Below are 48,519 nucleotides of genomic sequence, written 5' to 3'. Positions count from 1 at the left end.
CAACGCGCCGCCGCTCAAGATCCACCATGATCGTCCCGTAGCTTTGACCCTTGGTCCATGACCAGTCGTCGACTCCCACGACCCTCAGTGGCGCCCTGATAGCATTCACACGGGCCCGGTGCTTGACGTGGCGCAAGACGGTGTCGTCACTGGCTGGAAGACCAAGGCGTGACAAGAGCCGCTCAGCAGGCTTGCCTCCAGCCACGTGCCCGACTGCCTGCATAAGGTCAACGACCCGGCACGTGCGCCTCAGGAGGGGCGTGATCACGCCCGGCAGCCGCTCGGCAAAAATCTGTTGGTCGCAGGTGGGTTCGCGGCATCGCAGACGTGCGAGCCGGAGGCGAACCATGACCGGACTTCCCTGAAGCGGAAGATCGCGCAGGTTTCGCCAGTAGGTGCTGTGTCGGGCACTCGAGTGGCAAGCGCAGGATGGACAAGGGCCGTGCCCAGGGCCCGACGCGACAATAAGCCACCCTTCGTCTCTTCGCTCAGCACTTATCACGCAGATGTTGGGCCCGACGGCGATTAATGCTCGCATCCTCGTCTCCCCTGAGTTCGACGACGTTTTTTGCCCGTTCCCGTCTCGTCCTGCACCGAGAACCAGACAGAGCCCCTGAAATGTGAAATCGTACAATCAGAAGGCCAGTCGCTTGTAGTAACGTTGTCATGGCAAACACGAGATCTTTTCGAGCATCAATTCATAAAAGGCCGAATTGTCGAGTTTTTTAAGTACTCGGCAATTGGGTGCAAGTTTGGTCACGTTCCACCAGTCAACGATCGTCATGCCAATGGTCTTCGGCGATTGAAGCTCGATTGCGACATGGCAATCCCGACCCTCAAAAAGGTGAGGCGCGAGCAAATAACCGATCACACAGGGGTCGTGCAGGCAGTAGTCTGTGACTCCGAATTTTTCATTGCCGTATCGCTGGTAGAATTCGGCCATGCCAGCGGCCTGAACTGCCGTCTGCGTGCCTAAGCCGCGCAATTCGCTAAGCCATTCAGGTGTCATTTTTGCCTGATAGGTGCAGTCGATCGGGACCATAGTAAGCGGCACGCCAGAGGTGAAGACCGTATGGGCAGCGTGCGGATCGACGTAGATGTTGAACTCGGCGGCAGGGGTCGTGTTGCCTCCCTCGAAGAAGCCTCCGCCCATCAACACGACTTCGCGGATGCGTGGCACGATGCGCGGTTCCATGACCATTGCCACCGCAAGATTGGTCATCGGCCCGAGTGTGCAGACCGTGATTTCGCCCTCTGCCGCGGCCATGAGAGTGCGGATCATCCATGCCACCGCGTGCTCACTCTGGAGCGGCATCGTGGGCTGTGGCAGGTCGCACCCGTCCAGCCCGCTGTCCCCATGCACGCGCTCTGCCGTTTCTAGCGCCTTGACCATCGGGCGTGGGCAACCGGCGAAAACAGGGATATCTGGCCGCCCTGCGAGTTCCAGCACCTGCCGCGCATTCCGCTGCGTCAGGGCCAGAGGAATATTCCCGGCGCAGGTAGTGATCCCCAACACTTCGAGAGCCTCGCGCGCGCCAAGCGCCATAAGGATCGCGAACGCATCATCCTGGCCGGGATCTGTGTCGATGATCAGTTTGCGAGCAGCCATGAGGCCAATCCTTTCTATTTCACCAGATGAAATGCATTTTATAGATTGACATGATGAAAGCATTGGCAAATTCTCTGCGCAACCCGCTTTCGCGGTCCATTTTGTTTAATTTTTGAGCATTCCTAACTGGAGAGGACTGGCCTATGCGCAAATCCTTGCTGGCGGCTTGCGCCGTCGTGCTGTTAAGCGCCGGTTGGGGCGAGACCGGTCAGGCAGCCGAGGATGCCATACCAGTTGGCGTCATTGCGAACCTGACCGGCACGGACGTGCAATCCAGTCTCGATATGGTGCACGGTGCCCAGGCAGCGGCTGACAAAATTAACGCTAGTGGCGGGATCAAGGGCGATAAGATCAAGGTCATCGTCGAGGATTCCGAATATCGTCCCGCCGCCGGTATCGAGGCCGCGACGAAACTCTTTGACGTTAACAAGGTGAGTGCCGTTCTCGTCTTCGGCGGCAGCAGCGTGACCTTGCCCATCGCGGAAATGGCCCAGCCCGCAGGCAAGATCGTGCTCAACACCTCCGCAAGCTCAGCCAAGCTCGGCGACTATCCCGGCACGCTCTACAGCACGCTACCGCTGGACGACATTGTGGGCGCGCAGCTCGGCGACTATGTCGCCAAGGAAGGTGTGCATACTGCCGTCTTCATCGTGCCCAACAATACCTTCGGCACCGGCCTGATGGACAAGGCTGCGGCGGCCTTCACCGCGCATGGCGGCAAGGTGCTCAAGGAAATTGCCTATAGTGAAGGCCAGCCGGATTATCGCGCGGACCTGCAAGCAGTGCAGCGGCTGAAGCCCGATGCCATCATTGGCGCGGGATACGGCGACGACACCCGCACCGTTTTCCGCGCCGCACGTGAGCTGGGAATCAACGCGCCCTGGTATGTCGCCTATCCGTCAATATTCGCGGTAGAAGACCCGAAGTGGATGGAAGGCCGCCTGATGGGTTTGGACAATGGCGGCCTTGATTCCCCCTTGGCCAAGACGCTGTCATTGCAGGCGACAAAGCAATATGGTGCTGCACCGCGCCCCAACTACTACTACGCCTATGACGCGATGACGCTGCTCGGCCTTGCCATAGAAAAGGAAGGCACGACCGCTGCCGACATCAAGAAGGGCCTGCCGGAAGCGGTGAAGGGCTATCAGGGTGCGACCGGTTCGATTGATTGGGACGCGCGTGGACAGCGCATCAACCCGCCGATGGATTATTTTGTCTTCAGGAATGGCGCGCTGCAGCCCGCGCCGGCTCCGTGAGCTTGGCCGCCCTCATGCTGGACGAAAAGGCTGGCGGTCCTGCACCGCCAGCCGGTTGACGGCCCATGCTGCAAATTCTGATCAATACGCTGATCTATTCGGGCGAAATCGGGATTATAGCGGTCGGGGTAGCGCTATCCTATTCTGTGCTTCGCTTCGCCAATTTCGCTCACATTCAATTTGCCGTCGTCGGTGCCTATCTCGCGTTCACGCTCAACCAGTTTTTGCATTGTCCTCTCGTGCTGGCGGTGATTCTCGCGGCCGTGTTGACGGGTGGAATAGCGGTTACGGTGGATGCCTTAGTTTTCTCGCGGTTGCGCGACGTTACGCCCGAGGGCAAAATGATTGTCTCTTGGGGGGTCGCCTTGCTGCTGCGATCAACCATGGGCGCCATCTTCGGCAGTTCATCGCGCGTCTTCGGGTTGGAACCGGCCTCTCTCCAGATCGGCGATGCCTTCTTCACGTCGCTTGATGTCGTGGTCGTTGTGGTTGCGATCCTCGCGATGATTCTGCTCCATTTTCTTCTGTATAGCACCCGTCTCGGCACGGCGCTCCGCGCGCTCGCGAGCAATGCCGATCTCGCTGCGACGCGCGGCATTCCGGCGCGGCGGATGGTATCACTGATGTGGTTCATCTGCGGCGCCTATGCCGCCATCGGGGGCTCGCTCTTCGCGCTTGAATCGCAGTTGGCACCCAACATGGACCTCATCATCCTATTGCCGGTCTTCGCCTCGGTCACGCTCGGCGGCCTAAGCAATGTCTTTGGCGCCGCGCTCGGAGCGTTGGGCCTGTCGCTCGCGCAGAACCTTCTCATCGGTGTCGATTTTGGTTCCTGGTTTTCCGCCAATTCCTGGTCAGTACCGACGCAGTTCCGCGATTTCATCGCGGTCGGCGCCATGGTGATCATCTTGCTGCTGCGCCCCTATCTGGCGCGCAGACGGCGCGCGGTGTGAGAGCGGTATGATCGATTTCGCCGTATTCTCCATCACCATTATTGCCGTTTGGTCGGTGCTCGCCATCAGCCTGCATTTGCAGTTCGGCTTGACCGGACTTGTTAATTTTGGCCAGGTTCTGCCTTTTGCTGTGGGTGCATACGGCACGGCTTTTGCCGCGGCGCACGGCCTGCCGGCCTGGGCCGGGGCGGGTATTGGCGTAACTCTCGCGCCGCTTCTTGGTCTGCTCGTTATTCTGCCGGCGAGCCGCCTCGCACAGGATTATTGGGCGCTCGTCACCCTCGGCGCTGGTGAGATCTTCCGCCTCACGATGCTCAACGTACCGGTGATCGCCGGCGGCGATGAGGGAACGTCGGTCTATCGCTTCCAGAATGCCGATCTCGCCATGGTGCTGGCGCTTACCCTGCTGTTGGTGACTTTGCTCTTTGCGCGCCGCGTCGGCGCCTCGCCCCTGGGGCGGATGCTGCGGGTGTTGCGTGAGGATGAAGTTCTTGCAGCGACCTTGGGGCGCAATCCCTTCCGCCTGCAGCGCATGGTGACTGCCGCCTCCTGGGTCATGGCAGCGGCGGCAGGCGTGCTCTATGCCCATGTCACGGGTTACATCTCCCCTTCCAGCTTCACGGTCCTCGAAACCTTCGTGATCTGGACAGCCGTCGTGCTCGGCGGCCCCAGCACCATCACGGGCGTGCTGCTCGGTACGGTGATCGTGCAATTGACGAGCGTTTCGACGCGCTTTGTCGCGCAATGGAGCGGTCTGCCCTCGGATCTCGTCGCCAATCTGCGGCTTGGCGCCTACGGGCTGGTGCTGATCTTGGTTTTTCTCTACCGGCCGCAGGGCCTCATCCCGGAACGGAAGCTGCGATACGATGCTGACCGTCTGTGATCTCTCCGTCTCCTACGGCCGCTTCCAGGCGCTGCGCAGCGTCTCGCTCCAGGCCGCGCCGGGCAGCATCCTGGGGCTGATCGGGCCGAATGGCTCGGGCAAATCTACCTTCCTCAACGTCATCGCCGGCGTGCAGGCGGTGGCCAGCGGAGAAGTGCGGCTGGACGGCACCTTAGTGCCGCTCGGCCTGCCGGAGCGCGTGGCTGCCCACGGCATTGGGCGCAGCTTCCAGACACCGCGCCTGGCCCACCGGCTGACGGTATTCCAGAACATCATGATCGGCGCGCGACCGCAGGCGGGCGAGCGGCTGCGCTCGCTTTTTTTGCAACCGGCCACCGTGCGGCGGCGCGAAGCAGACATCCAGGACGAGGCGCGCTCCGTGCTGCGGCGGCTCGACCTCAGCCACAAGGCGAATGACTATGCCGGCATGCTGTCGGGCGGGCAGCAGAAGCTGCTCTCCCTCGGCATGCTATTGATGGGGCATCCGCGCGTGTTGCTGCTGGATGAGCCCGCCGCCGGCGTGAACCCCGTGCTGATCGAGCGCCAGATCAACTTGCTCAAGGAGTTGCGCGCCGAGGGTCGCATCATCCTTCTTGTCGAGCATAATATGGAAATGGTCTGCGGTGTGTGCGATCGCGTGGTGGTGCTTGATTCCGGCGCCGTCATTGCCGAAGGCGATCCCGATGCGATCCGCCGGGATGAGCGCGTTATGCGCTCCTATCTCGGAGAGCCGGCATGACCGCAGCCTTGCGATTTGAAAGCGTGACGGCCGGCTATGGTCCGATCACGGTGCTGGATGAGGCAAGCCTCGCGATGGGACCGGACGAGGTTCTGGTCGTGCTGGGCGCGAACGGCTCAGGCAAGTCCACCGTTCTGAAAACCGCCATCGGCCTGACGCGGCTTTCCGCTGGTCGCATCATGCTGGGCGAGTGTGACATTTCGGTGCTATCGCCGCACCGGCGGGCGGAGGCCGGCATGGGCTATGTACCGCAGACGCGCAACGTCTTCGCCGATCTCAGCGTCAACGACAATCTGCGCATGGGCGGTTTCCTGCATGCGGCAGGCCTAACCCGTGACATGGAGCAGGTCTTTGACCTGTTCCCGCGCCTGCGCGAGCGGCGGAGGGAGAGGGCAGGAGATCTCAGCGGCGGTGAACGGCGGATGCTTTCCATCGGCCTCACCCTGCTGCTGCGTCCGCGTATGTTGCTGCTGGACGAGCCCAGCAGCGACCTTTCGCCGGCTATGATCACCGCGGTGTTCGATGCCATCCGGCAGATCCGGGTTGAGACGCGCATTCCTGTGCTTCTGGTCGAGCAAAATCTGCAGGCAGGCCTCAGCTTGGCCGACCGTGTCTGTGTCATGGTGCGCGGGCGGGTGGCGCTGGAACAGGCAGCGCAGGAATTGAACCGCGAGCAGCTGCATGCTTTGTTCCTTGAGGGTGGAGTGCGCTTGTCATGAGCGAGGCGGAAGGGTCGGTTCGGACCGTGAGCCGCGCCATCGCCGTGCTGCGGGCCTTCGGCACATCCGGCTGGCTTTCGCTCGGTGAGGTCGCGAGCCGAACGGGTCTGGATAAGGCGACCACCCTGCGGCTGCTCCGCGCCCTGATGGCGGAGCGGCTGGTGGAGCAGGATCCTGCCTCCCGCGATTATGCGCTGGACATCGGCGTATTGGAACTGGCGGCGGGGGCGACACCCTATAGCGACCTGCGCCTGCGTGCGCAGCCGGTTTTGGCACAGATAGCGCAGGCGACCGGGGCCACGACCTTCCTAGCCATTCCCCACGACGGTGGTGCCCTCTGCATCGGTCGCGTGGACGGCGATGTCGCCATCCAGATCCGCTACTGGTCGGTGGGTGGCCGGATCGCGCTCAATGCTGGGGCCGGCCCGCGCGTGCTCATGGCCTATTTGCCTGAAGAGCAGCGCGAGGCGTTGCTCGCCAGTCAGTTGCCGCAATTGACGGAGCGCACCCCGACCGAACCCACGGCGCTGCGCGCGATGCTGGAAACGGTGCGCGCGCGAGGCTGGGAATTGGGCGTTGATGATGTGGTTGAAGGTGTCGCGAGCCTCGCGGTTGCCCTCTACGACCACAACCACCGCTGCATCGCGGCGATCAGCATTTCCGGGCTGCACAGCCGCATCCTGGAAAATGGGCAGCCCGCCCATCTCGACATTCTGCACGCGCAGGCGCGCGCATTGGAAGAACGCCTACCACGATGACACTTGGCCCCGCGTGGCAAGTCAATTTTTTGGATCGGGACGGAATATGAAAACCTATATCCATGGCGGCTATCTGATTGGGATGGCAGGTGGCAGCACCGACGTGATCACCGACGGTGCGCTGGTCATCGAGAATGACCGGATCGTTGCGGCCGGCAGCGCGGCAGATCTGGAGCCGCACAAGGAGGGCGCCGATTGTGTAATCAATGCGAAGGGTCATGCCATTCTGCCGGGATTCGTCAATACGCATACTCATCTTGCGGGCGCGCTGACCAAGGGCATGACCGAGGACGTGCCGACATTCGGCGGCCCGTTCCGGATCGCCCTCGGCATGCATGAGAATGTCATCCGCAAGGAGGATGTCCTGCTGCCCGGCATGGTGCATGGGGTCGAGATGCTGAAGACCGGCACGACGACGATCAACGAATGCTGGTGGCATCAGCCGCAATCGGCCCGCATAGTCGAGAACGTTGGGCTGCGCGGCGTGGTGGCAGCCGAAATCCGTGAGGTGGATAGTTCCCGCATTGGCTTCGGTCGCATGGAGCGCGAGTGGGACCAGCGCTTGGTCGAAGAAGGGTTCGATGAAGCGCAAGAGCTGTTCGAGAACTGGCAGGGCAAGGCGAACGGCCGCATCACTTGCCGCGTCTCCCCCGATGGGCCGGACCGTCTCCGACCGGAGACGATGGCGCGCTTGGGTGAGCTCGCGCGCAAGCACAATGTGGGCATCCACACGCATCTCTGCGCCGTGCCGGGTGAGGCAGAATTCATGCAGGCGACCTGGGGCAAAAAGTCCATCCCGCTGCTGCAAGAGCTCGGCATGCTGGGGCCGAATTTCATCGGGGCCCACTGCGTTTACATGGATGATGAGGATATCGGCATCATGTCTGATACCCGGTCCTGCATGTCCCATACTGCCTTCCTGGTCGGCAAGCGTGGCTACTACCCGCCCATGGAGAAGGTCTACAAATCAGACATGGGCGTGTCGCTTGGCAGTGACTGGTTGTCCAACGACATGTTCATGGTCATGCGGTCGGCGATCATTCTGCCGCGCGTGGTTTTCGGCAATACCTTCATCCGGGACGCGGCGGACGTGCTACGCATGGCTACCTGGGGTGGCGCGCATTGCCTGGGTATGGGTGACGAGATTGGCTCGCTGGAAGCCGGCAAGAAGGCCGACGTGATCCTTGTCAATCTGCGCCGGTCCTGGCTGCAACCGCTGCGGACCAACAACCTCGTCTCCAACCTCGTCTACAATGCCAATGGTGGCGACGTAACGCATGTCTTTGTCGATGGTGAACTGCTCGTCGACGGCGGTCAGCTCACGCGCTTTGACGAAGAGGAACTGTTCGACGAGGCGCAGGCCGTGGCCGACTCAGTTTGGGGCCGTGCACAATATCTGTTTGACGCTGAAGGAGTGCGCTGAGATGAGCCTAAAATCTCTTCCGATTGTTGACCTCTCGGGTCTCGCCGAGGCGGCCGACAGCGGTGACGCCGCGCGCCTCACCCCTCTGGCGCAAGCGTTCGGCGATGCCTGCCGCACCTACGGCTTCTGCTACATCGTCAACCACGGCATTTCCCTCGAACTGATGCGCCAGGCTTTCGCCATGAATGCCGCCTTCCATGACCGCCCGCTTGAGGAAAAGCAGCAGATCGCCATTAACAAAGCCCATCGCGGCTATATGGCGATGGCATCCTCAAAAATTATTACATCGAGCATCGAAACCGCCACCAAACCGAACCTGAGTGAATCCTTCATGCTCATGCATGAAGTAGCTTCTGGTGACGAGCAGGAGCCTCTAGACGGGCCCAACCAATGGCCCGCCGAGCCTGTCGAATTCCTGACTGTGGTGGGCGGTTATGATACTGCGCTTCGGCAATTGGGGCAGCGCATGACGCGGATGATCGCCGTGGCTCTTGGCCTCGCACCCGAGGGGCTGGACGATTATTTCCGCAGGCCCACGACCTTCCTGCGCATGCTGCATTATCCACCAAGCCCTGCGGACGCCGGCGAGAAGCAGTATGGCTCGGCGCCGCACACCGATTATGGCTTCATTACCATTTTGGCGCAGGACCAGAACGGCGGGTTGCAGGTCCGCAGCGGCAATTCAGAAGATTGGATTGACGCCACACCCATAGAAGGCGCCTTCGTCGTTAATATTGGTGACATGGGCTCGCGTTGGACGAATGGCCTCTGGCGGTCCACGCCGCATCGTGTGATCAACCGATCTGGTAACGAGCGCTATTCGATCCCATATTTCTATGACCCTTCATGTGACAAAGTCATTTCCTGCCTTGATACCTGCCGGTCGGCGGAAAATCCTGCACAGTTCCCGCCAGTACGCTATGGCGAATATCTGATGGAGCGAATCGACGCCAATTATAGCTATCGGAAAGCGTAGCTCCCTAGGTGAGCAGAGTGAGCGGGAGGTGCTCCTGCCTGTCTCACTCTGCTCACCGATATGATTCGGCACCATTTAGTCGGCGAAGCGAGGAATGCCTTTTTAAAAAGGCTGAACCTACCCGACCAACATGGCAGTGTTACGCGTAGGACGCAAAATAAGAGATGACGATTGCCGGGCAGGGAGCGGCTTTCCGCAGTATGGCTGATCGTGGCCAATTGGGGATTGGAGTCAAACTCCGCGCATGCGCAAAATGTAAGCAAAATCTCCCATCTATATTGACAAGCCCTACCAATCGGCCATTGAATTCATTTATACTCAAAAAGACTCGCCTATTGATTTGTCGTCTAGCATCGCTGCGCCAGCGTCGAGCGGCATTGCCGATAGTAATAACCAACGCAGCCACTGTGTTTTCAGTGGGCCATTCAAAACCCTCAGCTTGGAATTAGTGAGCTAATGAAGATCATGCGGCGGCCCACGATACGGACTGCGACAATTGCTGGTATCGTGGGGCTCACTGCCTTGATGGCAATGAAGCCCGCGTTCGCCCAGAGTAACATTGTGGTCGATCAGGCTAAAGCTGCTTTGCCTGCAGATATTCGTGCCGCAGGCGTATTAAAGGTTGCAACCTCCTTGCAATGGCCGCCCTTTGATTATCTGAAGGACGGCAAGCCTGAAGGCATCGATATTCGGCTCATTAAGCTTCTTGCTGAGAAGCTTGGCTTGCAAGCGCAGTTCAATGACCTGAAATTCCCGGCGATCGTGCCGGGGGTCGTTACCGGACGATTCGATATCGGCGTCGATCAGATCGGCGTGACGGCTGCTCGGTTGCAAGTCGTGGATCTCGTTCCCTATTTCGACAGCGCCTATGGTCTGATGATCCGCAAAGGTGCGCCTGCGCTCGACATCAACAATCTGTGCGGCAAGTCGCTGGTCATCACGCAGGGCAGCGCGCAGGTCGACATGGCCAAACAGCTGTCGGCGCAATGCGCGGCGGCTGGTCATGCGCCGATCGCATTGATCTATTTTCCCGACAGCGCCGTGACCTACCTCGCCTTGTCCAACGGGCGTGGTGACGGCTTTCTGACTGCGCGGGCCGTGGGCGTATACATCGTGCAGAGCAGCGACAAGCTGGCCATGGCCTCCGGCACGCTCGCGGGTAATCTTTCGATGGCTGGAATCGTGGTAAGCAAGGGCAACGCTGCCCTGGAAAAAGCCCTGACCTTGGCGATAGAAAGTGCGATGGACGATGGCAGCTACCGGAAGATCATGGCCGATTTCGGCGTGCCGGAGGGGGCCATCAGTAAGGCCCAGCTGCGTGCACCTGCGCAGCCGTGACATTTGACCCGAGTGGCGTATGAGCGCGCAATCGGCGGGGGCTGTCATTCTCCCGCGGCGGCAGCCCAGCCGCTGGATCGGCCTGCCGCTTATCGGCGTCATCATCGCCTGGATGATCTACCAGGTATTAACCAATCACGGGTTTCAATGGACCGTGGTATGGCATTACCTTTTTGAGCCCACCATCCTGGTGGGCGTCGGGATGACGCTGGCATTGACCGTGCTGGTCATGGCAATCGGGATCATTTGCGGCGGTGTGCTGGCGCTGGTGCGCTTCTCGCCGGGGCCAATGCTTCCGCTCTGCGCACGCGCTTATATCTGGTTCTTTCGCGGCACTCCGGTTCTGGTCCAGCTTGTTTTTTGGTATAACTTGGCCTCGCTTTTTCCGCAGATTTCCTTTGGCATTCCCTTCGGTGGGCCGAAGCTATTCGCGATCTCGGCGACCGCCGCGATCTCCTCATTCACCGCCGCCCTTCTCGGGCTCGGGCTAAACGAGGCCGCCTATATGGCCGAGATCGTGCGTGCGGGCCTGCTGTCGGTTGATCGCGGCCAGTCGGAAGCGTCGAAGGCGCTCGGCTACCGCCCGGCGCAGACGTTCCGCGTGGTGATTTTGCCGCAGGCCATGCGCGCCATCGTGCCGCCGACCGGCAACCAAATCATCGGCATGCTGAAATACACTTCGCTTGCGAGTGTCGTGGGCCTCGGCGAACTTATGCAGTCAGTCGAGAATATCTATGCGAGCAATTTTCAGACCATTCCTCTGCTGATCGTCGCGGCTCTCTGGTATCTGCTCCTCGTCGGCCTGCTCTCGATCGCTCAGTCCTTCATCGAGCGATACTATGCCTTTGGGACGACGGCAGGCGAGGGTGCACGATGAACGCCGACCGGCCCATGGTGCGTATTGACGATCTGTGGTTGAGCCGAGGGGTGAACGCCATTCTAAAAGGTGTCTCGCTCACCGTCGCGCGCGGCTCCGTCACGGCATTACTCGGGCCATCGGGCGCGGGCAAAAGCACTCTTCTCCGCTGCGTTAACGCGCTCGAGACCTACGACCGCGGGCTGATTCATGTCGATGACCTGCTCATCGGCTGTGAGAAGCGGGGCGACCAGTATTTCCGGTTGGGCGAGCGAGTGCTCAGTCGCCAGCGCGCCGAGATTGGCATGGTGTTTCAGAGCTTCAATCTGTTTCCCCATATGACCGTGCTCGAGAATATTATCGGCGCGCCCATTCGCGTGCGTGGACAGGGGCGCGCCGAGGCCATCGCCCATGCGCGCGACCTGCTGCGTAAGGTCGGACTGTCTGAGAAGGAGCATGCCTTCCCCAAGCAGCTATCGGGCGGCCAGCAGCAGCGCATCGCCATTGCCCGTTCGCTCGCGATGCGGCCGAAGCTTATGCTTTTTGATGAGCCGACATCTGCGCTTGACCCGCATCTGGTGGGGGAAGTTTTGCACGTCATTCGGGATCTGGCCAAAGGCGGCATGACGATGATGATCGTGACCCATGAGGTGCAATTCGCACGTGAGGTCGCCGATCGCGTCGCGGTTATGGTCGACGGGCAAATTGCAGAGTGTGGGCCTGCTGCCGCTGTTCTGAGTAATCCGCAGGATGCGCGCGTGCGCGCCTTTTTGTCGCGCACATTGCGCCCGGATGCATAATTGATGACGCCTGAGGGAAGAATGACGGAACTTTCTACCGCCAGACCTTGGCTGATTATTGTCGATATGCAGCCCGCTTTCGGGCATCCGGATAGCCCCTGGTGCACGCCGGGGCTGGATGCGACGGCTGATCGGATTGACCTTATCCGGCCGTTGTTCGGCAGCCGCGTGGTCTTTACCCGCTTTGTCCCGCCCGTGACCCAGCCGGGAAGCTGGGCGCCTTACTACGCTAAGTGGCCTTTCGCTCTGGAAGAGCGGCATGATTGGCTTTGGGCGCTGCTGCCCCGCTGGCAGGAGCGCCCCAGCATCGCAAGTCATCAGTTTTCTAAATGGAATACTGAAATGCAAAACAAGCTCGGCCCCAATCCGAGCGTCTATATTTGCGGTGTCTCGACTGACTGCTGTGTGTTGGGCACAGCCTTGGGGGCAGTAGACGATGGCGCGCATGTGCGCGTTATCACCGACGCCTGTGCAGCCAAGAACCCTGAGATTCAGGACCGCGCTTTGGGGCTACTCGCGGCGCGCAGCCCTCAGCTCGAGTTCTGCACCACCTCCAATTTGCTGGTGGACGGAGTGATCTAATGGCTGAACAGCGTCAGATGCATTTGGGCCTCATCGTGATGGGGGCGGGTAATCATGTCGCGGGCTGGCGCATGCCAGACGCAGAATTCGGATCGGAGAATTTTGCTCTGCTAAGGCGCATTGCCGAAAGCGCGGAAAAAGCCAAGCTTGACCTGCTATTTTTCGCGGATGCTGTGAATACAGGGCTGAACGCCCATCCGGGCATGATGCTGCGGCTCGAGCCATTGACCCTGCTATCGGCGCTCGCCACCTGCACACGGCGTATCGGCCTCGCGGCCACTGTCTCCACCACTTACACCGAACCTTACAACCTCGCGCGGATGCTGGCTTCGCTGGATCATATCAGCCAGGGCCGCGCAGGCTGGAATGTGGTCACTGGATCGAGCCCGGATGCGGCGCCGAATTTCAGCCGTGAAAAGCACCCACCCCATGCGGAGCGTTACGCGATGGCGGCGGAATATCTCAGTGTCATGAAAGGGCTTTGGGATAGCTGGGAAGATGACGCGCTGCGTGGCGACAAGGCGAATGGGACCTACGTGGACCCCAACAAGATGCACGTGTTGAACCATGAAGGGCCTTTCTACAAGGTAAAAGGGCCGCTCAACATCACTCGTCCGCCCCAGGGGTATCCCGTAATCTTCCAAGCGGGCGCCTCGGAAGCGGGGCGTGACCTTGCCGCAGCAACTGCTGAAGTGGTTTTCACTGTGCAGCAGGACCTTGAAGAGGCAGTGGCCTTCCGTACCGATTTGCGCCGCCGTGCGGTGCTGGCTGGCCGAAACGAGGACGCTATAAAGGTGATGCCGGGAGTTTGCCCGGTCATAGGTGACACGCTGGCGGAGGCTAAGGCCCGGATCACGGAGTTAGCGGAACTAGCCGATCCTGTGGCCGCTATGAAAGTCTTGTCGGATCGCATGGGCCAGGACCTTTCCAATTTCCCGCTGGACGGGCCGGTGCCCGAATTGCCGCCCTCAGATATGATGCAGGGCCATGCTGTGACGCTCGCCGCCGTCGCGCGCCGCAGCCGGATGACCCTGCGTGAATTGAGGGATTTTACGGCCGCCAGTTCGGGCCATCGCGTAATCTGTGGCACGGCGGAGATGATCGCAGATGATCTGCAAATTTGGTTCGACAGCGGTGCTGCGGATGGCTTCATTATCCAATCCACGCATTACCCTGCTCCAATGGACGTGTTTCTCTCTTCGGTTGTCCCTATTCTAGTGCAACGGGGGTTGTTTCGCGCCGAATACAAGGGCACGACTCTGCGCGATCATCTGAGACTAGAGCGTCCAGACCATCCGGCGGCGATTTGAACAAGGTTCGGCGTTGCTTCGAATGAAACGAGTTTTCCGCAAAATGTGGGCAAACAGCATCTGAGGGTGCAAGCAAACCATTAAAAATATTTTTGAAGGCCGCATATGTTGTTTGCGGCCTTCAACATGAATAATTTATAGATTTCGTCTCGAAGTTATGTAAGTGGATAGTGTAGCATGCCCGCCTTTTTGAGGGCTGGCTGCGTGCCCCTTTGTTCGCGCGACACCACCGGCGCGTTGCGGTGACGCGGGCAGCTCAGGCCTATCTGGGCGAGACTGGACCTGCGCTCGAAATCATCGTCTCGGCGACGACGAAATATGGGTTGGCAGACCATACGGTATTGCGGGTCAATGCAGTCGCGACATTCGCCCTGCGGTGGTTATCGCCGAAGCTCGCCAAATTTCATGAACAGCATTTGAGCGTCAAATTGAGGCTGGAGACCTCCAACGAGCCTTAGGAAGCTTTGCCGGACGCCCATGACGTCATTATTCGGGGCGGCTCAGATACTTTTTACGGTTTTTTAGGGCGTCCGTTCCTGTCAGAGGAAAGACTGCCTGTTTGCAGTCCGGCCTTGCTTGACCGCCTGCCTCTCCACCGGCTTCGCGATCTTGAGAAGCACATCCTTCTCCATACGCTGAGTCTCCGAAGGGTCCGGGACAACTGGCTCACCAACGCGGGCGTCGGAGACCTCCAACCGGAAAGACGAAGGCAAGCATCGATGATCTGCTTGATATTGGCGCGCAAACACCGCTCGCGAAGTTTGCAATTGGGCTTCAGCGTGACCTCAGTGCCGTCAAGAATGCGCTTGCAACATCTTGGACCACCAGCCCGGTCGAAGGGCAGATCAGCAAACTCAAGATGATCAAGCGCACCATGTATGGCCGGGCAGGTTTTCAACTTCTCCGCGCTCGGATCCTGCATGCGCATTAGCCACTCAATCTGCACGCTTTATGCGGAAGAGCCGAGAAGTGGTCCAACACCAACACCGCATTTTTGCGCAGAAGCAGGTCCATAGCCTTGACCCACCGGGAAGCCTTCGCAAGGGCAGGTTCAACGGAGAGGAGCCTGGCGATAAACTCGCGCTCCGTGATGGACTGGCGGGTGGGTGATGTTAAAAGCAGGCGCGCCAATCTTCTCCCCAGCGGCACAGGCGCGCGGGACGTATCATCATATTCATTTTCCAGAGAACGGGGCTTTTCGAGCCACTGGTAGACGACACTGCGCTTTCCTTCAAAACCAAAGGTCACCAACTCACGCCAAAGCTGGGAAACATTTCTGCATCCTTCTGCCATTCGCCTGTGAAGATACTCAGCGTGGTCATCGACGATGCTGGATCTTTGCGCGTGGGTCCAATTTGGGGCATGCCCTCTCTGCAGCCAACGTCGAACCCTCTTTCGCTCCATTCCAAGACGGCGGCCGATTTCCTGATGCGATATGCCGCTGTCTTTAAGGGCCTTAACATCCTCAAAGATCTCGCCTCTGCGGATGACGGCGGCTGCTACAGCTGGTTGTGACAGAGTTCGTGGTCTGCCAACTCGTCTGGCACCATGCCTCAGGGTGGCCTTCGGCTGAGGGCGCCGGTAAAGTTCAGCCGCAATTCGTTTAGCAACGGCACTATGCCGATCAATAACAGCGAGAAACGCATCTGAAAGATTGCGAAGAAGATGCCAGCGATCTGATACCTGAATTGCGCTTGGGGCGCCTTGGCGAATACCATCAGCATAGGCGCCAGCTCGATCGCGCGCGACGATCTCTACTCCGGGATGATCGCGCAGCCAGCATGCCAAGGTCTCAGATTGCCGATCAGGCAGGAGATCGATCACCTTGTTTTGTTCAAGATCGACGAGGATGGTGCCGTAGCGGCGCCCGCGGCGCCAGGCCCAATCGTCGACTCCGAGGACGCGTGGACAAGCGCGTTTTTCTGGGTCGACGCCGGTATCGAGAATTCTTCGGCCCAATGTGTCTGCACTGACCGGGCAGGAGATGCGTTCAGCCATCCTCGCGCCCGCGGAGCCGCCAAGAGCAAAAGCGATATATCGCTGAAGATCGACAAGGCGGCTCGTATGCCTGCCACGATGGATCGCCGACCCATCGAGGGGCTCCGCAAACGTTCGACGCGCGCAAGCCCGCTCTGGGCACCGAAAGCGTCGCGCTGAGACAAGTAAGGTGCACGGCCGTCCTTGCCAGGGCAAATCAGCAAGTCTTCGGTGATAACGACTGTGAACCTGCTGCCATGAATAACCACAGTCTGGACAGCATGCCGATATAGCCTTGGGCTTAACCTCGATTACCAGGCTATCCGGGTTAGATATCACTCGGCAAAGCGCCAAGCCATTCGGGATTTGGAGAGGGCGAGACAAAGACAAAGCGCGCGGGATCCGAAAACAGTGTGAATCCCAATGATGTGCCAAATCGAAGAGCTCAGTACAATCTCTAACTGCACGTTTTATGCGGAAGAGCCCAGATCTCAGCGGAAATCAACAGACCGAGAGCTTTTTTTCGGTCGTCTTGCTCAATCGCCTGTTGGCTGGCGTCCAGGCCAGGAAACGGCGTCCCGATCCGGCCATTGAGGTTGGAAGATCACACGCCCTACCATTTCCGGGGTTAGGAATGATGCCCGGGCAAGGGCAACGGCAGCACTTGCTGTCTGCCTTGGAGGCTCTCTGCGACACGCCTAATGTGAGGGGCGCGCTTCCCAAAAATTCTCTCCCACAAGTTTTTTATCGCCTTAACCTCAGAGACCCAATGGATCAACCGTTGACGGGATCGAAAATCGAATATATTTGATTTCCTAAAATGAAGACCAGGTTGCAAGCTGTGAGTCCGCTCATCCAAACCAGTCAATAGCTTTTAGGCTCGCTGCCCTTTCAGGCCGCGACCTAAGGGTGCAGCTGGACGGTGGGCGCCAATATTTTGCCACCGATAAATTTAGTAATCTGCCCGCTAACGTCAAAAACCACGAACTTTTCTGCGGATTTTTAATGACTGAACATAGCAAAACCATCGCGATCCTTGTGCCGGGTCCGTTAAATGAACAGGCCCTGTCACGGATTGATACGCAGTTTACGCTCGTCAAGACGCAGGACTTGGTGACTTCCGTCGTGCCGAGGGATCTTGCGCAGCGCATCAGGGGCATCGCCGCTATTATTCCTGTTAATGCTGCCATGATGGATGCCTTTCCTAGTCTCGAGATTATCGCCCACTTTGGTGTTGGCTACGACAGCGTCGATGTGCGCCACGCAGCGGAGGCGGGCATTATGGTGACAAATACACCTGGCGTATTGACCGAGGATGTCGCCGACTTGGCCTTGGGTCTGCTTCTGAATGCTATCCGTGAACTGCCCCGTGCAGAGAATTGGCTAAGGTCAGGTCATTGGGTGGCAAAGGGCCCTTATCCCCTTACCAAAATGACTCTTCGTGGTCGGCGCGTGGGTATATTTGGCCTCGGGCGTGTAGGGTTAGCAGTCGCGCACCGCGTCGAGGCTTTGGGTCTCCCGGTATCGTACTGCAACCGCAATGCGGTGCCCGATGCTCCTTATCCTTATTATACAAATTTGCTCGAGCTTGCGGAGAACGTTGACACGCTCATCTCTGTCGTGCCTGGCGGCGTGGCCACGGCGAAAGCAATTAATGCCGATGTGCTTCGCGCGCTAGGTCCGAATGGCGTTTTTATTAATATCGGGCGTGGCAGCAGTGTTGATCAGGAGGCACTGATTGAAGCTTTGAAGAGCGGTATCATCGCGGCTGCAGGGCTCGACGTGTACGCCGACGAGCCGAACGTGCCGCAAGCGTTGATAGACCTTCCCAATGTCACGCTTCTACCTCATGTCGGCTCGGCTACCGAATACACACGCGGCGCAATGGCCGATCTGTGTGTGGACAATCTTATCAGTTGGTTTTCGTCCGGGCGGCCAATTACTGCCGTTCCTGAGACAGCGCATGTTTTACCGCGGTGACGCTTGTCGGTAGTTCCGACACTGGGTCATTTGCATGACGGTCTATTAGGATCTCGCTATGAATTTCGCTAATTGGGAAGACGCAAGGGACTTGGCTAAGAGACGCCTTCCAAAGATCTTCTTCGATTTTATCGATGGTGCGGCATTCAGTGAACGCACGGCGCACGCGAATATGGCTGACTTCGATGCCTGGATTTTTGAGCAGCAAGTTCTCGTTGACGTGTCGGATCGTGATATCTCGACGACGTTTCTGGGCATAAAGCGGCGCATGCCTTTCATGCTTGCGCCCATCGGCTTTGGCGGTCTTTTGGCGCCACGGGGAGAAATCCAGGCCGCTCGAGCGGCCCATGCAGTTAATATGCCCTATTGCCTATCGAATTTTGGTATTATCTCACTCGAGCAACTGCGGGCCGCGACCGACGGTCCAATCTGGTTTCAACTTTATGTTTTGCGCGATCGAACGCTTTCGGAAAAGCTCATACAGCGCGCCGAAAACATAGGTGTGGAAGCACTGTGCATAACGGTCGATAGCCAAGTCAAAAGTGTTCGTGAGCGCGATACAAGGAGTGGTTTTCGTAACCTGACGAAGGTAACGCCGCGGCTTGCCTTATCGTTGATGACACGTCCGGTCTGGTGCTGGCACGCGATGCGTGCCGGGCCGCTGAGGATTAACAATCTCGCCGAATATCCTGAATATGGCGCGAATGCTCTCGAACAGGCGGCTAATCTAGGAAATCTAATCGAAGCTGCGATGACATGGGATGATATTAAGCGCTTTCGCGACCGCTGGAAAGGCAAGCTTGTCATCAAAGGCATTCTAAATGCGCGCGACGCGGTGCGCTGCGCCGAGATAGGAGCGGATGCGATCATTGTCTCAAATCATGGTGGACGCCAGCTCGACGGCACACATTCGACGATATCAATTCTGCCTGAGATAGCCGCGGCGGCCGGCGAACGGACGGATATTTTGTTCGACGGTGGCATTCGCCGTGGGACAGATATTGTCAAAGCCATGGCCTTGGGAGCTAAGGGGGTTCTTCTCGGCAGAGCCTATACCTATGCCCTTGCGGCCGGTGGTGAAGACGGCGTCACCCGGCTGATCGACCTACTTGCAACAGAAATGGATGTGACGATCGGTCACATGGGTATCAGTCAGGTGACTGATCTCTATCGGCGGCGGGCTGAGATAATGCGGGCAGCAGGGAAAATATAAAGAAGCTCATTGCCAGGCGTTTGTTGACAGATGATAAATATCAAATATATTCAATAGTCATCGAGCAACGACGAAAACACCTTTGGCTTCAGACTTAGGGAGAGCGGGGAGAGAGTATTGAAGCTTTGTGAGCTTTGCAAAGCATGAGCGGATTGTTCGATTTCGATTACACGAACGCGGCGATTTAACCTGCCGCAAGCTAAATCTAATGTGTCGGTATTTTAGGCAGAACGCCAAACGAGCACTTGTCTAGCATGTAGCTCTGGCCGAATTGTCTTACCGACAACAAGACTTTTCGGATTGAGGTAATGGAATCTATTCCTAACTTAGATGTTGCGCTCGAGAAGGCGCAGGGATTGAGCGAGCGGGTCTATAGGGCCATTCTACAGATGCTTGCGCGCGGCACATTACGCCGGGGGTCGACCTTACGCATCGATCTCCTTGCCAAAAGTCTTGACGTTTCACCAACCCCGGTGCGCGAGGCGCTAGCGCGACTTGCTGGAACTGGACTAGTACTTCACGAATCGCGTAAGGGCTATACCGTCGCCCCGCCAATGAACGCTGATCAATTAGCAGAACTTATGGAGGCCCGGCGGCTTATCGAGGTTGGCTCCATAGCTCTTGCCTCTCGAGAGGGAGGGCCAGCATTCCGTGACGCACTTGCCGGGGCGCTGGCACGGCAGAAGGCCGCCGTGGTGGCTTTTCATGCGGGCGGCACAGAGGCCGCCGCCGAACGCGAGAAACTTGCCTGGAACGTCATGGAAGCCGATTTGGAGTTCCATCAGGTTATATTTGACTACACGCGGAACCGCTTTTTTGGCGTGATGGCGGATGCTTTGTGCGGCCAGCTTCACCGTGTTCGCCAATCGGCCGAGAGAGGTGTTTCCGACGATATGGAAGCCTTGGCCGAACATCAAGTCATCCTCGACGCTGTCATGTCCGGTGACCGTGAGGCTGCCGAAAGGGCCATGCATTTTCACATGGATAACGTCACCAAGCGATCTTCTGCCGACCTTCCGCCAAATGATCCGGTAGAGGTGGTGGAGCGAGACGCACGTCAACGTTCAATGAATGACAAAAAAAGTTAGGTTTACGATGTATAATTACCCTATCGAAAGAACGGCGATTGTGACAGGAGCCGCGTCCGCTCGCGGTATCGGTCGGGATTTGGCACGTCGCTTGTTGAAAGCCGGTTGGCACGTGGGCGCTGTCGACCTCGATGCTACCGACACAAGCGACATCACGATTGATATCGACGATGCGGCCCTGCGGCTTTCCACGGCCCGCGCCGATATTTCCAAGGAAGAGGATGTGGAAGAGGCCGCGCGGCACTTCGAACGCAACCTGCCTCCGGTTCTTGCTGTCGTGAATGTTGCCGGTATCAGCGATCCGACACCGTTTCTGCAGACATCTCTGGATCGTTGGGAACGTGTTCTTCGGGTTAACCTGACGGGTACCTTCCTGATGACCCGGCGCTTCGTTCCGGGTATGATCGAACGCGGGGTAGGACGTATCGTGAGTCTATCTTCGACAGCCGCGCAGAGCGGTGGCGGCACCTATAGCGCTGCCGCTTACGGCGCATCCAAAGCCGGGATCGAGGGCATGACAAGAGCGCTCGCCATCGAAATCGCATCCACGGGCGTGACTGCAAATGCGATCGCGCCGGCCATCATCGATACCGACATCATGGGCGGTCGTATCGATGAAGAACGGCTGCCATATTTTACCAGCCGGTTGCCGGTCGGACGGTTGGGGCGTGTAGATGAAGTATCCGCCCTCATCGAATTCCTGATTGGTCCCGATGCCGGCTACATCACTGGGGCGACCTATAATATCAATGGCGGGGCGAGGATCGGCTGATGACAATGATGCCCCCTAACGAAACTTCATTGCAATCGATCGCAACCGCAGGCCAAAGCCTGCGGACATCCTCGGCGGCCACGCTCGCAGCGGTCGATCTGCCTCTGACGCTACCGTACTCGCCCGAGGATTGGCCCATCGGGGCTGCGATGCTGCAATTTCCGTCCGTGACGGCGAACGGAACCTCAATCAGAGATGCGGGGCCGGATCGTTGGCGGCAAGATTTCCGTGTGATTGCGGCTGAAGGATTTACGAGCGTCGAGATACCTAGCGCCTGGCTCCCGATTGGAGAGATGACGTCACGGGAACATCAAGATCTCAAGAGCGTATTGACGGAAATTGGGCTTAGCATTTGTGCAACTTCCGTCGTTCGTCGTAGCATCATCGACCCCAAAGATGCGCTTGATAATTTGGCGGCGACGCACCGGGCGATCGATGCCGCCGCGGCCGTCGGGTCGCCTTTGGTATGCCTCGGACTGCATGAGCCGTTGTCGCCGGAGCAGCTCGAGGTTCTTTGGTTTTGGACCGTGCCTGGCGCAACGACCCCAAATGATCGTGCAATCTGGAAAACGGCTGCCGCCCGCTATCGGGAGTTGGCGCAGCATGCGGCCGAAGTCGGCGTGAAGATATCGTTGGAGCTATACGAAGGCACTTATCTCGGACAGGCGTCCGATGCAGTCGAATTTTTGCATGAGATTGATCATCCGAATGTCGGGTTCAACCCCGATCTTGGCAATCTGGTGCGCGCCCAGGAAGTTATAGAACCTTGGGAGTCAATGGCACTGAAAACACTTCCTTTCGCGAATTACTGGCATGTGAAAAACTATTCCCGTGCCGAGGATCCGAAGGCCGGTGTCTATTTGACAAGCCCATCCCCCATGCCGTCGGGCGTCATCGACTATCGCAAAGCCATAACCTTCGCGATAGCGCATGGTTTTAGCGGTGCGTTTCTTTGCGAAAACTATGGTGGCGACGGGTTGACTGTCTCAGCGGGAAACCGCCGTTACATTCAACAACTTCTGACCGAACTACAGTAAAAATACGCCTATCGTTAAAAATTTAAATACAAACTAATAAAAAACTTAAAAAAGGAGGATAAAGCGTGAAACAGATCAAATTCGCTTCGGCGAGTGCTTTAGCGTTGCTTATGGCATTGGGATGCCACGCGGCGAAGGCCGATGACGCATCTGCTTTGAAAGATACATCGAAGTCGGGAATCGCACTCAGCAATTCCTATGCGGGCAATACTTGGCGACAACAGATGTTAAGAGTTTGGCAGGCGGCCGCGCAACAGGCGATCGACGGCCACATCATAGCTAAAACGAAAATCGTCAATGCTGATGCATCAGCTCCGCAGCAAGCAAGTCAAATTGAAAACTTGATCCTTGAGGGTTGGAATTCCATCGTTCTGGATGCAGCATCTCCCACAGCCCTCAACGGTTCGATCGAAGATGCCTGCAAGCAAGGCATCACCGTGGTTGTTTTTGACTCTCTCGCAACAGCGCCCTGTGCTTACAAAGTCGCCTACGACTATGTCGAGGCAGGCCGCATTCCGGCACGCTTCATCGTACAGCAGCTGCACGGCAAGGGTAATGTTCTCGTTGTCAGAGGCATGCCCGGAACGCAGGTTGATGTCGATGAATTTCAGGGTGCCCAAGAGGTGTTCAAGGAAAATCCGGGCATAAAAGTTGTCGGGACCGTCAATGGACAATGGACCGAAAGCGTTGCTAATAAGGAGGTTGCCGGCATTCTGCCGTCATTGCCGAAAGTCGATGCGGTGATCGGGCAGGGTGGTGATTCGGTCGGAACCTATCAGGCCTTCAAGGCGGCAGGCAGACCTATTCCTCTGATCACGCTGGGAACAAGACAAGAGGAACTTGCATTATGGGAAAAGCTTGATAAGGCAACACCGGGCGGCTACGCCACGGAAGCTTCCTCTTCCGTTCCGGGCGTATCCTCAATTGCATTCTGGGTCGCGCAGCAGATCGTGGCAGGCCGCAAGGTTCCGAATGTCGTCAAGGTTTCGCTTCTCCAAATCTCCAAGGCCGACTTGGCGACCTGGCTTAAAGTGACGCCCGTCGGCGCAGTCGCCAGTCCGGTTTACTCGAAAGAATGGACGATCGATCTCCTGAAGTCGATCGCGGCTAACACGGCGCCCCCGCCCTCTCCGGGACCCACGCAGAACAAATGAACGAGCCGCTAACAATTTTTCCGAATACGCCGGCGGCCCAACCGCCGCCGGCTATCGTCGACATGATCGGCGTATCCAAGCATTTTGGAGCGGTTAAGGCGCTGAACGATGCGACCCTCAGTATCGCGCAAGGCCGCATGATCAGTATTCTGGGCCATAATGGCGCCGGCAAATCTACGCTGATCCGCATTCTCGCCGGCCTCATGAAACCCAGCTCCGGTCAAGTGAGTGTTCCAGTGCGGAGTCGTGATAGCGAGCCATTTGGACCCAGACAGGCCCGAGCGGTCGGTATTCGTTGCGTATTTCAGGAACTTTCCCTTTGTGACGGTCTGACTGTCTACGAGAATACAAAAATCATTCATCCGAAATTGCGTGGCATAGGGTGGCAAAACAAGAGCAGAAGCCTTATCCGTGCCGCTCTGGACGACATTTTTCCGGGCCATGATATCGACGCCAATCAATTGGTGGGAAGGCTGTCGATTGGCCGCCGTCAAATGGTAGAGATTGCCCGTGCTTTCACCGTGACAGACGCACCAATTCGCCTTGTCATTCTTGACGAACCGACGTCATCGCTGGATGTGACAGCAGCTGATCAGCTAATGAAGTTTACGCGGCTTATTCGTGACAGGGGAATGAGCTGTCTTTTCATTTCGCATCGCCTTCGCGAAGTACTAGAATATACAGATGATATTGTCGTCATGCAGGACGGACGCATCGTCGATAACCTGCCAATGAGCTCTGCGGTATCCGAATCGATTCTCGTGGAGAAAATGGGTTCGGTCGAGAATAAAATTCCGGATGCGGCAGACACTGTGGCATCGGATAAAAAGCGTGGAGACCGCGTCGTCGATATTGTGGCGAACGGTGCATCAAAAAGTCTTCATGCCACGAAGGGAGAGGTCATTGGCCTAGCCGGGTTGGCAGGACAAGGTCAGCGAGAGCTGTTGTTGCAAGTCCTCGCCGCCTCTCGGAGAACGATGCCGGGACACAAGGTCATCGGTAGAGCGTCCTATGTAGCAGGCGACCGGCAGGGAGAGGGGGTTTTTCCGCTTTGGACAGTCGCGGACAATCTCAGTATTGGCGCCCTGCTCCGCGTTAGCCGCGCTGGTGTGATCAATCTAAGCCGTGAGCGGGCGCTGGTTGCGCGGTGGTGTGCGGATCTTTCGATACGTACACCCCGGGCGAAGCACCCTATTCGCGCCCTGTCGGGTGGTAACCAGCAAAAGGTGCTTATCGCCCGCGCTCTTGCAGACGATCCGGATATCGTGCTGTTCGACGATCCGATGCGAGGCGTTGATTTTAACACCAAGGCCGAGCTTTATGGGCTGGTTCGCCGGATGGCGAACGCGGGATGTACATTCCTTTGGTACACCACGGAGATTGCCGAACTTTCCAACTGTGATCGCGTCTATGTCTTACGCAGCGGCATGGTCACGGACGAAATCACGCGTGACGCACTGACTGAAGAACGTGTGATCAGTGCCTCTTTTGATCGGGCGTAACGCTATGTCCAAACATACCTCTATGGCGCTGCGTCGACCTTCTCGGCTGTCACCGGATCGTCTTCGCGTCGTTGTTCCCATCCTAGCTTTGCTCGCCATGCTGGTCGCTACCGGCTTCTTGCAGCCGCGCGTCATGTCCTATTTTGGCTTCACTTTGTTGCTACGGTATTCGTTGCCGCTGTTGTTCGCGACCATGGCGCAGTTGTGCATCCTTGTCGTCGGCGATATCGATCTCGGGATCGGCCCATTTGTTTCGCTGGTCAATTGCATCGTAGCGTCATGGCTCGCCGATCAGCCTTGGCTTTGCGGTATTGCGCTCGTGGGCGCTATTTTTGCCTATGCCGCGATGGGTGCTTTCATCCAATACCGCAGGCTACCTTCGATTGTTGTAACGCTCGGGTTTTCTTTCATATGGCTGGGGGCGGCTCTTCTCGTGAGGCCCACACCGGGCGGGACCGTTCCCGACTGGCTTATCGCGGCGACGGGGTTTCGGACACCGCTTGTTCCCATGCCGGCCCTTCTCGCAATCGTGGTAGCATTCATTGCCCACCATTTGATTATGCGCACCGCATACGGCACGGTTCTTCGTGGCATAGGCAGCAACGCTGCGGCTGTCGAGCGAGCAGGGTGGTCGCTTCTCGTTGGCAGGGCGCTGCTTTACGGCGCTGCCGGTTTTTGCGGTGTACTGGCAGGACTTACCCTTTCCGGGCTTAACACGACAGGGGATCCCTGGGTGGGAGCCCAATATACCCTGCTATCGATAGCGGGTGCCATTATCGGCGGTGCAGAGTTCTCGGGCGGCATCGTCTCGCCGATTGGCGCCGTCTTCGGCGCGATGATCATGTTGCTATCCAGTTCTCTCTTGTCATTCCTCAATATTTCAACTGATTGGCAGCTTAGCTTGCAGGGCGGTCTGTTAACCCTGGTGTTGGCTCTGCGCACATTATCCGTATGGGTGGGGAAATGACCGGCATGTCGTCTTTTCGCCGTTGGACTGCCACTCATTCCTGGATCTGGTCTTTCCTGGGTGCTGGCGCACTCATGATCGTGATGCTGCCGTTTTTGAGAGGGCAGGGAATCGAGCAAGTGGGGCAGGTCGCGATCCAATTTGCGACTTTCTACGTCATGGTCGGGCTAGGGCAGATGCTGGTGATTGCCTTGGGAAGCGGCAACATTGACCTCTCGGTACCGGGAACCATTACGCTTGCCGGATTTGTCGGATTGAGCGTCTCTAGTGGTGCCACAGGGACGCTCGGCGCCTGCGGTGCCGCCGTTGCTATCGGCATTGGCGCCGGTATTGGCAATGCCGTTCTCATACAAGTCCTGCAGATCCCGCCGATGATCGCGACTTTGTCGTCAGGATTTGTTTTGCAGTCGCTCGCGATTGCATTTTCACGCGGAGCGAGTGCGGTTCCGTCCCCGCTTCTACAGGCGATCTCGGTTCATCGTTTTGCCGGTGTCCCTGACCTCGCAATTATTCTCATTCTGGCGAGCCTGACTGTCGGTTTGGTGTTGCGCCAGACGCGTTTTGGCCGAACAGTTCTGGCCTCCGGGCAAAGTATTCGCGCGGCTCGTCTGACTGGATTGAGCGTAAATTCCACGATAGCGATCGTCTACATTCTGTCAGGAATTTTTGCCGCTTTAACAGGTCTTTTCCTTGCTGCTTCCGTTGGTGGCGCGTCCCTGGATATGGGCCAGGAATATCTACTCTTTTCGATAGCCGTCGTCGTCTTGGGAGGCACTGCCATTTCTGGTGGCGAAGCCAGCCCAACGGGTGTGTGGGGAGCGGCTCTTCTCCTTGTGCTCTCTGTAACGTTGCTGAATATCCTGGGTGTAGGGGCCGGTGTACGGTTTCTCGCCACAGGCATAATCATTGTCGGGGTATTGGGGGTGACGAAACCGCGCGAGGACTGACCTCGCCTTATCAGTCACTCGCCTGAGACCTCGTGCCAAATCAGTAAGAAACGCCAACCATTCCCAATAAGCCAAACTTTGAATGGACCATTTTAACATGCTTCGTGACAGAGAGCCGTTCGGGAAAATCCACCTTCCGCCCCTCGGGCCTTTGCCGGCAACCCGATACCCTGACGCAAGAATTGAATCATTGGACCCGCGATTTACGGCGCGACAAGGAAATGCAGCGATAGAGAGAATCGCGACGGGATTTCACTGGGCTGAGGGACCCGTTTATTTTCCGGATGGCGGTTATTTGCTTTGGAGTGATATTCCAAATAACCGCATATTGCGTTGGCTCGAAGACGATGGCCACGTTAGTGTCTTTCGCGCACCGTCAAATCATACCAATGGCAATACACGCGACCGCCAGGGTAGATTAATCAGTTGCGAGCACGACTCCCGCCGTGTAACGCGAACTGAGGTTGATGGAAGAATAAGCGTCCTCGTGGACAGCTATCAAAATAAGCCTCTCAACGCTCCGAATGACATCGTCGTAGCGTCAGATGGCGCCATCTGGTTTACTGATCCAGGATACGGGATCGATGGTCCTTATGAGGGGCACATGGCGGCCGCGGAGTTGCCGCGCAATGTGTATCGCCTCGATTGCCACAGCGGCATTCTAAATGTTGTGGCAGATGACTTCGTGCGACCAAATGGTCTCGCATTCTCACCGGATGAAACAAGATTGTATATCGTCGATAGCGGCATCTCCCATGGCGGCCCTGCCCATATCCGTGTGTTTGATGTGCAGGATGGCAAGCTATCAGGTGGCGGTATTTTCGCGGATGACTTTAAGCCGGGTCTTACAGATGGCTTACGGACGGATGCGGCAGGAAATGTCTGGTGCAGCATGGGTTGGGGCAATCCGGAAGAAGATGGCGTCCGATGCTACACCCCTGAAGGTCATCTTATAGGAAAAGTTCATCTTCCAGAGACGTGCGCAAATCTCTGCTTTGGTGGAAAGAAGGGGAATCGGCTGTTTATGACAGCGAGTACTTCTGTTTACGCGCTTTATCTCAATATAACGGCTTAATTGAAAAGCTGTCATAGTTTGCTTCGTTAAAAAGGAGAGCTGCCTTGGCGGCCTCTGACACTGAACGCACGTGACGATGTTCTAGACAATTTTTCCGGCAGCTCACAAGCAGGATGACCTGTCCATCTAGTGCAATAGCGCGAACAAGCAGTGGCAAATTGGAAAAGTTCTGGTGCAAAACAGGATAATGTCGGAACATAACGATGCTGCCGTAGGGCAATCGGGCGTTGTGCTGGATCGTGCCGTTAGAAAGGCAACATGGCGGCTCTTGCCAGTTCTTTTGGCTATGTATATTCTAAATTATTTGGATAGGGCGAATATCGCTTTCGCGAAGCAGGCGTTTCAGTCTTCTACCGGCGTGACAAATATCGCGTTTGCTTTAGGCGCCTCGATTTTCTTTATCGGCTATGCGCTGTTCGAGTTTCCCAGCAATCTTATGTTGTATCGCTTTGGAGCGAGGCGGTGGATGGCCCGTATCATGGTCACATGGGGCCTAGTGGCATCTTGCATGCTTTTCGTACATACCGACCGTGGTTTCACAATTGTTCGCTTCTTGCTCGGTGCGGCGGAGGCGGGATTTTTTCCTGGTGCCATCCTATTTATGACAACATGGTTTCCCGCCAAATTTCGAGGGAAAGTTTTTGGCCTATTTTATATAGGAGCGCCCCTCGCAATGATTTTCGGCGCGCCAGCCTCGGGCGCTATCCTCGACATGCACGGCGTGCTTGGCCTCTTGAATTGGCAACTGCTGTTTCTGATCGAAGGCGTTGCCACAATTTTGCTGGGAATTTTCATTTTCTTCTATCTCACGGACAAGCCAAGTGAAGCACAATGGCTTTCCAGTGAGGAACGCATTACTTTATCTGACGCCCTTCAACAGGAGCGCATAGCGAAAGAGCAGGCAGGCCAGATGAGCCTTGGGTCTGCAATCCGGGATTTCCAGCTCTTGAGGTTCTGTGCGATCTATTTCCTCATCCAGGTTGCGGGCTATGGTCTCGTTTACTACATGCCCAGTCAAATCAGTGCATTGCTTAAGATGAAAATTGGACTAACGGTCGGATTTGTGACGGCCATTCCTTGGGCATGCGCGGCTTTTGCAGCTCTTGTTTTTCCTCGCCTTGCCATCAAGCTAAATTTGTCTCGTGGCTTCGGAATCTTTGCTTTGATCGCGATTGCAGCGGGGCTGATCGCATCTGGAAATCTTCCCCCGACTTGGGCGGTGATAGCGCTGTGTTTCGCAGAAATGGGTGCGATATCTGGTCAAGCAATCTTCTGGACGTTTCCATCAGGCTATTACTCCGGACTAGCGGCCGCCGGTAGTTTGGCAATTATCAACTCGGTGGGCAATTTAGGTGGCTTCGTCGCGCCTAACTTGAAGGTGTGGGCAGATATCGGTTTTGGTGCCAATGGAGGCCTTTATGCGCTGGCGAGTGCCCCGCTTATCGCGGCAATTGTCCTATTTGACTTGGCCGCTAAAAGACAGGGCAGTAGACCAGCCGAAAAGTAGATCTGCCGGCGTGTTGATATCCCGAATAAGAGCACCTTTAAAAACCTCTTGTACACGAAAGGTGAATACGGGATGAAACTGTATGGCTTCATCTCTTGTATCCGACGAACTATGGGCGATGATCGAACCGCTGCTTTTTGCCAATCCTCCTCGGCCACAAGGTGGTCGGCCACGTGTTTCCGACCGGGCGGACCTAACCGGAATCATATTCGTATTGCTGACCGGAATTCCCTGGGAGATGCTGCCCCAGGGAAGCGGGTGTGGATCTGGCGTCACCTGTTGGCGTCGCCTTCGGGATTAGCAGATGGCTGGAGTGTGGGATGGCCTTCATCGTGAGTTGCTAACGCAGCTTCACTGAGGGGATCAGTTAGATTGGAGCCGCGCTTGCATGTAGCGCGTTCATTGCGGCAAAAAGAGGGGTAGAAACGACAGGGCCAAGCCCGACGGACCGCGGGCGTCCAGGCACGAAACAGCACATCGTCACTGATTGGCAGGGTAATCCGCTCACCGTCTCGCTGAGCGGCGCAAATGTTCATGACAGCCGGATGCTCGAACCACTTCTCGACGCAATTCCCTCTCCCCGTCGAAAAAGGGGACGTCCACGCCATCGGCCGGCCAAACTCCATGCCGATAAAGGATATGACTACGCGCGGTGTCGCAAAGCCTGCATTAGCCACGGGATCAAACATTGCATCACCAGAAAAGGCATTGAAAGCGGCAGTCATCTCGGAAAATATCGGTGGGTCGTAGAAAGAACCTTTGCATCGATCTCTAGGTTGCGTCGTCTTACTGTTCGTTATGAACGCCGAGCTGACATTCGTCTCGCCTTCACTTTGATCACATGCTCGATCATCTGCTTTCGCGCACTCACATCATGGTTTTGAAGGGCGCTCTAAGTCGCGGTTTGATGCGGACACCTGTCAACGCCTGCTTGCGTCCCAATGGTGGGATCTTCCCTTTGAGGAAATAAGGAAGCTTCCTCACAGAGATGCTCTGCTGTCGCTAGCACAACTTCCGACGCCGTGATGACCTATAATCGGCCGGGATTTGATCCGGACGCGCTTTGCTCTATCGTCGCGGGGGTCTTGCTCGTACCGCCGCTTCATTGATGTCCAAGCCCCAGCCGGGCCGATCCGATAAGACAAGCTCTCCGTTCTCAATCAACGGTAGCTCTGTGACGAATTCATCCCGCCACGGAGCGCTATCGATATCGACTTCCATGATGCGAAAATTGGGTATTGTTGCACAAAAATGTGCAGTCATCGCGGTGGCGAGATGGCCGTAGTAGTTATGAGGCGCAATATTGATGTCGTATGCGTCCGCCATGGCTGCGATTTTAATGGCCTCGCCGACGCCGGACCACAGTAGATCGATGATCGCGACATCCACAGCATTCGCTTCAAAATAAGGCCGGAAATCACGCCTGTGGCTTAGCGTTTCCAGGCTGGCGATGGCGCAGGGAGCGTTTTTTCGCACGAGCGACAGGGCGCTCGGGTCGTTGGCGTCAAGTTCCAACCAAGCGAGTTGATAGGGCTCCACGGCGCGGGCCAGGCGCAAGAATCCCTCCGTGCGAAAATAGAAATTGAGATCGATCATCAATTGGGCATCCGGCCCGGCGCCAGCGCGGAAGGCGCCAAGCGTGTCGATGACGGCCCGGATCGTCTCAGGCTCACAATTCAATTCGGGCCATCCGGGTGTCAGACCAAGACCCGGCGCGAAGGATGCCAACCGGCCGTCACTTTGAAGGAAGATATTTGTCTTAAGAGCCTTGAACCCAAGGCGGCGAATATCCGCGCCATGCTGAGCAAGATCGTCGTAATTCCGCAGGGGCGGCACACCCAATGCGGCCGCACTATGAACCCGGTAGGTTCCGGCATGGGACCAATAGACCGGAATGCGGTCCCTTAACGGGCCGCCCAACAACGCATAGACGGGCAGCCCCAAATCCTTCGCCTTTATATCCAGCAGCGCGTTTTCAATCGCGCCGATCGCTTGCTGAATGAGGCCGCCGCGCGCGGCATGCCGCGTGAACGTGTGCAGCGTCGATACAAGCAACTCCGTCGGCCGTGGATCGCGCCCCATGATGACGGACTTAAGACCCTCGAGAACCTGGGTCAGCCGCGCGCTTCCGAAACTTTCCGTATCGCTGTATTCCGCCCAGCCGACGATTCCGCTATCCGTCCCGATTTTCAAAAAGCTGAAGGTTCGCCAGGCAGCATCGGCGCTCATGGTTTCAAATAGAGTGATCTTCACAGTTGCTCGCCTTGAAAGACGATCGGATGCCTAACGACGATGAAGTAGATGACCGCAGAACTTACCCCGATGCCTGCGGTTACCAGCAGGGCCGATGTGAACGATCCCGATGCCTGCACCGAAAATCCCGTGACGACAGGCGCGAGAGCACCACCGAGATAGCCGCCGAAGTTTTGTAGGCTACCGAGGGAGGCCACGGCCTTCGCGGGAGCCGCGACAACCGCAAGCCCCCAGATACAGGAGCCTGCCAAATTGGTGAAAAACAGTGCTACCGCGATGCAGCAAAGCGCCGCTGCGTTACTGTCGATCACCGCGGTTGCCGTCGTCAACGCAGAAGCGCCCAACATGCCGACGACGATCAGGAGTTTGCGACTGGTGACCGGCCTAAAACCGCGCCGAACCAGCGCGTCGGATGTCCAGCCGCCGGTCAGGCTACCCACCACACCGAACAGATAAGGAATTGCGGCAAGCCAGCCGGCATGGGGGATGCTGATATGCCGCTGCATTTCCAGGTAGCCGGGGAGCCAAGCGGCATAAAACCAGTAGACATAGCCTTGGCCGAACGTGCCGGCGATCATACCCCAGGTTGTGCGATAACGGAATAAGCTGCCCCACTCAGCCAAGGTGACCGGGCCTCGGTCAACTGAGGCGTCTCCTTCGGTTAGGTATGACCATTCATCTGACCTTAAGTCATAAGATTTCCGATCGCGATAAAGCAGGATCCAGGCAATACCGACGGCAATGCCGAGCAGACCAAGCAGGAGGAACATCCAGCGCCAGCCGCACGACAGCATGATCATGGTAAGAATTGGAGGCGTGAGGGCTGGCCCGAGGGTGGATACACTATTGACGATACCCGTCGGCAATCCACGTGCGGCCAAGCCGAACCAATCTCTGACGACACGCGCGCCGACCGGGAATTGCGGCGCCTCCCCGATGCCGAGAATCACCCGCAGCAGGATGAACTGGGTCAGATTAGTCACAAAACCGGCGATAGCCTGAGCGACGGACCAAGCGATCAGACCACAGCCGAGAAGCCATCGCGGACCGATCCGATCGACCATTACTCCGGCGGGAAGCTGGGCAAAAGCATAGGCCCATAGAAAGGCGGAGAGAAGCCAACCCATGTCAGTGATAGAAAGACCGAGATCGTGGCGGATGAGAGGATTTGCAAGTGACAAAGCCATGCGGTCGCCAAAATTGACGATACCGGCGACGACGACCATGGCAATGGCAGTTCGTTGAATGATCATCAGGCGGCGTGACGGCAGGCTGGGGCGCATGTGGTTTAACCTCATGTCTTTTAGTTTGAGACGGCATCATCCGCCAATCTATGATCGTCCGCTACACCCGTTCTACCGGCCGTAGACAACCGAAAGCTTTTCGTGATCGTCTTGCTCGATCCACGGCTCCAGCTGCTGCACATCGAGTTCTATACCAAGTCCAGGGCGGCTGGGAACAGCCAGATAGCCGTCGGAGAAATCTAGTACACCGTCTGCGAAACTGTCACGCAGTGGATTCTCTGAACGATCGAACTCAATGCCCGATTGCTGGCGGAAGGGCTTGGGATTGGCCGTCGAAGGACAATCCGGCAACGAGGCGACAAGATGCAATGAAGCGACGACGCCAATAATTGAGTTCCAGACGTGCGGAATGAGGCCCACGCCGAAGGCGTTCGTAATTGCGGCGATTTTCTTTAGCTCCGTGAAGCCACCGGATCCGCAGATATCTGGTTGCGCGATATCTATGGCTTGCCGGGATACAAGGTGGCGAAAGCCAAACCGCGTAAAATCGCACTCTCCGCCGGCGATCGGCATCCTTAGCATCTGTCTAATATGCGCGTAACCATCGATATCTTCGGGAATGGTGGGTTCTTCGAGCCACGCTATATCGAACTCTTCCACCCGGCGACCGAACTCGATCGCGGTAGAGACATTGAAGGCGTGATTGGCGTCAATCATAAGCTCAATCTCGTCGCCGAGTGCTTTGCGCAGCGCACCGATACGTGCCACGTCATACCGGAGGTCACCGAGTCCAACTTTTACCTTCATCGCCCGGAAACCTCGCATTTTAAACCGCATGGCTTCCTCGACCAGCGCTTCGACGGAGTCGCCATCCTTGCGGTACCATAGCCCCGTCGCGTAAGTGGGAACGGAGGCACGCATGCGGCCTCCGATCAGCCGATGGATTGGTTGCCCCGCCGCTTTTCCCATAATGTCATAGAGTGCGATATCGAGGCCGCTGATGGCGCCGATCACTTGGCCTTTTTGCCCATAGTCGCGCGTTTGCAAATAGGCGCGCTCCCACAATACTTCTGCATCGAACGGATTCGCTTCGATATAGATGGGCGCAATGACCTGCTCAATAAGGTGCTTGACGATGATTGTGGGGCCCGTCTGACCGGCTTCTCCCCAACCTATGAGACCGTCATCTGTCGTCACTTTCACAAAAACGGCGCTGCGGGAGGTAACCCAACCGCTGCTACCACCGCGAACCTCTTTCACGGGGGCGCGCAGCCGAAAACATTCTATTGTCTTGATTTTCATGAGGCGGGACCTTTCTGACTTTTGAGGCGGAAGCGGACCACGGACGCTGTCGGTAGAAGCCAGCTTGTTAGATAGATATCGGTTTAGGCCGAAAAGTCCGTCAGAAATTGCCGGATATGATGCGAGCGGCGATAAGGGCAACAGCAGAAATTGCTGGATACGGTAAGTCACCGCGTAGATGATTGCGGCTCAGACCGTCGTTGGAGATGCCATCACTCAAAACAGGTTTGGGATAACCATCATGGTGTCTGGTCATTCGGCTGCCACGGGAAGCGCGGCGATTTCGCTTCGGAAACGCTCCGACATGATGCCAATCTTGTCGAGGATCGGTTCACCGCCCCACCAGAAGCGCTCGCGGATGTCATAGTCGATTGATCGGCAACGGATGCTGTCCAACACGCCCAGCTTTTGTAGATACAGCTTAGCAAGCGCCGGATAGCCCATCAATTCTGAAACGGAGGCGACAGAGAGCGATGCCGACAGCGCTTCAGCTAGATCCGGCTGTGAGCGCCAGGATCGGTACATCCAGGCGTACAAGTCAGGATGGATATTGGTGAAGACGCCGCTATAGCCGCGCGATCCCAGCTTCATGGCTTCGAGAGCGATGGTGCCATTGGCGTTGACGATTGTCAGTGGTGAACCCGACACGATTTGCAGGCGTCGTTCGATTCTTGCCAAGTCGCAGCAAACATCCTTCAGGATGGCAAACCGGCCGCTAGCGGCGCAGACAGCGAGTTCGCTATCCGCCAGCAGGCGGCGATAAGGTGCCGGGCATTCGTAAAGGCCCAGGGGCATGTCCGCCGGTAGCCGCGCCAACAGCCAATCCAAATTTGAACGGAACGCCGTCTCTCCCAGGTTGCGGGGATCGAGGCGGTTGGTGATCAGCACGACAGCATCCGGCCCTGTCGCCGCCATCGCAGTCAGTTCGGTCAGCTGGTCTTCTCGGCTGTCAGAGACATGTCCCGACGAGATGACAGCGACCCGGCCCCTCGCTTGGTCAACCACGAAACGGGAGAGTGCCACACGCTCTTCCAGCGACAGGAAGAACATTTCGCTGGACTGGCAAACGGCGAATAGGACATCCACGCCGTTGGCTATATACCAGTCGATCAGCCGTGACAGACTGCCGTAGTCGATGCCGCCATCATCATGAAAGGGCGTCAGCATGACGGCGATAATGCCGTCGAGGAAGCGATGTTGCATGTTTATTCCGTGAACTGGTGGTTGGGATGAGATGGGGTGAGCACCACTACCTGTCCTCGGTAGTGCCTAGGGGTGTGCAGGGTTGGAGGGTTACGGGACCAGCACCGTCGCTTACCGCAAATAGTACTGCGCCGGCGCCTACTAATGCGACGGCACCGGCTAACGCAAAGGAACTGCCGTAGCCACCGGATGACTGAACAATGTAACCAGTTATAGCGGGGCCGACTATCCCGGAGGTGTTGGACACAAAATGGACAAATCCGCCGACGCTTCCGACATGACCGGAGGGCACTAAATCCTGCAGCAGAGCCCAGCAGCAGATCGGGATCATCGCTTCGACAAACATGACGAAGGCCATCAGGCTGACGGCCTGAGTAGTCGTCGTGACGAGCAGTACTGCACTCAAACACAGGGCATCCAGAAGCAGAGCGATGACGATGATAGCTTTACGGGCGAAGATCGGTCGCCCGGTCCGCCGGAGTATGAAGTCGCTCGCCACGCCGCCGACGATAACGCCGATCATGCCAACGGCCCATGGAATGACGGTGACGATGCTCATCGTCTTGATGTCCAGGCCTCGGGCACTGGTCAAATAACTTGGCATCCAAAATAGCAAGAAATATTGAATGTAATTAGCGGCAAAGAACGCCACGCTGATTGCGATGATCGTGGGTGAAGCAAGATGGCGCCCTAGCGAGCCCTTGGTGGCTGTGGGCACCGGTGCCCGCCCGCTTTCGATCAAGCGCAATTCGTATGCACTCACCCGGCTATTTCCGTCGGGTCGGTCGGTAGCGAACCAAAGCCAGGGGATGAGCCAGATTAACCCCAGTAGCATGACGGCGACAAAAGATCCGCGCCAGCCGATCGCCAGCGCAGTGAAGCCGACCAGTGGTCCGGTGATCACCGCGCCAAATAGGTTACCACCCGATATCGCGATGCCAACAGTCAGCCCGGCCTCCTGGCGAGGGAACCAGTTGCGCACGGTTTTGTTCGTGACCGAACCCATCGGCCCTTCACCGAGGCCAAAGATGATCCGGAACAACAGCAATTGCCAAAAGCCGGCAGCGACCGAAGTGAGTCCGCAGAAGACTGACCAGACTGCCATCGCTACGCCATAGACGCGCTTCGGGCCAAATCGGTCCGCCATAAATCCGCCGACAAAATTGAACGAGGCATAGCCTATGAAAAAGATGCTGAATATCAGTCCTAATTGAGCACTATTGATATGCAGATCGGCTTTCACTAGAGGCGCCACGATCGCAAGTGCGGTGCGGTCGAGATAATTCAACATACTGGCGAAGAACAACAGCCCGGCGATGATCCAGCGAAATCTGTTTGCCACGTCCCATCTCCCGTTGGAATTTGGATTCAGCCGTGTTGAATCCATTCGGCTGCCGGCTCGCAGCCCAATCCTGGTGATTGTGGAACGGCGATGGTTCCATCTATGGCTGTTGTGAATGGCGCGAACGGGGAGGCAGGAAAATCAAGAAACAACCGCTCGAATAAGATATCGCCAGGCATCGCGGCGACCAGATGTAAGGCAGCTAGATAGCCACTGCCAAAGTAGGCGCAATGCGGTGCCACGGTGACGCCGAATGCCTCGGCTAAGGCGATGACTTTCAGCGTCTCCGTCAAACCAATCTTGGCCACGCTCGGCTGTGCCACGTCCAGCGCGTCTGCCTCGAAGAAATTGCGGAATTCCATCAGGCTGACCATATTTTCGCCAGCCGCCGTCTTTGTGCCGATCCGGCGCACGGTAGCGATACTGGCATGGTCTTCGGGTGGCCACACCGGCTCCTCCAGCCAGCGCAAATTACAGCCGGTTATGGTACGGGCCTTGTCGAACGCTTCCTCGGCGGTCCATGGGCAATTGGTGTCGGCCATCAACATGTAGCCGGGACCAACCGCCTGGCGCGCTGCCTCGATTAGCCCGATGTCGATCTCGTGCAGTTTTATAGCGCGATAGCCTTCAGCGACCGCCCGTTCGCAGGCTGCAACCAGTGTCTCCCGGGCCCCATAGCGTTCCAGGCTGGCATAGGCTGGAACTGCCTCGCGCGGCTGCCCGCCGAGCAATCGGTAGAGCGGCAGGCCGGCAAATTTACCAGCGAGATCCCACAGCGCAATGTCGATACCGGCAAGGGCGTAGCGTACGGGACCAGTGCGGCCGAACAAGTGGAACCGTTGCTGCAACCGAAGCGAAAGGCCGGCGATATCGCCGGCATCAGCCCCGATTAGAGCTTGGCCAACAAGGGACTCGATTGCCTCTTTGGTCGCTCGGCAACAGCCGTGCCCAAATGCCTCCCCCCAGCCGGTTAGGCCCCCATCGGTCGTAAGTCGCACAAGCAAAATAGCCATATCGCTCGGTGACGCGGTGTCGATCCCGGTGCGCAGAATGCCAGTGAAAGGAACCTGCAACAGAAAGGCGTCCACCTTGGTGATGATCGTCGACACTTGGCTTTCCCTTGCGGGCCGGACCGTGATTGCAAGGCCACCTTATCAGCGAGCCCGCTTTCGGTTCAGCTTGTTTTGCGGCAGGCTATCGACCCTTCTCTGCCGATGCAAGCGCTTTCATTAAAATAGCTCAACCGCCATGGCGCAGGCATTTCTGAAAAGAAGTAACTGATAAAACCTAGTAGAGTGGCAAGTAGTCATGAAGTATGCGATTACATTTTGAGCTATTATGTGCTCAGCTTGGCTGACGGGGCTCCATCCAGATATGTTAGACTGAAACCCAGATGTCGATCAGGATTGAACCACACCGGATGGCCGCCACTCAGACTCTACCGCGTACAGCGCGTGCCCAAGACGTGGCCGAAGCTGCCGGCGTTTCGACCGCGACGGTCTCCCGAGCCTTCAACACTCCCGCCAAGGTCGCGCCAGCCGTGCGGGACCGTGTGTTCGCCGCAGCGGCAATTCTGGGATGGCTGCCACACGCTGCAGGGTCAGCACTGGCGCGGCGCCGAACCTCCATTGCTGGCGTTGTGATCCCAACCCTCGGGCAGGAAGTATTCGCTACCCAAGTGGAAGCCATGCAAGCCGCCTTTGCCGAGCACGACATTACCCTGCTGATCGGCTGTTCCAATTACGATCCGGACCAAGCGGCGCAGCAGGTTCGCACAATGCTTGCACGCGGAGTGGATGCACTTGCCGTTCTTGGCCAGATCCCGCAGGCTGGGCTTTTTGAAGTGGTACAGGCCCGGCGCGTTCCCTTTGTTATCACCTATGGGTCTGCCCCGGGCAGCACACATCCCTGCGTGGGCTTCGACAACGCGACCGCTTTTTCTGAAATCACCCGCTATTTGCTGGCCTTAGGACATCAGATTTTCGGCATGATCTTGCCGCCGACCCTTCATAACGAGAGGATTGTGGCCCGGCTTGCCGGTGTGCGCAGTGCGCTCGCTGACGAAGGACTGGGGTTACGCCCTCAGCATATTTTCGAGGGCGAGTATGGCATCCTCGCTGGGCGGAAGGCGTTGCGGCAGATATTGGGAGCGAACGGACCAAGACCGACCGCGATCATCTGCGGCAATGATTTGTTGGCAATTGGGGCTTTGTTCGAAGCGCGCACTATGGGCTTGGTAGTTCCCCGTGACCTATCGATCACTGGATTCGACGACATCAGCATGGCTGGCGAGATCGATCCGGCATTGACCACGATGAAAGTCAACAATGTAGAGATCGGCCGGCTCGCCGTTGAGTATCTGGTGTCCCAGTTGTGTGGTGAAGCCGCACCCTCGGAGGTCCTTATACTGCCGGCTTTAGTCGAACGCTCCACAACAGCACCACCTCCTAAGTAACGTCTTGCCCGATCAGGGCAACCAGACTTCCGATATGCCTTGATTCAATATCTCGAGGCGTGTACCAGATCATAACGCAAAAGGACATTGGCGGGTCGGCGCCGCTTCCTTCAGAAGAAGATGAGCGACCGACCACTATTACCGTCCTTATGGCCGGCATCACCTTGGCCATGACAGTCGTATCCTCGATTCCGGCGAACTGCGCGAGCTTTTGTTGGTGACCATTGCCGAGCACCTGCTGCCGCACTCGCCGCCTTGCTCTGCGCAGGCCGCTAGCGTGGCAACCGGTACTAGGTTGGTGGCGGTGACAAACTGCCGCCTATCGATAATGATGTCGGCACCGACATCATCAAGATCGCTCTCCCCGGTGCGGATACCACGGTGAAGCTGGTGCAGGAGCTGGAGGCGCCGTTAGTGATTGCCGATGGCGCAATGACCAGCGGTTACGCCGATGCCGTGCGGGAAGTGCAGGAGGCAGTGGCGGCGAGCGCTCAGGGTCTGATCGTCGGGCGCAGTGTCTGGTCGCGCGAGCCGGCCAAATCCAGCCGGATTATGGGCGAGTTGACCCGCATTGCGCAGGAAAATCACGTGAAGGTCTGTTAGTTCGCGCAACCTGCAGAGGTTCGGCTCTGTTTGCTCACAGTTTGCGGAAGACCCTTAAAGAACATCGACATCAGGTGGGGGCACCCGAGCCGTATCTCTGCTCTCAATACTGCCTGTAATGGAGACTATTCGATGTGGAAGATCACATTCAGCTCACGCCGTAAAACGAGCATGTTTGACGCTTCTTGCAGTAGAGTATCACTTTGGTAAACTGGCCAGATGATAGAGACTGATGCGACAAGCGCCGGAGACCAGGCCATGAATGCAAAAGCTTTCCTGGTGCACTGGGTAAAGGCCTTCAACAGCCATGATACGGCCGCCCTGCTTGCACTCTACGACAAGGACGCGCTTCTGCACGGCACCTCTAGCCCCACCCTCTATGAGGGGGCACAGGCTATAAGCACTTATTTCAAGGGTACCACGACCGTTACCCTTGGCGATTTCAGGCTTGTTCCGCTGTCTGAAGATAGCGTCATGGCTGTCGGTTTCTATTTTTTCACGAAGAGGCAGGGCGGAGACGGAGTAGAGACTCCCGCACGGTTTACCTTTGTGCTGCGCCAATCTGGGTCCCGGTGGCAGGTCCTGCACCATCATTCGTCGGCACAGCCCGTCGTTCAATCATAAATCCCCTCGCTTCTGCCGGGCTGATCAAAAGCAGATGTCCGGCGCCATCAGGTTACGGAATCGGTCCCAGTCCTCGACGTCATGCGGTATCCATATCGAAGCATCGAGGACATGCGCGATCTGTTTCAGTTTGCGCATCGACCGAACGGATTCCATCGTATTCCAGTCCGACGGCATCGGAAGATCATCACGCAGACCAGATTGGAGATGAGCGGTATCGCACGCCAAAATGACGTTCCCACTTCCAAGCCTGACGATCAGGCTGGCATTGCCTGGGGTATGACCCGGCATATGCAACAGTCTGAGAGTGCCGTCACCAAAGAAATCAAAATCAGGTGCATCAATTTCGTGCCAATCGAAACCCCTGGTCGGGTCGATGTCCTCGCGCCGATAGGGCGGGCTGCCTGGAAGCGGCCAGTAAGCGTATTGTAATTCCCCTTGCATGACAAAAAATTTTGCCTGTGGGAAAAGATACATACCGCCGGTATGATCCCAATGCAGATGGGACATGATGACGTAATCGACGTCGCTTGTTTTGAAGCCCAAGCGTTCAATTTGACGATCGATGCACTGCTCGCGACTGAGCAAAATATTGAGCCGATCGGCCAAAGACCCGTAGGTTGCGCTGGCATCCTCCGCCGCGTTCGGCGCCAACCCCGTATCAAGCAGAACAAGGCCGCGGTCATGCTCCATCAAGAAAGAGGGGCAAGGTACTGTCACGGGCCCGCTCTGCCGCAGGACAAGCTTGTTACGGTCTTCTGACAATCGTCCACCGTCAAGGGCCCAAAGACGCCTGATGACACTCATGCGATCCAACTCCAGTTCGAAAGCGGTTCCTGTTGGCTTGCACCTCCAACCTCCGCCTTCGCCAAAAGTTTAGCTATTTTGCTTCAGAGATGGCGCGATCTGGCCGGCTTGGCTCAGCTCGCGAGACCTCCATCTACGGCGTAGATATGCCCTGTTAGGAAGCCACTCAGCTCTGAGGTCAGGAAAAGCGCGACCTTCGCGACTTCTTCGGGCTGGGCATGACGGCCAAGGGGGATATCGTCATCGATCGTGCGGGTAATGTCCTTGCCAGTCGCTTCGCTCAGCCTTTGCTCGATCTCGAGCTGGAAGGGATTGTCGATCGGCCCTGGGTTTAAAGAGTTAACTCGTATACCGCGATGCGCCCAGGCTCGCGCCGCCGCGCGCACCACGCCGGTCTGCGCATGTTTCGCCACCGTGTAGGCGATATTGTTCTCGCAACCCGATCCTCCTCTCACCCCAGCCATGCTGGAGGTTACGATAATGCTCCCCGCATCGCGCATTTTGGGCGGTGCCATTTTGCAGGCAAGATAGGCCGCACGTGCATGAATGCGCAGCGTACGGTCGAAGGCCTCATCGTCATACGAGGCCAAAGGCGCGATCAAACCGGGATTGCCTGCATTGCTGAAGAGAACGTCGAAAGCGCCCCATTTTTCTGAGGCCATCGTGATGTAGCGGGCGACATCGGCGGCTTCTGAGACATCAGCTCGGCAAATCGCGACCCGTTCGGGGTCGAGGGCGCAGAGCATCGATGGCGGGACGAGGCCGCAATGGGGTACATCCGAAAAGTAGGGTAAAACTCTGTTCCCCATTTGTTCTCAAGTCGGGTAAGGGTCAAGGCGATCGCTTGCCCGGTTTCTCTGCGTTTGGCCGGCCGCCTTCGACGTGAAGGCAGAACCCAGGCCGGCCAGGCGTCGGGATGGCGCCATGAAATGATGTGACCCGCTGCATGGTCAGCGCTTGCGTGAAAGGGACCGTGACGTGCGTATCAAAATTTTATCGAGGTCCGAGGTGGAGAACGGCGCAGCCGAGGGTGCCGACGCCGTCATTTCAATCCAAGGTGCGCATGCCGCGACAAATCGGCAGCTTGATTTGGCGCTGGCACAGGTGACGGGGAACGAAAGCGCTCGTCTCCTCAAGCTTCGGTTCGACGATATTGGCGTGCCGCGTTACCGACGGGCTGTCGGCCCAACGATGCAGCAGATTGACGCGGCGATTGCCTTTGGGCGCTTAGTGCGCTCGGGCGCTGATTTCTTCGATGGCCCCCCGGCTGCGCCTCCAACAATTGCAGTCCACTGCGAGTATGGACGCAGCCGGTCCGCTGCAATCGGTTTGGCTCTGCTCGCAGACTTTCTAGGTGACGGCCGCGAGCAGGCGGCGGTCAATGCGCTGCTGCGGTTGGACATCCAAAATCAGATGCAGCCCAATCCTTTTGTTATCAACCTCGCCGATGCCGCTATGTTTCGATACGGGAGGATTGACGCGGCTCTCTCAGCGCTGAGCCCACGATATATGGCGTGGCGTAAATACTGGCGTGAAATCCGGACGCAATCTGAACTCCAGCTTTCATAAGAGAGCGGAATGCGAAATCCGCGTGTAATGGCAATTATTTTGCGCATGTGGCCCGCAGCGCAATATCATGGTTGCCAGGTTTCGCCTTCACTCGTTTGAGGCGGAACAGCCGGCGAATGGAAACCCGAGGATTTGTCGTAGTCAGAGCCGTTGACAGGCTGCATTGTCGCTTCCGGCTGGCGGAGACATCCTCGGAAAATAGGATCGCATACGCCTTCATCACCGATGGTCATGTCGTTGGAGCCGGTATAGTGGATCTCTGTCACAGTATTGCGGACGATACGCACGCTAGCGATACAGCCTGTGCCTGATGCGCCAAGATTGACACCTCCCAAATCAAGCGGGAGCGTCACGGTCAAACCGTTATTGGAACCAGGATTGTAGATATAGCTGTCCACATGGGCGACTGAGTTGATTCTGGTTGATTTTGCCGCGGGACCCGCACAGGCAAGAAGGTCGGCCGACGACATGCCAATCATGCTGATCTGAGCAAGATGCGCGTCTCGCGAAGCGCCGTAGCCACAGGCAGTCAGCAATAAAGCCGAAGCTAGCACAGATGTCTTGCGCATCATCGATTGCTTTCTCTCGGACGATCTTTTCTTCTATCTATGAAATAGGCAAATTATCTCGTGCGCGAGAGTGTAATGCATCTAGGTTGCATCACTTCGAGGTGAACGCTGACGAACTTTAGAAAAGACAGTCGTCGCACAATCTTTTTCTGCCACCATAACCACTCAGAATTTGCTCGCAGAACGAAAATCGCCACTCCACGACAGAGTGGGCCCGGACGATAGTCAGGCCCACTCCCAATAGTTATGTCACCAAATTAGATGGCGTTTCGGGATCTCAGTCCCGTGTCGTCGAGAGACCCAATATCGTAGCGTGGCTCACTGCCGTAGTAGATATCGATATCGTTGCTGCGCTTATCATCCCAGATCGAAAGCTCATCTGCCTCGTAACTGGGCGCGCCTTCAAGCCGGCTACGATCCGCGTTGATGATATAGCCTCCGAGGCCGGTGTCATATTTGAGCTGATTCCACGGCAACGGGTGGTAGCGCGCGCCCATCCAGAAAATGCCGCCGAAGCTCATGACGGCAAAATCCGGCTTTCCGGAAAGCTTGTCCAACATGACATCGTAGATACTGTCGAGCTTTTCGCCCGCCGTGTCATAGACGGCCGTTCCATTGACCTTACTGGTAGCGATTAAGCGTCCACTTGTATACTCGGTGTCGAGGTTCGCCATGATTTCCTCCGATATTTATTTGCCAAACGTGTTCGGCTATCGAGGAAATGCGAACGTCCTCCAAAATCCATAATCACTTTGCCGCTCACGGATCGGGCTACATGGCCGGCGCACTATTGTCTCGGTAGGTCGGAATACCGCACCGCCGCTTGCGAATGTCGTGCCGAATAAGAGCCACTGCAGCAGTCGCCTCATCAGGATAAACTTCAAATGTAAGACGGCCATCCGTGCCGATACGTCCCCCATTGGCGGGATAGGAGGACGTCGCCAAAAAGATCGGTCGTGATTTCGAGGCGATAGAAGCACCGCTCATCCCCGGGCGGCCGGCCGCACGCGGCGCAAGCACGCGCTGACCATCTCCATTGGCGGGGCCTACTCTTAGGCTGATCCATCAGGCGACTGAGCGCACGATAGCCGACCATGGGCGGTGCAACCCAAGTCACTGTAGAAACCCCCGCGACTCCGTGGGTGCATGGCACGGGAGAAGCCGGCGCCAGTTTGGCAGTACAAGCTCCGGCACGACATCTTGGGACATTGAGAGGAGAAGACCGGAACGATCACATCGATGGCTAGATCTTGGGGGATTGATCCTGCGATAGGTTGCCAAGAGGAGAACCAAATGCCTGCTATACTTTGCATTGATGGTGATGAAACTGTGCGGGATTGGCTTGATGCTGTCCTTAGCGAGGCCGGTTACGAGGTGGAGCTTGCCGAAATGGCAAGTGATGTCGTCAAGCCGTTGCGGGATAAGTATACGCCAAATCTACTGATTACAGCTTTTGAGATGTCCGAGGAATCAATCTCAGGCTTGGCGCTCGCTAAGCTTGCGCGCGATGTTCACCCGGCGCTGCCGATTGTTTTTCTTTCAGATACGCCAGTTTTGGAAAAAAAGGCCGACGAAATCTCCGCCCCAATGCTCATTCTCGAAAAGCCAGTTGGCAGGGAAGCTTTAGTCGCTGCGATTCAAGGGTTTCTAGGAACAGAGATCTGATCAGGCCTGCGGAGGGTAAAGAGAGGTTCGCTGCATGGCGCCATAAGTGCCTAGTGCAGCGCGCCGGTGCATCACCATGTCTCTACTTGATTTTCTGGCAGCCAGCATCTCGTAGAGCTCCGCTAAACTGACGCGGTTTGAGACATAGTCACCTCCCCAGTAGCGGGTCATAAATTGACGCTTTGCTGGTGAAGTCAAGGAAAAGTTCGTATTTTGTTCTGTTCTGGGGCGTGACATCTCTGGATGATCATTCTGGCGGATGCCGTCCGGCGAAAGCTGACGCCGCCTGGATGACAGGGGTGCTGCCCGTTATGGCCGGCTAAGGTGCCGCTTATCTTGAAGGCAACCCCGCCGTTGGGCGCTTGTTCGAAAACTATGTGAACGTCGAGCGCGACGATTTTCGTCGCACAGGCATCTTTCCGATGATGCACCTGATTGTAGTCAAGCGTGAACTGGCAGAGCGTCAGCCTGTCGTCGTGAAAGCGGTGTATCAGGGCTTTAAGAATGCTAAAGGTACGTGCGAGGAGAAACTCGTAAAAGGCATGACCTTCAACAGCATGACAACCATGGTCCCATGGCTCACGGCGCTGATCGCCGACAATCGCAAAGTGTTGGGTGAGGATTAGTGGCCCTACGGTATCAAGCGCAACCGCGCGGCTCTCGATACCTTCTTACGGTATCACTTTGAGCAAGGCCTTCGAGGAAGCGATGGAAGGTCGAAGAGGTATTCGTTCCTTATCTTCTGGGAGAATGAGGTAGCGCACGGCTGATTCAGGAGGCCGCATTATCTAGCGTTGCTCGATTCAAGACGTTGATGGTGAATAATGCAGAACCTCGGCTCGTAATGAGCCTGATAGGGCGTATTCTCTCGCCAATATGAAAAATATGCTCCATTACAGCTCGACGTCGCACTTCCGCCGCACAGCTGCGGAATGAATCAGATGAATTATTGATAGCACCGACGCTTGTGCGGGCTATCCACCACGGCGATAGAACGAAAGACTGCCTGGGTTCGATTAAGGGGCAATGGCACCGAATGAGCGGAAGCAAGGCGCACGGATCATATCGCGAATGGCAAACGCCTCTCGAACGCCGACGCCTATGCCTAACTAACGCCGCTTCTTGGCTGTGGTTGCGGTGAAGTCGGGTTCCTTGTTCGCCACCCAATCGACAAATTTGCGTACATCCGGGTTGGCCAGCAAGCCTTCAACATCCATCCCATGGCGCTGCAATTCGGAATTGGTGAAATTGGCGATCAGCGTCTGCTGGCAAATGGGATGCATGGGCACGACATCGCGCCCGCCTCGGCTCTTGGGCACAGGATGATGCAAGACAATGGACTTGCCGATAGGTCTGCTACAGAGCCAGCACGGTTCTACCATCACCGTACCCTCCTCTTCGGTAGGTAGATCTTCAGAGGAATCATTTTTCAAATATTTTCGGGCCATGCATCTGCCTATATAAATTTAACTTGCGTCTTCAATTGCGAGTTGATCTGTCAGTAGGGATTTACGGTGCCGAAGACGCTCGTCGCTCGGTGACAAACTAGTCTTCAATCGACTGCAAACCGACATCGGTGTCACCGAGCGCATACGCGGCCTGCCTACCAGTGGGGTTTTACATAGCCTCGGTCGCCACACGCCATTGAATTTTCCAATCTAACTTCCCGAAGGTGCAAGCCCATCTAATATCTTCATTACTGAATAGGCGGCTCATTGCACTGCAACGCTCCGTTGCAGCCTTGTGATAGCAGCAGGCAAGCCGCGCAACGTCAGCACGAGACCTGTATCGTTGTAGTCCTCCGACAACACACGCGCACTTTCATAAACCTCTCCGATCAAACCTTGTTTTGAATAAGGGAGTACCAGCGTATCCTCCACCATCATAGTTTCGAAAAACGCGATGATGGTGTTTCGCAATGCGCTCACGTCATCAGGAGCGTGCGCGGAGAGCAGGATCGCATCGGGATGTTTTTGTACTAATGCAGCGCGCCGATCAACGTCCACCCGGTCCAATTTGTTCAGAATCAAGCGCGATGGCACGACATCCGCCCCAATTTCACGCAGCACGCCCTCGCTGACCTCCAGTTGGGCTTCATAGGTCGGGTCTGAGGCGTCAACCACGAACAGTAATAGGGAAGCTTCCAGCGCCTCCGCCAGAGTGGAGCGGAACGATGCGACCAGATCGTGCGGCAGCTGCTTGATGAAGCCAACCGTGTCGGAGATGAGCACGCGGGGCCGGGTCTCTGGCTGCAGCACCCGGACAGTGGTGTCGAGCGTGGCAAATAGCTTGTCTTCCACGAGCACCTGACTGCCGGTAAGGGCGCGCATGAGCGACGATTTGCCGGCATTGGTATAGCCGACCAGCGCCACGCGCAGCTGGTCGCGGCGGGCGGACCGGCGCTGGTCGCTATCCCGCTGCACGGCCTCCAATTGGTCTTTCAGCTCCGAAATCCGATCGCGGACCTTGCGCCGGTCGAGCGCAAGTGCGCTTTCGCCGGCACCAGGACCCTGCTGACGCCCGCCACCTCCCGACGACTCCCTCAAGCGAGGGGCGACGTATTTCAGGCGCGCCATCTCCACCTGCAATCTCGCCTCGCGGGTATTGGCGTGCCGGTGGAAAATCTCCACGATGACTCCCGTGCGGTCCAGCACTTCGGCACCGGTGGCCCGCTCCAGGTTGCGAATCTGACTGGGCGAAAGCTCATGGTCAACGATGACAAACTGCGGTTTGCGCACCGCGTCCTGGTAGGGCTCTGCTGGATCGGCGACGCCTTCGAACCGCTGTCGCGCTTTAGTCTTTGGCACCGACGCCATCGGACCAACTACGCCGCTGCCTCCGGTGAGCGCCGCCAGTTCCGCCAGCTTGCCGCTACCTAGCAGCAACGCGGCACCGGTGCCTTCGCGCTTTTGCGATACAGTGCTGACCACTTCATAGCCAAGCGTCTTCACGAGGCGCCCCAGTTCCTCAAGGCTGCCTTGATGCGCGATGTCATCAATATCAGGCGTCTGGATGCCCACGAGGATCGCAAGCGGGATGGGTGTTTTAGTTTCCATGGACAGTGTCGTAGCACGGAAACGGGCTCTGCCTCACATCGAGGGGTCTTTTGTAAAGTGTGGGCAGTCTGCTATAATCTAGGCGCCCTAATTTGCTATAATCATTGCATATTTTCGAGACGAGATCCGAAATTCTTTATGGTGAAAACCCAGATATTGAAAATCGCGACTACGCAAATCTTTTCAGTGGTTTGCGGGCACGCACAGGCTCTGTTTGCCCACAGGTTGCGGAAGACCCCACACTTTGGGGAGACCCCTTTAGAGCGCCTTTCAAAACCTCTGATGTAGTGCCCTCAGGCAGATGATGGGGCAGGCGAGCGTTGTAAGCGCATGATGAATATCGGCACGATGTTCATATCGGATGGTGAGTTTGCGGAAGCGATTGATCCAAGCGAAGCCGCGTTCG

General features: G+C 57.0%; 45 protein-coding genes and 5 pseudogenes. 33 read left to right on the top strand and 17 right to left on the bottom strand.

The annotated features are described in order from the left end of the window. The 3 genes and pseudogenes from ASILVAE211_RS26185 to ASILVAE211_RS23010 form a co-directional block, all read right to left on the bottom strand. A pseudogene (locus ASILVAE211_RS26185) lies at positions 1-349 on the bottom strand (hypothetical protein); the annotation flags it as partial. Between the two features lie 12 nt (positions 350-361). Next, positions 362-538: pseudogene (locus tag ASILVAE211_RS26565) on the bottom strand (hypothetical protein); the annotation flags it as partial. Positions 539-664: 126 nt separating this feature from the next. Next, on the bottom strand, positions 665-1,609 hold the full coding sequence (locus tag ASILVAE211_RS23010; protein WP_227323707.1) for a nucleoside hydrolase: 945 nt from the start codon (positions 1,607-1,609) through the stop codon (positions 665-667). A 143-nt stretch (positions 1,610-1,752) separates the two neighbouring features. Between ASILVAE211_RS23010 and ASILVAE211_RS23005 the strand changes: the two genes are divergently transcribed. The 15 genes and pseudogenes from ASILVAE211_RS23005 to ASILVAE211_RS22935 all read left to right on the top strand — a co-directional run. Then, positions 1,753-2,865 carry an ABC transporter substrate-binding protein gene (locus ASILVAE211_RS23005; RefSeq protein WP_227323706.1) on the top strand — a complete coding sequence of 371 codons (1,113 nt, stop codon included), beginning with the start codon at positions 1,753-1,755 and terminating at the stop codon, positions 2,863-2,865. 65 nt (positions 2,866-2,930) lie between these two features. Continuing rightward, positions 2,931-3,818: a branched-chain amino acid ABC transporter permease gene (locus tag ASILVAE211_RS23000; RefSeq protein ID WP_227323705.1), complete on the top strand. Its 888-nt coding sequence runs from the start codon at positions 2,931-2,933 to the stop codon at positions 3,816-3,818. A gap of 7 nt (positions 3,819-3,825) precedes the next feature. After that, complete coding sequence (locus ASILVAE211_RS22995) at positions 3,826-4,701, top strand: branched-chain amino acid ABC transporter permease (protein ID WP_227323704.1); 876 nt, start codon at positions 3,826-3,828, stop codon at positions 4,699-4,701. Next, positions 4,685-5,440, top strand: a complete 756-nt coding sequence (locus tag ASILVAE211_RS22990; protein ID WP_227323703.1) for an ABC transporter ATP-binding protein — start codon at positions 4,685-4,687, stop codon at positions 5,438-5,440. Before ASILVAE211_RS22995 ends, ASILVAE211_RS22990 begins: the two co-directional genes overlap by 17 nt. Continuing rightward, entirely contained in the window at positions 5,437-6,159 is a 723-nt protein-coding gene (locus ASILVAE211_RS22985; protein WP_227323702.1) for an ABC transporter ATP-binding protein, read from the top strand. Before ASILVAE211_RS22990 ends, ASILVAE211_RS22985 begins: the two co-directional genes overlap by 4 nt. Next, positions 6,156-6,917, top strand: a complete 762-nt coding sequence (locus ASILVAE211_RS22980; protein ID WP_227323701.1) for an IclR family transcriptional regulator — start codon at positions 6,156-6,158, stop codon at positions 6,915-6,917. Before ASILVAE211_RS22985 ends, ASILVAE211_RS22980 begins: the two co-directional genes overlap by 4 nt. A 46-nt stretch (positions 6,918-6,963) precedes the next feature. After that, positions 6,964-8,340, top strand: coding sequence for an amidohydrolase family protein (locus tag ASILVAE211_RS22975; RefSeq protein ID WP_227323700.1), 1,377 nt, complete (start codon positions 6,964-6,966; stop codon positions 8,338-8,340). A gap of 1 nt (position 8,341) precedes the next feature. Next, a complete protein-coding gene (locus tag ASILVAE211_RS22970) occupies positions 8,342-9,316 on the top strand; it encodes an isopenicillin N synthase family dioxygenase (RefSeq protein ID WP_227323699.1) in 975 nt (324 codons plus the stop codon). 456 nt (positions 9,317-9,772) lie between these two features. Further along, positions 9,773-10,654, top strand: coding sequence for a transporter substrate-binding domain-containing protein (locus ASILVAE211_RS22965; RefSeq protein ID WP_227323698.1), 882 nt, complete (start codon positions 9,773-9,775; stop codon positions 10,652-10,654). 19 nt (positions 10,655-10,673) lie between these two features. After that, positions 10,674-11,531, top strand: a complete 858-nt coding sequence (locus tag ASILVAE211_RS22960) for an amino acid ABC transporter permease (protein WP_227323697.1) — start codon at positions 10,674-10,676, stop codon at positions 11,529-11,531. Further along, positions 11,528-12,310: an amino acid ABC transporter ATP-binding protein gene (locus ASILVAE211_RS22955; RefSeq protein WP_319799632.1), complete on the top strand. Its 783-nt coding sequence runs from the start codon at positions 11,528-11,530 to the stop codon at positions 12,308-12,310. The genes ASILVAE211_RS22960 and ASILVAE211_RS22955 overlap by 4 nt, the downstream gene beginning before the upstream one ends. Positions 12,311-12,313: 3 nt before the next feature. Continuing rightward, positions 12,314-12,892, top strand: coding sequence for a cysteine hydrolase family protein (locus tag ASILVAE211_RS22950; RefSeq protein ID WP_227323712.1), 579 nt, complete (start codon positions 12,314-12,316; stop codon positions 12,890-12,892). Beyond that, on the top strand, positions 12,892-14,202 hold the full coding sequence (locus ASILVAE211_RS22945; RefSeq protein ID WP_227323696.1) for an LLM class flavin-dependent oxidoreductase: 1,311 nt from the start codon (positions 12,892-12,894) through the stop codon (positions 14,200-14,202). The genes ASILVAE211_RS22950 and ASILVAE211_RS22945 overlap by 1 nt, the downstream gene beginning before the upstream one ends. Positions 14,203-14,444: 242 nt before the next feature. Beyond that, a complete protein-coding gene (locus ASILVAE211_RS22940; RefSeq protein WP_227323695.1) occupies positions 14,445-14,660 on the top strand; it encodes a LysR family transcriptional regulator in 216 nt (71 codons plus the stop codon). Between the two features lie 293 nt (positions 14,661-14,953). Further along, positions 14,954-15,133 (top strand): annotated as a pseudogene (locus tag ASILVAE211_RS22935) (ISL3 family transposase); the annotation flags it as partial. Here the strand turns inward: ASILVAE211_RS22935 and ASILVAE211_RS22930 are convergent. Further along, entirely contained in the window at positions 15,130-16,518 is a 1,389-nt protein-coding gene (locus tag ASILVAE211_RS22930) for an ISL3 family transposase (protein WP_227323694.1), read from the bottom strand. The pseudogene ASILVAE211_RS22935 and the gene ASILVAE211_RS22930 sit on opposite strands and share 4 nt — an antisense overlap. A 570-nt stretch (positions 16,519-17,088) precedes the next feature. On the opposite strand from ASILVAE211_RS22930, the gene ASILVAE211_RS22925 reads away from it, so the two are divergent. From ASILVAE211_RS22925 to ASILVAE211_RS22870, 12 genes and pseudogenes are all read left to right on the top strand, one after another. Beyond that, entirely contained in the window at positions 17,089-18,159 is a 1,071-nt protein-coding gene (locus ASILVAE211_RS22925) for a 2-hydroxyacid dehydrogenase (RefSeq protein WP_227323693.1), read from the top strand. Positions 18,160-18,217: 58 nt separating this feature from the next. Next, complete coding sequence (locus ASILVAE211_RS22920; protein WP_227323692.1) at positions 18,218-19,372, top strand: alpha-hydroxy acid oxidase; 1,155 nt, start codon at positions 18,218-18,220, stop codon at positions 19,370-19,372. A 308-nt stretch (positions 19,373-19,680) separates the two neighbouring features. After that, on the top strand, positions 19,681-20,460 hold the full coding sequence (locus ASILVAE211_RS22915) for a GntR family transcriptional regulator (RefSeq protein ID WP_227323691.1): 780 nt from the start codon (positions 19,681-19,683) through the stop codon (positions 20,458-20,460). Further along, complete coding sequence (locus ASILVAE211_RS22910; RefSeq protein ID WP_319799631.1) at positions 20,444-21,232, top strand: SDR family NAD(P)-dependent oxidoreductase; 789 nt, start codon at positions 20,444-20,446, stop codon at positions 21,230-21,232. The genes ASILVAE211_RS22915 and ASILVAE211_RS22910 overlap by 17 nt, the downstream gene beginning before the upstream one ends. Then, positions 21,232-22,269, top strand: coding sequence for a sugar phosphate isomerase/epimerase family protein (locus tag ASILVAE211_RS22905; RefSeq protein ID WP_227323690.1), 1,038 nt, complete (start codon positions 21,232-21,234; stop codon positions 22,267-22,269). Before ASILVAE211_RS22910 ends, ASILVAE211_RS22905 begins: the two co-directional genes overlap by 1 nt. A gap of 65 nt (positions 22,270-22,334) precedes the next feature. After that, entirely contained in the window at positions 22,335-23,423 is a 1,089-nt protein-coding gene (locus ASILVAE211_RS22900) for an ABC transporter substrate-binding protein (RefSeq protein ID WP_227323689.1), read from the top strand. Then, on the top strand, positions 23,420-24,925 hold the full coding sequence (locus ASILVAE211_RS22895) for a sugar ABC transporter ATP-binding protein (RefSeq protein ID WP_227323688.1): 1,506 nt from the start codon (positions 23,420-23,422) through the stop codon (positions 24,923-24,925). Before ASILVAE211_RS22900 ends, ASILVAE211_RS22895 begins: the two co-directional genes overlap by 4 nt. A 4-nt stretch (positions 24,926-24,929) precedes the next feature. Continuing rightward, positions 24,930-25,892 carry an ABC transporter permease gene (locus ASILVAE211_RS22890; protein ID WP_227323687.1) on the top strand — a complete coding sequence of 321 codons (963 nt, stop codon included), beginning with the start codon at positions 24,930-24,932 and terminating at the stop codon, positions 25,890-25,892. Beyond that, positions 25,889-26,839, top strand: a complete 951-nt coding sequence (locus ASILVAE211_RS22885; protein WP_227323686.1) for an ABC transporter permease — start codon at positions 25,889-25,891, stop codon at positions 26,837-26,839. The genes ASILVAE211_RS22890 and ASILVAE211_RS22885 overlap by 4 nt, the downstream gene beginning before the upstream one ends. Positions 26,840-26,921: 82 nt before the next feature. Next, complete coding sequence (locus ASILVAE211_RS22880; RefSeq protein WP_319799630.1) at positions 26,922-27,914, top strand: SMP-30/gluconolactonase/LRE family protein; 993 nt, start codon at positions 26,922-26,924, stop codon at positions 27,912-27,914. A 187-nt stretch (positions 27,915-28,101) separates the two neighbouring features. Further along, on the top strand, positions 28,102-29,421 hold the full coding sequence (locus ASILVAE211_RS22875; RefSeq protein ID WP_227323684.1) for an MFS transporter: 1,320 nt from the start codon (positions 28,102-28,104) through the stop codon (positions 29,419-29,421). Between the two features lie 82 nt (positions 29,422-29,503). Beyond that, positions 29,504-30,305 (top strand): annotated as a pseudogene (locus tag ASILVAE211_RS22870) (IS5 family transposase). Between the two features lie 184 nt (positions 30,306-30,489). Here the strand turns inward: ASILVAE211_RS22870 and ASILVAE211_RS22865 are convergent. The 6 genes from ASILVAE211_RS22865 to ASILVAE211_RS22840 all read right to left on the bottom strand — a co-directional run bounded on the left by ASILVAE211_RS22865 (position 30,490) and on the right by ASILVAE211_RS22840 (position 37,874). Beyond that, positions 30,490-31,674 (bottom strand): mandelate racemase/muconate lactonizing enzyme family protein, encoded by a 1,185-nt coding sequence (locus ASILVAE211_RS22865; RefSeq protein ID WP_227323683.1) that lies wholly within the window; start codon positions 31,672-31,674, stop codon positions 30,490-30,492. Further along, on the bottom strand, positions 31,671-32,957 hold the full coding sequence (locus tag ASILVAE211_RS22860) for an MFS transporter (RefSeq protein WP_227323682.1): 1,287 nt from the start codon (positions 32,955-32,957) through the stop codon (positions 31,671-31,673). Before ASILVAE211_RS22860 ends, ASILVAE211_RS22865 begins: the two co-directional genes overlap by 4 nt. 72 nt (positions 32,958-33,029) lie before the next feature. Next, the gene (locus ASILVAE211_RS22855) at positions 33,030-34,220 is read right to left on the bottom strand and encodes a mandelate racemase/muconate lactonizing enzyme family protein (RefSeq protein WP_227323681.1); all 1,191 of its coding nucleotides are present in this window, start codon (positions 34,218-34,220) and stop codon (positions 33,030-33,032) included. Between the two features lie 252 nt (positions 34,221-34,472). Next, the gene (locus ASILVAE211_RS22850) at positions 34,473-35,423 is read right to left on the bottom strand and encodes a dihydrodipicolinate synthase family protein (protein ID WP_227323680.1); all 951 of its coding nucleotides are present in this window, start codon (positions 35,421-35,423) and stop codon (positions 34,473-34,475) included. 46 nt (positions 35,424-35,469) lie between these two features. Beyond that, positions 35,470-36,765 (bottom strand): MFS transporter, encoded by a 1,296-nt coding sequence (locus tag ASILVAE211_RS22845; RefSeq protein ID WP_227323679.1) that lies wholly within the window; start codon positions 36,763-36,765, stop codon positions 35,470-35,472. 26 nt (positions 36,766-36,791) lie between these two features. Continuing rightward, positions 36,792-37,874 (bottom strand): mandelate racemase/muconate lactonizing enzyme family protein, encoded by a 1,083-nt coding sequence (locus ASILVAE211_RS22840; RefSeq protein WP_227323678.1) that lies wholly within the window; start codon positions 37,872-37,874, stop codon positions 36,792-36,794. 356 nt (positions 37,875-38,230) lie between these two features. Between ASILVAE211_RS22840 and ASILVAE211_RS22835 the strand changes: the two genes are divergently transcribed. The 3 genes from ASILVAE211_RS22835 (at position 38,231) to ASILVAE211_RS22825 (ending at position 40,447) form a co-directional block, all read left to right on the top strand. After that, positions 38,231-39,220: a LacI family DNA-binding transcriptional regulator gene (locus ASILVAE211_RS22835; RefSeq protein ID WP_319799629.1), complete on the top strand. Its 990-nt coding sequence runs from the start codon at positions 38,231-38,233 to the stop codon at positions 39,218-39,220. 312 nt (positions 39,221-39,532) lie between these two features. After that, the gene (locus ASILVAE211_RS22830) at positions 39,533-39,823 is read left to right on the top strand and encodes a beta/alpha barrel domain-containing protein (protein WP_264479069.1); all 291 of its coding nucleotides are present in this window, start codon (positions 39,533-39,535) and stop codon (positions 39,821-39,823) included. A 258-nt stretch (positions 39,824-40,081) separates the two neighbouring features. Next, positions 40,082-40,447 carry a DUF4440 domain-containing protein gene (locus ASILVAE211_RS22825; protein WP_227323677.1) on the top strand — a complete coding sequence of 122 codons (366 nt, stop codon included), beginning with the start codon at positions 40,082-40,084 and terminating at the stop codon, positions 40,445-40,447. Positions 40,448-40,471: 24 nt separating this feature from the next. On the opposite strand, the gene ASILVAE211_RS22820 is transcribed toward ASILVAE211_RS22825, so the two are convergent. Next, the gene (locus ASILVAE211_RS22820) at positions 40,472-41,254 is read right to left on the bottom strand and encodes an N-acyl homoserine lactonase family protein (protein WP_227323676.1); all 783 of its coding nucleotides are present in this window, start codon (positions 41,252-41,254) and stop codon (positions 40,472-40,474) included. A 113-nt stretch (positions 41,255-41,367) separates the two neighbouring features. After that, a complete protein-coding gene (locus ASILVAE211_RS22815; protein WP_227323675.1) occupies positions 41,368-42,063 on the bottom strand; it encodes an SDR family NAD(P)-dependent oxidoreductase in 696 nt (231 codons plus the stop codon). 169 nt (positions 42,064-42,232) lie between these two features. Between ASILVAE211_RS22815 and ASILVAE211_RS22810 the strand changes: the two genes are divergently transcribed. After that, positions 42,233-42,823, top strand: coding sequence for a hypothetical protein (locus tag ASILVAE211_RS22810; protein WP_227323674.1), 591 nt, complete (start codon positions 42,233-42,235; stop codon positions 42,821-42,823). Positions 42,824-42,888: 65 nt separating this feature from the next. On the opposite strand, the gene ASILVAE211_RS22805 is transcribed toward ASILVAE211_RS22810, so the two are convergent. Together ASILVAE211_RS22805 and ASILVAE211_RS22800 are read right to left on the bottom strand one after the other, a co-directional pair. Next, positions 42,889-43,395 carry a hypothetical protein gene (locus ASILVAE211_RS22805; protein WP_227323673.1) on the bottom strand — a complete coding sequence of 169 codons (507 nt, stop codon included), beginning with the start codon at positions 43,393-43,395 and terminating at the stop codon, positions 42,889-42,891. Positions 43,396-43,649: 254 nt separating this feature from the next. Next, positions 43,650-44,066: a PRC-barrel domain-containing protein gene (locus tag ASILVAE211_RS22800; protein WP_227323672.1), complete on the bottom strand. Its 417-nt coding sequence runs from the start codon at positions 44,064-44,066 to the stop codon at positions 43,650-43,652. Between the two features lie 619 nt (positions 44,067-44,685). Here ASILVAE211_RS22800 and ASILVAE211_RS22795 point away from each other — a divergent pair. Both ASILVAE211_RS22795 and ASILVAE211_RS22790 read left to right on the top strand, forming a co-directional pair. Then, entirely contained in the window at positions 44,686-45,057 is a 372-nt protein-coding gene (locus tag ASILVAE211_RS22795; protein ID WP_227323671.1) for a response regulator, read from the top strand. A gap of 377 nt (positions 45,058-45,434) precedes the next feature. Then, entirely contained in the window at positions 45,435-45,683 is a 249-nt protein-coding gene (locus tag ASILVAE211_RS22790; protein WP_227323670.1) for a hypothetical protein, read from the top strand. A 483-nt stretch (positions 45,684-46,166) separates the two neighbouring features. Here the strand turns inward: ASILVAE211_RS22790 and ASILVAE211_RS22785 are convergent, their stop codons facing one another. The 3 genes and pseudogenes from ASILVAE211_RS22785 to ASILVAE211_RS22775 all read right to left on the bottom strand — a co-directional run. Next, positions 46,167-46,505 carry an HNH endonuclease gene (locus tag ASILVAE211_RS22785; RefSeq protein ID WP_227323669.1) on the bottom strand — a complete coding sequence of 113 codons (339 nt, stop codon included), beginning with the start codon at positions 46,503-46,505 and terminating at the stop codon, positions 46,167-46,169. A gap of 264 nt (positions 46,506-46,769) precedes the next feature. Then, on the bottom strand, positions 46,770-48,113 hold the full coding sequence (gene hflX, locus ASILVAE211_RS22780) for a GTPase HflX (protein WP_227323668.1): 1,344 nt from the start codon (positions 48,111-48,113) through the stop codon (positions 46,770-46,772). A 270-nt stretch (positions 48,114-48,383) separates the two neighbouring features. Beyond that, positions 48,384-48,519: pseudogene (locus ASILVAE211_RS22775) on the bottom strand (IS5/IS1182 family transposase); the annotation flags it as partial.

The sequence above is a fragment of the Acidisoma silvae genome, assembly GCF_020618775.1.
Taxonomy (GTDB): domain Bacteria; phylum Pseudomonadota; class Alphaproteobacteria; order Acetobacterales; family Acetobacteraceae; genus Acidisoma; species Acidisoma silvae.
This window is presented reverse-complemented; position numbering and strand designations above follow the sequence as displayed.

Bases quoted from the DNA above. Each gene is read 5' to 3' on its own strand.
- ASILVAE211_RS22895 (WP_227323688.1), top strand. From the start codon at position 23,420: ATGAACGAGCCGCTAACAATTTTTCCGAATACGCCGGCGGCCCAACCG.
- hflX (WP_227323668.1), bottom strand. From the start codon at position 48,113: ATGGAAACTAAAACACCCATCCCGCTTGCGATCCTCGTGGGCATCCAG.
- ASILVAE211_RS23000 (WP_227323705.1), top strand. From the start codon at position 2,931: ATGCTGCAAATTCTGATCAATACGCTGATCTATTCGGGCGAAATCGGG.
- ASILVAE211_RS22875 (WP_227323684.1), top strand. From the start codon at position 28,102: ATGTCGGAACATAACGATGCTGCCGTAGGGCAATCGGGCGTTGTGCTG.
- ASILVAE211_RS22905 (WP_227323690.1), top strand. From the start codon at position 21,232: ATGACAATGATGCCCCCTAACGAAACTTCATTGCAATCGATCGCAACC.
- ASILVAE211_RS22990 (WP_227323703.1), top strand. From the start codon at position 4,685: ATGCTGACCGTCTGTGATCTCTCCGTCTCCTACGGCCGCTTCCAGGCG.
- ASILVAE211_RS22825 (WP_227323677.1), top strand. From the start codon at position 40,082: ATGAATGCAAAAGCTTTCCTGGTGCACTGGGTAAAGGCCTTCAACAGC.
- ASILVAE211_RS22880 (WP_319799630.1), top strand. From the start codon at position 26,922: ATGGACCATTTTAACATGCTTCGTGACAGAGAGCCGTTCGGGAAAATC.
- ASILVAE211_RS23010 (WP_227323707.1), bottom strand. From the start codon at position 1,609: ATGGCTGCTCGCAAACTGATCATCGACACAGATCCCGGCCAGGATGAT.
- ASILVAE211_RS22850 (WP_227323680.1), bottom strand. From the start codon at position 35,423: ATGCAACATCGCTTCCTCGACGGCATTATCGCCGTCATGCTGACGCCC.
- ASILVAE211_RS22785 (WP_227323669.1), bottom strand. From the start codon at position 46,505: ATGGCCCGAAAATATTTGAAAAATGATTCCTCTGAAGATCTACCTACC.
- ASILVAE211_RS22890 (WP_227323687.1), top strand. From the start codon at position 24,930: ATGTCCAAACATACCTCTATGGCGCTGCGTCGACCTTCTCGGCTGTCA.
- ASILVAE211_RS22910 (WP_319799631.1), top strand. From the start codon at position 20,444: ATGACAAAAAAAGTTAGGTTTACGATGTATAATTACCCTATCGAAAGA.
- ASILVAE211_RS22985 (WP_227323702.1), top strand. From the start codon at position 5,437: ATGACCGCAGCCTTGCGATTTGAAAGCGTGACGGCCGGCTATGGTCCG.
- ASILVAE211_RS22860 (WP_227323682.1), bottom strand. From the start codon at position 32,957: ATGCGCCCCAGCCTGCCGTCACGCCGCCTGATGATCATTCAACGAACT.
- ASILVAE211_RS22855 (WP_227323681.1), bottom strand. From the start codon at position 34,220: ATGAAAATCAAGACAATAGAATGTTTTCGGCTGCGCGCCCCCGTGAAA.
- ASILVAE211_RS22955 (WP_319799632.1), top strand. From the start codon at position 11,528: ATGAACGCCGACCGGCCCATGGTGCGTATTGACGATCTGTGGTTGAGC.
- ASILVAE211_RS22965 (WP_227323698.1), top strand. From the start codon at position 9,773: ATGAAGATCATGCGGCGGCCCACGATACGGACTGCGACAATTGCTGGT.
- ASILVAE211_RS22915 (WP_227323691.1), top strand. From the start codon at position 19,681: ATGGAATCTATTCCTAACTTAGATGTTGCGCTCGAGAAGGCGCAGGGA.
- ASILVAE211_RS23005 (WP_227323706.1), top strand. From the start codon at position 1,753: ATGCGCAAATCCTTGCTGGCGGCTTGCGCCGTCGTGCTGTTAAGCGCC.
- ASILVAE211_RS22975 (WP_227323700.1), top strand. From the start codon at position 6,964: ATGAAAACCTATATCCATGGCGGCTATCTGATTGGGATGGCAGGTGGC.
- ASILVAE211_RS22815 (WP_227323675.1), bottom strand. From the start codon at position 42,063: ATGGGGAACAGAGTTTTACCCTACTTTTCGGATGTACCCCATTGCGGC.
- ASILVAE211_RS22920 (WP_227323692.1), top strand. From the start codon at position 18,218: ATGAATTTCGCTAATTGGGAAGACGCAAGGGACTTGGCTAAGAGACGC.
- ASILVAE211_RS22805 (WP_227323673.1), bottom strand. From the start codon at position 43,395: ATGATGCGCAAGACATCTGTGCTAGCTTCGGCTTTATTGCTGACTGCC.
- ASILVAE211_RS22995 (WP_227323704.1), top strand. From the start codon at position 3,826: ATGATCGATTTCGCCGTATTCTCCATCACCATTATTGCCGTTTGGTCG.
- ASILVAE211_RS22970 (WP_227323699.1), top strand. From the start codon at position 8,342: ATGAGCCTAAAATCTCTTCCGATTGTTGACCTCTCGGGTCTCGCCGAG.
- ASILVAE211_RS22885 (WP_227323686.1), top strand. From the start codon at position 25,889: ATGACCGGCATGTCGTCTTTTCGCCGTTGGACTGCCACTCATTCCTGG.
- ASILVAE211_RS22960 (WP_227323697.1), top strand. From the start codon at position 10,674: ATGAGCGCGCAATCGGCGGGGGCTGTCATTCTCCCGCGGCGGCAGCCC.
- ASILVAE211_RS22820 (WP_227323676.1), bottom strand. From the start codon at position 41,254: ATGAGTGTCATCAGGCGTCTTTGGGCCCTTGACGGTGGACGATTGTCA.
- ASILVAE211_RS22950 (WP_227323712.1), top strand. From the start codon at position 12,314: ATGACGCCTGAGGGAAGAATGACGGAACTTTCTACCGCCAGACCTTGG.
- ASILVAE211_RS22980 (WP_227323701.1), top strand. From the start codon at position 6,156: ATGAGCGAGGCGGAAGGGTCGGTTCGGACCGTGAGCCGCGCCATCGCC.
- ASILVAE211_RS22800 (WP_227323672.1), bottom strand. From the start codon at position 44,066: ATGGCGAACCTCGACACCGAGTATACAAGTGGACGCTTAATCGCTACC.
- ASILVAE211_RS22795 (WP_227323671.1), top strand. From the start codon at position 44,686: ATGCCTGCTATACTTTGCATTGATGGTGATGAAACTGTGCGGGATTGG.
- ASILVAE211_RS22945 (WP_227323696.1), top strand. From the start codon at position 12,892: ATGGCTGAACAGCGTCAGATGCATTTGGGCCTCATCGTGATGGGGGCG.